The following is a 55,741-nucleotide window of genomic DNA, read 5'->3' on the forward strand; positions in this document are numbered from 1 at the left end:
CACCGCCTTCGGGAATGCGGCGGTTGAGGCTGGCCGCGCCGTAGGCGTTGAAGGTTTCGCCGTGGAGGCCGAAGTGGTGCGCACTGACCTGGGCCAGTGTGCCCCCGAGGGAGTGGCCGGTGACGGTGACCGGGCCGGACTGGAAGCCGTTGGCCTCATCGTCTTTCATCTGTTCCAGGGCCTTTCGGGCTAGCCCCACGGCGTCATTGGCTTGCAGGTTCGCTCGGCCCAACACCATACCGGCATCGGCGAGAACGCCGTCTTTGAACGCCTCGCGGTCAAACTCGGTGCCCCGGTGGGCGACGACCATCTCGCCGGTGTCCACCCGCTGGTAGACCGTGCCTTGGTAGCCGGTCTTGGGGTTGTCGACATGGGCGCGGATGTGGTACTGGATGCCGCCAACGGTTACTGGAGGGGCGTTATTCGGGGTGAATACGCCAATGGGATGATTTTTGTACGCGTCGTCAGCCAGATTGGCATACTCTTGACTGGTAATGCTCATGGTTTAGCTGTCACATCTGCGGTGATGGAGAACACGTTTTCTCGAAAGCCAGGGCGTAGCTGATCAAGCTTGCGCACACCGTATGCGCCCGCAGGAATGTCCGGCGCAACGCGCTTCACTCTGGGATAGCGACCTTTCCAGTAATACTGCTTGTCCTTCCCGCCGTCCTGCCAGGCACCTTTGGCCAGTTCGAAGGCGTAGGCAGTGTCCTCCTCAGATCCAGTAGCCTTGAACCCCGCCGTCACACCGATCAGCTCCCAGTGGCAAACCCCTTTGCCGTAGTAGTCCTCGTCGAGCAGGCCGTCGCGGTAGAACGTGGCACGGTAGTGGGTGGCATCGATCTGCTCCGCTGTGAGGGGGATCGATTTGGTCGGCTGGCTGCGCGTGCCGGCCCATTCGCTGGTCACGAAGTTGCAGTTGAAGGACTGGTAGTGCGCATATCCGCCGAAGTCGGCGAATGGCCCGGGCGCATCGTGCAGCTCGAACACCACCTCGAAGCCCTCCTGGGGCGACGGGTTGACCCGCCAGAGGTGTTCCTGTGCCGACTTGTCGTTCTTGGCCGCGCCGGTGGCGCTGGCGGTGCCGGGCGCGGGGCCGGCGGAATGGGTGGGTTGGCAGGCCATCAGTGCCCCCCACAGACACAGGGTGCCCAGCAGCCGCCACGCGCGGCTCCGGACCATGACCGGGAATTCATGCACACACACCTCCTTGAATCTTGTTGCGCCGCAGTTTAGCCGCTGGCCAGATGCCAGCTACACCCAGATTGCGAAGGATGGGAGCGCTCGACCATAGGGCGGCAGCCTTTGACACCGCACGCGCCACAGTCACGCATGCCAGCCAGCGCCGCAGGAGGCCTCTTTGTTCATGCGGAGGCCTGTGTCTAAGAAAGCCGCGACGGCTCAGGCCGTCATCCGCAGCGGAATGGTGACCGGCCCGTCGTTGACCATGTGCACCTGCATGTCGGCGCCGAAACGGCCCGTGGCGACGACAGGGTGCGCGGCGCGTGCCTCGGCCACGAAGCGGTCATAGAGCGCCTCGCCCAGCGCGGGCGCTGCCGCGCCGCTGAAGCCCGGTCGCGTGCCGCTGCGGGTGTCCGCCGCCAGCGTGAACTGGCTGACGATCAGCAGCCCGCCGCCCACGTCCTGCACGCTGCGGTTCATCTTGCCCTGCTCGTCGGCGAAGACACGCAGCTTCAGCACCTTGGCCAGCAGGCGGCTGCCCACCGCCTCGGTATCGGTCGGCTCCGCACACAGCAGCACCAGCAGGCCCGGCCCGATGCGCCCCACGGTCTCGCCGGCAATGTCCACACGGGCCTCGCCCACACGCTGCAACAAGGCGATCATGGCGTTGTCATTTCAGGTCGTTTTCGTCAAAAAAGCGGGCCTCTACGTCGGAGGGCAGCAACTGGATGCTCGCCCGCAGACCCGGCACCGCGCTCATCAGTGCCTGCTCCACGTCGGCCCGCACGGCCGCTGCGCGGCCGAGGGACCAGCCGGCGGGCATGTGCATGTGCAGGTCGACAAAACGCCGCTGGCCGGCGCGGCGCGTGACCACGTGGTCGAAGCGCACGATGTCGACCCCCTGGCGCTGCACGGCAAAGCCGGCCAGGGTCTGTTCGATCGTGGCCTGCACCTCGGGCTCGACCGCTTCGTCCATCAGCCCCTGCGACGAGCGCCAGATGAGGTGAAAGCCCTCCTTGAGGATGTTGGCCGCCACCCCCATGGCCACCACCGGGTCGAGCCAGAGCCAGCCGGTCAGGTGCACCAGGGCAATGCCGACCACCACGCCGGCCGAAGTCCAGACATCGGTGGTCAGGTGGCGGGCATCGGCCTCCAGCGCGATGGAACGGTGCACCCGCGCCGCGCGGAACATGGTCCACGCCAGCAGGCCGTTGAGCGCCGACGACGCCACCGACAGAGCCAGCCCCCAGCCGACCTGTTCCAGCGGCTGCGGGTTCCACAGCCGGAGCGCCGCGGCCCAGAAGATGCCGAGCGCCGCGGCGATGATGAGCACCCCCTCGAAGCCAGACGAAAAGTACTCGGCCTTGTGGTGGCCATAGGGGTGGTCGGCGTCGGCGGGGCGGGCGGCGATGGTCACCATCACCAGGCCGAACACCGCGCTGGCGAGGTTCACCAGCGACTCCATCGCGTCGGACAGCAGGCCGACCGAACCGGTCACGAGCCAGGCGGCCGTTTTCAGCGCGATGGTGATCAGGGCCACCGCCACCGATGCCTGCAACAGGCGCCGCGGGGTCATGAAGGCTTGCAGGGGCAGGGATGCGGAAGCAGACATGGCCGCATTGTCGGCCACCGCCTCTGAAGCGCACCTGAACGGTGACAGAATGATGTTGCACAGCACCATGGTTATTCACCCCAACGCCCCGCCGCCATGACCCCACCTCTCTCCGTGCGCTGGATCGGCGACACCGACGCCTGGCTGCTGGCCGAAGGCAAGCACCTGCGGCCCTGGCAGAAACTCGGTGCGCACCCGGTCACGCTCGACGGTCGCGACGGCGTGGCCTTCGCCGTCTGGGCCCCGAACGCGCGGCAGGTGCTGCTGCTGGGCGATTTCAACGGCTGGCAAGCGCAGCCCCTGGCCCTGCTCCCCGGGTGCGGCGTGTGGGAGGTCTTCGTGCCCGGCGCCGCGGTGGGCCACTGGTACAAGTTCGCGGTCGAAGGTGCCGACGGCGTCTGGCGCCACAAGACCGACCCCTGCGCGCGCGAAACCGAACTGCCCCCCGGCAACGCCGCCCGCGTGTGCGAGCCGCTGCGCCCGCCGCCGGCCACGGGGGCGCCAGCGCCGACCGACCGGGCGCCCATGGCCATCTACGAAGTGCACGTGGGATCCTGGCGCCGGCCCGGCGGACCGCACACCCTGCCCACCTGGGACGATCTGGCGCGCGAACTCGTGCCCTACGCCGCCGGACTGGGCTTCACCCACCTCGAACTGCTGCCGGTCAGCGAACACCCGTTCTATGGCTCCTGGGGCTACCAGCCGACCGGCCTGTACGCGCCCACGGCCCGCTACGGCCGCCCGGACGGCTTCCGGCGCTTTGTCGACGCGGCGCACGCCGCCGGCCTGAAAATCATCCTCGACTGGGTGCCCGCGCACTTCCCCGCCGACGAACACGCGCTGGCGCGCTTCGACGGCACCGCCCTGTACGAACACGCCGACCCGCGCGAGGGTTTCCACCGCGACTGGAACACCCTCATCTACAACTGGGGCCGGCACGAGGTGCGCAACTACCTGGTGGGCAACGCGCTGTTCTGGATCGAGCAGTACGGCATCGACGGCCTGCGTGTGGACGCAGTGGCCTCCATGCTCTACCGCGACTACAGCCGCCCCGCCGGCGAATGGGTGCCCAACAAGGACGGCGGGCGCGAGAACTACGAAGCCATCGCCTTCCTGCGCGAGGTGCACGAAGTGCTGCAGCGCGAGGCGCCGCAGGCGGTCACCATCGCCGAGGAATCCACCGCCTTCCCGCGCGTGACCGGCGCCGTGGCCGACGGCGGGCTGGGCTTCGACCACAAGTGGAACATGGGCTGGATGCACGACACCCTGGCCTACTTCGCCGAAGACCCGGTGCACCGCCGCTGGCACCACCAACGCATGACCTTTTCCATGATGTACGCCTGGAGCGAAGACTACGTGCTGCCGCTCTCGCACGACGAGGTGGTGCACGGCAAGGGTTCGCTGCTGGGCAAGATGGCCGGCGACCCCTGGCAGCAGCGCGCCAACCTGCGAGCGCTCTACGCCTGGATGTACGCCCACCCGGGCAAGAAACTGCTGTTCATGGGCGCCGAACTGGCCCAGCCCACCGAATGGAACCACGACGCCGAACTGCCCTGGCACCTGCTGGGCGACCCGGCCCACGCGGGCGTGCAGGCCCTGGTGCGCGACCTCAACCGGCTCTACCGCGAACGCCCCGCCCTGCACGCGCGCGACACCGACCCGCACAGCTTCCAGTGGCTGGTGGTGGACGATGCCGACCAGTCCGTGCTGGCCTTCATGCGCTGGGGTCACCGGCGGGAGGACAGCACCGTGGTGATCGCCAACCTCACCCCCGTGGTGCGCGAAGGCTACCGGATCGGTCTGCCGCACGAGGGCCACTGGCTGGAGTGCCTGAACACCGATTCGGCCCACTACGGGGGCGGCAACGTCGGCAATGGCGGCAGCCTGCAGGCCGAACCCCAGGCCCTGCACGGGCAAGCCTGGTCCGCCCCGCTGACCCTGCCCCCGCTCGGGGTGATCTGGCTGCGGCCGCAATGAAACCCGGCCCCTGCGCCATGGATCGCTGACATGACCCACCACACCGTGTTGCCCGACCCGATGCCCCCGCACGCAGGCCCCGCCTTCGGTGCCCACCCCGGCCGGCTGGCGGGGCAGGACGGCACGGTGTTTTCGGTCTGGGCCCCCCACGCCAGCGGGCTGGCGGTGTGCCTGTTCGGCACCGACGCCCACCCCACGGGAGAACGCCGCGTGGCGCTTGCGCCCGATGGCGACGGCGCCTGGCGCGCCTTCGTGCCCGGCGTCGGCCCGGGCGAACGCTACGGCCTGCGCGCCGACGGCCCCTGGCAGCCCGAGGCGGGCCACCGCTTCAACCCGGCCCGGCTCCTGCTCGATCCCTGGGCGCTGGCACTGACGGGCGACACCACCCGCCTGGCCCTGGAAACCGGCCACCGCTGCGCCGACCCGCTGACCCCGTCGTGTGCCTGGCAGGCGCACCAGCCCGACCCCAACGACAACGCCGCCCGCATGCCGCGCTGCGTGGTGATCGACGTGGCCGCCGAACTGGCCGCAGGCCGCGCCATCGCCCCCGCGCCGCCGGTACCCGCCGGGCGCGTGCTGGTCTACGAAGCGCATGTGAAGGCCCTCACCCGCCAGCACCCCGGCGTGCCCGAACACCAGCGCGGCACCTACGCCGCCCTCGCGCATCCCGCCGTCATCGACCACCTGCAGCGCCTGGGCGTCACCACCGTGTGCCTGCTGCCGGTGCACCAGCACATCAGCGAACGGCATCTGCTGGCGCGCGGTCTGGTCAACCACTGGGGCTACAACACGCTCAATGCCTTCGCGCCCGAGCCGTCTTACGCGGCGGCCACCGGCGGCCACGACCCGGCCACCGCCGCCCAGGCGGCGGCGGTGCGCGCCGAATGCCGCCAGGCCGTGGACGCCCTGCACCGTGCCGGCATCGAGGTGGTGCTCGATGTGGTGTTCAACCACACCTGCGAGAGCGATCTCGACGGCCCCACGCTGAGCTGGCGCGGCCTGGGCCAGACCGACTGGTACGCCATGGCGCCCGGCGGCGTGCCGCACAACTTCACCGGCACCGGCAACAGCCTGGCGAGCAGCCGGCCGCGCGTGCTGCAATGGGTGCTGGACAGCCTGCGCTGGTGGGTGCAGGCCTACGGGGTGGACGGTTTCCGCTTCGACCTCGCCACCACGCTGGCGCGCGATGGCGTGCTCGACCACGGCTTCAACCCCCACCATCCACTGCTTTCGGCGATGGCGCAGGACCCTTCGCTGCGCCACGTGCGGCTCATCGCCGAACCCTGGGACATCGGCCCGGGCGGGCACCGCACCGGCGGCTTCCCCCCCGGCTGGCTGGAGTGGAACGACGCGTTCCGCGATCAGGTGCGCGCCTTCTGGCTCGGCCATCCGGGCAGCCGCAGCGAACTGGCCACGCGCCAGTGCGCCAGCGCCGACCGTTTCGCCGCCGGCCCCCGCTCGCCGTTGGCCAGCGTCAACTTCCTGACCGCCCACGACGGCTTCACCCTGGCCGACCTGACCGCCTACGCCCACAAGCACAACCACGCCAACGGCGAAGACAACCGCGACGGCCACAGCCACAACCTGAGCGCCAACGCCGGTGTCGAAGGCCCCAGCGACGACCCGCACGTGCAGGCCCGCCGGGGCCAGTGGCGGCGGGCGCTGCTGGCCACCCTGCTGTGCGCGCAGGGCACCCCGCAACTGCTGGCCGGCGACGAGATCGGCCACAGCCAGCAGGGCAACAACAACGCCTACTGCCAGGACAACCCCCTCACCTGGCTGGACTGGGCACGGGCCGACACCGAACTGGCCGTGTTCACGGGCGGGCTGGCCGCCCTGCGCCGGCGACACCCGGGCCTGCGCCACACGCAGCGCTTCACCGGACGCCCGCCCGCCCCCGGCCAGCCGCCCGACATCGTCTGGCACGACGTGGACGGTCAGCCGCCCTCCAGCGCGGCCTGGAACAGCACGGAACACCGCACCCTCACCGCCGTGATCTGCGTCGGCGAACACGGCGAAGCGCCCACCGAGCGCCTGCTGCTGGTCTGGCACCCCGGCGACGGCCCGGTCTCGCTGACCCTGCCCAGCGGCCCCTGGCAGCACGTTCTCGACAGCGCGGCCGCCCGGGTCAGCTTGGACGAAGCCCCGCTGGCCGAGGGCCAACTGATCCTGCACGCCCCCGGCCTGCACCTGCTGGTCCAAGGCTTGCATGGGTCCGGGCCTGCCCCCACACCGCCTGCCCCATGAGCATTCCAGCCGACAGCCTCCTCGCCCGCCGCAGCAGCGGCGTGCTGCTGCACATCACCAGCCTGCCCGGTCCGAACGGCTGCGGCGACCTGGGCCCTGCAGCCCGCCATTTCGTCGACTGGCTGGTCGCCGCCGGGCAATCGGCCTGGCAGGTGCTGCCGCTGTCGCCCGCTGGCCCCGGCAACTCGCCCTACCAAAGCGTGTCCGCGTTCGCCGGCAGCCCGCTGATGGTCGACCTGGACGACCTGGTGCACAAAGGCTGGCTGCCCTGGATGCCGCACCAGGGCTTTGACCACCAGCGCTGCGACTTCGGCCGCGTGCGGCCCTGGCGCATGGCCAGCCTGCGCCAGGCCTGGAAAGGCTTCGGCCAGCGCGCGAGCGCGGCCGATCGCGAGGATTTCGCCACCTTTGCTGCGGCGCACGCCCACTGGCTGGACGACTACGCCCTGTTCATGGTGCTGGACGCGCGCCACGGCGGTCCCTGGTCCACCTGGCCCCAGCCGCTGGCCCGGCGCGAGGCCGACGCCCTGCAGGCTGTGCGCGACCAGGCCGACGCCGACCTCGGCTTCTGGCGCTTCGTGCAGTGGCGCTTCTGGGTGCAGTGGCAGGCGCTGCGCCGCTACGCCAGCGAACGCGGCGTGCAGATCATCGGCGACGCGCCCATCTTCGTGGCCCACCACAGCGCCGACGTCTGGGCACATGCCAACCAGTTCCTGCTCGACGAACGCGGTGACCCCTTTGTCGTCGCGGGCGTGCCGCCCGACTACTTCAGCCCCACCGGCCAGCGCTGGGGCAACCCGCTGTACGACTGGGATGCCATGGCCCACGACGGCTACCGCTGGTGGAAGGACCGCCTGGCGCACTCCTTCCGGCAGGTCGACGTGGTGCGCCTCGACCACTTCCGCGGCTTCGAAGCGCACTGGGAAATCCCCGCCACCGAACCGACCGCCATCGCTGGCCGCTGGCAGCGCGGCCCTGGCCAGGCCTTCTTCGACGCCGTGCAGGACGAACTGGGCAGCCTGTCCGTGATTGCCGAAGACCTCGGGCTGATCACCCCCGAAGTGGACGCGCTGCGCGCGGGCTGCGGCTTCCCGGGCATGCGCATCCTGCACTTCGCCTTCGGCGGCGACCCGGCCAACCCCTACCTGCCGCACAACTACGAACGCGGCACCGTGGCCTACACCGGCACGCACGACAACGACACCAGCGTGGGCTGGTGGCGCAGCGCCGCCACGGGCGAAAAGGCCGCCGCGCGCGCCTACGCCGGCCGCTGCATGGACCAGGAACCGCACTGGACGCTGATCCACAGCGTTTCGCAATCGGTGGCCAACACCGCCATCGTGCCGTTCCAGGACGTGCTCGGCCTGGACAGCCGCCACCGCATGAACACCCCCGGGCTGGCCAGTGGCTGCTGGGAGTGGCGCTTCGACTGGAGCCAGGTCGACCACATCCCCGCCGAGCGCCTGCTGGCCATGACCCGCGCCCACGGCCGATTGCCGCCGGGGCGCTGACCCCGGCTGACACACAGAAGACCCGAAGACACCCGACCATCCCGGAGACAAGCATGGACAAGACCACTTCCCCCCAGTACCTGGCCCGCCGCACCATCGCGCTGGTGCTGGCCGGCGGGCGCGGATCGCGCCTGCACGCCCTGACCGACCGCCGCACCAAACCGGCGGTGTATTTCGGGGGCAAGTTCCGCATCATCGACTTCGCCCTCTCCAACTGCCTGAACTCCGGCGTGCGCCGCATCGGGGTGCTCACGCAGTACAAGTCGCACAGCCTGCTGCGCCACCTGCAGCGCGGCTGGAGCTTTCTGCGCAACGAGTTCAACGAGTTCATCGACCTGCTGCCCGCGCAGCAACGCATCGACGAACAGAGCTGGTACGCCGGCACGGCCGACGCCATCTTCCAGAACCTGGACATCCTGCGCGCCCACAACCCCGAATACATCCTCATCCTGGCCGGTGACCACATCTACAAGATGGACTACGCCAGCCTGATCGCCGACCACGTGGCCCAGGGCAAACAGTGCACGGTGGCCTGCATCGAAGTGCCGATCGCCGAGGCCAGTGCCTTCGGCGTCATGGCCATCGACGAACAGCGCCGCATCGTCAGCTTCACCGAAAAGCCGGCCCAGCCCGCCCCCATGCCCGGCAAGCCCGAGGTGGCGCTGGCCAGCATGGGCATCTACGTCTTCGACGCGCAGCACCTGTTTGCCGCGCTCGAAACGGACGCCGCCCGGCCGGGATCGAGCCGCGACTTCGGCAAGGACGTGATTCCGGCCATGGTCGCCGAAGGGCAGGCCGTGGCCCACCCGTTCGGCCTGTCCTGCGTCAAGAGTGCCCCCGAAGCGCCCGCCTACTGGCGCGACGTGGGCACGGTCGACGCCTACTGGGCCGCCAACATCGACCTCACCGACCCGCTGCCCGAACTCGACATGTACGACCGCGAGTGGCCGATCTGGACCTACCAGGAACAGCTGCCGCCGGCCAAGTTCGTTTTTGACGACGACGGCCGCCGCGGCATGGCGGTGGATTCGCTGGTCTCGGGCGGCTGCATCATCTCGGGCGGCTCGGTGCGCCGTTCGGTGCTGTTCTCCAAGGTGCGCATCCACTCCTACGCCGAGGTCGATGAAGCCGTGCTGCTGCCCGAGGTCGACGTCGGCCGGGGCAGCAAGCTGCGCAAGGTGGTGGTCGACAACGGCTGCGTCATCCCGCCAGGCATGGCCATCGGCTTCGACGCCGAGGCCGATGCCCGGCGCTTCTTCCGCACCCCCGGCGGCGTGGTGCTGGTCACGCGCGAAATGCTGGAAAAATTGGCATGACCCCCCGCGCCGCCTCCGGTGTCACCCCCCTGGCAGGGGGGCTTCGCCTGCAGCCCGGCGAAGCCGGTTCTGTGGCGCGAGCTGGCTATTGGCTTCTCCGTTTTACCGCTGCCCCATGCCCCTGAAAGTCCTTTACGTCTGCGCCGAGATCTTTCCGCTGCTCAAAACCGGCGGGCTGGCCGACGTCAGCGCGGCGCTGCCGCCGGCGCTGCGCGCCCAGAAGCAGGACGTGCGCCTGCTGCTGCCCGCCTTTCCCGCCATCGCCGCCGGCGTCAAGCCCGAAGGCCCGGTGATCCCGCTGCCCACGGCCGGTATGGCCGGCCTGCCCGCCGGTGTGGGCCCGGACCCGCTCACGGCCGGCGGTCCGCCGCCCACGCTGCGTGCCGGCCGCATCACGGGCAGCCGCCTGCCGGTGTGGCTGCTGCACGCGCCCGGCCTGTACGAACAGCCTGGCAATCCCTACCTGGACCCGGAAGGGCGCCCTTGGGCCAACAGCGCCGAGCGCTTTGCCTGGCTGGGCTGGGCCGCGGCGCTGCTGGGCATCGGTGCCCTGCCGACCCCGGCCGCCAACGGCCAGCCAGCCTGGCAACCCGATGTGGTGCACGGCCACGACTGGCACACCGGCCTGGCCTTCGCCTACCTGCAGGCGCTGCGCGCACCGGGCCTGCCGCGCCCGGCCACCGTCTTCACGATCCACAACCTCGCCTACCAGGGGGTGTTCGCGGGCGAGGCCCGGCACCGCCTCGGCCTGCCCGATCACCTGTTTCGCATGCAGGGCCTGGAATTCCATGGCCACCTGTCCTTCATGAAAGCGGGCCTGCAGTTCAGCGACGCCATCACCACCGTGAGCCCGACCTACGCGCGCGAGATCACCGGTGAAGAACAGGGCTGCGGGCTCGACGGTGTGCTGCGCGAGCGGCGCCACCGGCTGCACGGCATCCTCAACGGCGTCGACGACGCGGTCTGGAACCCCGCCGCCGATCCGCTGGTGCAACCGGGCTTCGACGCCGAACACCTGGACGGCAAGGCCCAGGCCAAGGCCCTGCTGCAAAAGCAGATGAAGCTGCGCCCCAAGCCGGACGCCCTGCTGTTTGCCGTGGTCAGCCGGCTGACCGAGCAGAAGGGCCTGCACCTGCTGCCCGGGGTGGTCGACGACCTGGTCGCCCGGGGCGGCCAACTGGTGGTGCTGGGCACCGGCGACGCGCAGATCGAGCAGGCGCTGCTTCACGCCAGCCAGCGCCACCCCGGCCGGGTCGCGGTGCATGTCGGCTACGACGAGGCGCTGTCGCACCGCGTGATCGCGGGCGCCGATGTGATCCTGCTGCCCTCGCGCTTCGAGCCCTGCGGCCTGACCCAGCTCTACGGCCTGCGCTACGGCACCCTGCCGCTGGTGCGGGCGGTCGGCGGCCTGGCCGACACCGTGACCGACTGCGCCCTGGAAAACCTGCACGACGGCAGCGCCAGCGGCTTCGTCTTCCAGGGCCTGAACGAACACGACCTGCGCCAGGCCATCCGCCGCGCCTTCGCCCTGCACCACCGCCCCGCCGACTGGCGGGCCGTGCAGCACCACGCCATGTCGCTGCGTTTCGACTGGGCCCGCGCCGCGACCGCCTATCGCCAGGTCTATGCCCAGGCCATGGCCGAGGCGGGCCATGGCACGGCTTCTGCTTAAACAGCAGGCGTCCGCCCCGAGCCGTTCTTTTGTACATCCCACCATGTCCCCAACGAACACCGCCCCCGAGACCATCGCCGCTGCGCCCACCGCCCCTTTTGAATACGACCACCTGGAAAACAGCGTCGAGGCGCTGCGCAAATCCATCGCCAACCGGCTGGTCTACGCCGTCGGCAAGGACCTGCGGTCGGCCACCAAACGGGACTGGATGTTCGCGCTGTTCCACGCCGTGCGCGACCGCTGCATGGACCGCTGGCGCCAGAGCCTGGCCGCCGCGCAGGACGCGGACGCCAAACGCGTGTACTACCTCTCGATGGAATTCCTCACCGGCCGGGCGCTGACCAACGCCCTGCTGGCCGCCGGCATCTACGACGCCGCGCGCACCGCCTGCACCCAGCTCGGTGCCGACTTCGACGCCCTGATCGACATGGAATCCGACGCCGGCCTGGGCAATGGCGGCCTCGGTCGCCTGGCCGCGTGTTTCCTCGATTCGCTGGCCACGCTGGGCCTGCCCGGCATGGGCTACGGCATCCGCTACGACTACGGCATGTTCGCCCAGCGCATCCAGGACGGCCGCCAGGTCGAAGAGCCCGACTACTGGCTCGTCAGCGGCAACCCGGGCGAATTCATGCGGCCCGAATTCAGCTACACCGTGCGCTTCGGCGGCCGCCTCGCGCAGGACGGCGACCAGGTGCGCTGGGCCGACACCGACGACGTGATCGCCACCGCGTACGACACCGGCATTCCCGGCCACGAACTCACCAGCGTGACCACGCTGCGCCTGTGGACCGCGCGCGCCTCCGGCGGCATCAACCTCGACGCCTTCAACAAAGGCGACTACATGCGCGCCGTCGAGGCCAAGAACCAGTCGGAAAACGTCTCGCGCGTGCTCTACCCCGACGACAGCACCGAACACGGCAAGGAACTGCGCCTGCGCCAGGAATACTTCTTCGTCAGCGCCTCGCTGCAGGACATCCTGCGCCGCTACCTCAAGCGCCACGGCAGTTTCGAGAACCTGGCCGACAAGGTCGCCATCCACCTCAACGACACCCACCCCGCGCTGGCCGTGCCCGAACTCATGCGCCTGCTGGTGGACGAACACCACGTCGACTGGGACACCGCCTGGGGCCTGTGCCAGAAGATCTTCAGCTACACCAACCACACGCTGATGAGCGAGGCGCTGGAAACCTGGCCGGTGGACCTGATGGGCCGGCTGCTGCCGCGCCACCTGCGCATCATCTACGACCTCAACGCGGCCTTCCTGGCCGAGGTGCACGACCGCTTCCCGGGTGAAAACGACCTGCTGCGCCGCGTCTCCCTGATCGACGAGCGTGGCCAGCGCCGCGTGCGCATGGCCTATCTGTCGGTGCTGGCCAGCCACCAGGTCAACGGCGTCTCGGCACTGCACAGCAACCTGATGGTGGAAACCATCTTTGCCGACTTCGCGCGCATCTGGCCCGAGCGCTTTTGCAACAAGACCAATGGCATCACCCCGCGCCGCTGGCTCTCGCAGGCCAACCCCTCGCTGTCGGCGCTGATCGACAGCCGCATCGGCACCGGCTGGCGCCGCCATCTCGACCAGTTGGCGCAACTCGCCGACCTGGCCGCCGACCCCGAATTCAACAACGCCTTCCGCCTGGCCAAGCTGCAGAACAAGAAGCGTCTGGCCGAACGCATCGCGCGCGAAACCGGCGTGGTGGTGAGCCCCGACAGCCTGTTCGACGTGCAGGTCAAGCGCATGCACGAATACAAGCGCCAGTTGCTCAACGTGCTGCACGTGGTCACGCGCTACCAGCAGATCCTGGCCCACCCCAACGCCAACTGGGTGCCACGCACCGTAATCTTCGGCGGCAAGGCGGCATCGGCCTACTACATGGCCAAGCTGGTCATCAAGCTCATCAACGACGTGGCGCGCACCGTCAACAACGACAAGCGCATCGGCGACAAGCTCAAGGTGGTGTTCATCCCCAACTACCGCGTGTCGCTGGCCGAAGTCATCATGCCGGCGGCCGACCTGTCGGAGCAGATTTCCACCGCCGGCACCGAGGCCTCGGGCACCGGCAACATGAAGTTCGCGCTCAACGGCGCGCTGACCATCGGCACCTGGGACGGCGCCAACATCGAGATTGCCGAAAACGTGGGGCTGGACAACATCTTCATCTTCGGCAACCGCACCGAGCAGGTGGCGGCCCTGCGCGCCAGCGGCTACAACCCGCGCCGCTACTACGAACACAACTACGACCTGAAGACCGCCATCGACCGCATCGCCGAAGGCGCATTCAGCCCCGAGGAGCCGGGCCGTTTCCACGACATCACGCGCACGCTGCTGGAGTCCGACTACTACCTGCTGCTGGCCGACTACACCGACTATGTGGCGACCCAGCTCAAGGTCGACGAGTTGTACCGCCAGCCGGCCGAATGGACCCGCAAGGCCATCCTGAATGTGGCGGGCATGGGCACTTTTTCGTCGGACCGCACGATCGGTGAATACGCCGAACAGATCTGGAACATCCAGCCGCTGTTCACCACCGACTGAGCCTGGCCAGGGTATTCAACGTGCCGTGTGATTGGCACGCCCGTGCTGCGAGAGGCCGGTTCTTCTTCGCCTGAGCGCCAGGGTTGACTGCTTCAGCAGATCAGGGGCCCCGCCGCCCCGATCCCGCGAGGTCGCTGTCAACCTGAATCAGGAAAGTGTGACCTTGGCAAACTTCCGCTTGCCCACCTGCACCACATAGACCCCGGCCCCCAGCTTCAACCCCTTGTCGCTGACCACGGAGGAGTCCACCCGCACACCGCCCCCCTCGATCAAACGGTTCGCCTCGCTGGAGGAAGGCGCCAGCCCGGCCGATTTGAGCAGCGCCCCGATGCCCAGCGGCGCACCGCTCAGCGACACCTCGGGAATCTCGTCCGGCACCCCGCCCTTGCTGCGGTTGACAAAATCCTGCTCCGCCGCATCGGCCGCCGCCGGGCTGTGAAACCGCGCGGTGATCTCCTTGGCCAGCATCACCTTCGCGTCCTTGGGGTTGCGACCACCCGCGACCTCGGCCTTGAGGGCCTCGATCTCGGCCATGGACTTGAAGGACAGCAGCGTGAACCAGTCCCACATCAGCGTGTCCGAAATGCTCAGCACCTTGGCGAACATGGTGTTGGCGTCCTCGGTGATCCCGATGTAGTTGTTCTTGGACTTGGACATTTTGTCCACCCCGTCCAACCCCACCAGCAGCGGCATCGTCAGGATGCACTGCGGCTCCTGGCCATACTCGGCCTGCAGGTGGCGCCCCATCAGCAGATTGAACTTCTGGTCGGTCCCACCCAGCTCCAGGTCGCTCTTGAGTGCCACCGAGTCGTACCCCTGCATCAGGGGATAGAGGAACTCGTGCACGCTGATCGGCGTGCCGGCCGAGAAACGCTGGTGGAAATCGTTGCGCTCCATCATGCGTGCCACGGTGTACTTGGCGGCGAGCTGGATCATGCCCATCGAACCCAGCGGCAGGCTCCACTCGCTGTTGTAGCGAATCTCGGTTTTCGCGGGGTCCAGCACCAGACTGGCCTGCTTGTAGTAGGTATCGGCGTTGGCCTTGATCTGCTCGGGCGTGAGCGGCGGGCGCGTGCTGTTGCGGCCAGAGGGATCGCCGATCAGGCTGGTGAAGTCGCCGATCAGGAAGATCACCGTGTGGCCCAGGTCCTGCAACTGGCGCATCTTGTTGAGCACCACGGTGTGACCGATGTGAATGTCGGGCGCGGTCGGGTCCAGCCCCAGCTTGATGCGCAACGGCACCCCGCTGGCTTCGGAACGGGCGAGTTTCTTCAGCCAGTCGTCCTGCGGAATCAGCTCGTCACAACCGCGCAGGGTGATGGCCAGCGCTTCGCGAACACGGTCGGTGACCGGCGATCCGACAGACGGTGCGGCAACAGGGGCTTGAGAGGCGTCAGAGCGGGTATTCATAGGGGGATTTCGCATGTCATTCGCCTGACACTGGCTCTATACTAGAAAAGGCTGTGGTCAGATTTTAGAGGGGTCTGGCATCCCTCGTTGGCCAGACCCGGCGCACGCTGCTGTGCCCGGTGCGGAACTTGCTGCAGCCAGAACCCTCACACCAGGCTTCTGAGCCTTCCGCAGCGCTGCTGCTGCGCCTTCGCAACCGATTCGACATTTTGAAACTCAACCCCTTGCCCCTGCTGAGCGGCATGGCGCAGGCTTCGGCCCAGCTGCTGTCCCGCCATCCGCGTCGTGTGGCAGCCGGGCTGGGCGTGCTGCTGCTAGGAACCGGTGTCACCGCCTTCGGTATCGCCCCCTTGGCCCCCGACGCCGCCGACCTGCCTGTGACCCGTATCGTCGAAGCCGTGCCCTTCGCACCGCTGTCTCCCGACGCTCTCGGACCGGCATTGCCCTTCACCCTCTACCGCAGCGAAGCGGTCCGCCGCGACGACACACCCCAGAGCCTGCTGCAGCGCCTTGGCGTCCAGGACCCGGCCGCGCTGGCCTATCTGCGCAACGACCCGGCCATGCGCGACCTGTTCGGCGCCCGCACCGGCAAGCTCGTGACCGTTGAAACCAATGACCGCCACGAGTTGCTGCGACTCCAGGCCCGCTGGCTGCCCGGCGATGAACGCAGCTTCACCCGGGTCACGGTCGAGAACGGTGACCAGGGCTGGCACACCAGCGTCGAAGCCGCCGAACTCGAACCCACCTCGCAATTGGCTGGCGGGGTCATCCGCAGCTCGCTGTTTGCCGCGACCGACGCCATCGGTCTGCCCGACAGCGTCGCGGTGCAACTGGCCGAAATTTTTGGCAGCGACATCGATTTCCGCCGCGACCTCCGCGAGGGCGACCGCTTCAGCGTGGTCTACGAAACCCTCAACGCCGATGGCGAAGTCATGCGGACGGGCCGCGTGCTCAGCGCCTCGTTCATCAACAACGGCAAGACGTTCGAAGCGGTCTGGTACGAACCTCCCGGCCAGAAAGGCGCCTATTACGGCTTTGATGGCCAGTCTTCGCGCAAGAACTTCTTGTCCTCGCCCCTTGCCTTCACCCGCGTGAGCAGCGGCTATGGGATGCGCTTCCACCCGATCACCGGCAAGCAGAAGGCCCACCTGGGTGTCGATTACGCAGCACCCTCCGGCACCCCCGTGCGCACCATCGGTGATGGTGTCGTGAGCTTTGCCGGCTGGCGCAATGGCTACGGCAACACCATCGAGATCTCGCACCGGGGCAACCAGTCGACCTTGTATGCCCACCTCAGCCGCATCGGCGTGCGCCAGGGGCAGAAGGTCGAACAAGGGGAATTCATTGGTGCCGTCGGTTCGACAGGCCTGTCCACCGGCCCCCACCTGCACCTGGAATTCAAGGTGAAGGGCGTGCATCAGGACCCATTGGAAGTGGCCCGCAAGAGCGAAAGCGTGCCCATGCAGGCCGAATGGCGTGCCGGCTTCAATGCCGTCGCGGCCTTGCAACGCGCGCAACTCGACGCCGCCAGATCGGTGCAGCAAGCCAGCGCCGAATGACCCGGAGCGTGCCGCAGGCACGCCAGCAGCCAAGAAAAAAGGAGCGCCCGGGCGCTCCTTTTTTTGTCCCGGCTCGCGGAAAAACCACTCAGACGCTGAAGCTCGATCCACAGCCACAGGTCGTCGTGGCATTCGGGTTGCGGATCACGAACTGGGCGCCTTCGAGGTCTTCCTTGTAGTCGATCTCTGCGCCAGCCAGATACTGGTAGCTCATCGCATCGATCAGCAGGGTGACCCCATTCTTGGACATCTGGGTGTCGTCTTCGTTGACGACCTCATCGAAGGTGAAGCCGTACTGGAAGCCGGAACAACCGCCCCCCTGAACGAAGACACGCAATTTCAGGTCGGGATTGCCCTCTTCGGCAACCAGGTCGGCCACTTTGGCTGCGGCGCTGTCGGTAAAGACCAGCGGTGCAGGCATGTCGGTGGGAAGGGCTTCGGCAACAGCGTTCATGAGAGATTCCTTTCGGAGGCATGGGCACAGGGCCCTGAATTGCCGGAAATGCTAGCGCAAAACGCCTTGACGCATCCCTCAGCCGTTGTTTGCCGCCAGTTTCAGTGTGGGCTTGTCTTCTTCGGCCCCTTCGGCCATCGGCTGGAGTTGCCCCGCAATGGTCGCCCCCTGGTGCATCTCCAGCGCCTTGTAGGAGACATCGCCTTCGATGCGTGCTCGCGGCTGGAGCTCCAGCAGTTCATACGCCTTCACAGGCCCTTTCACCGTCCCGTTGATGATCACGTGGTCGGCATGGATCTGCCCCGTGACACTGGCCGATTCGCTGACCACCAGGATGCTCGAATGTTCGTCGCTGGCCCGGATGTCGCCCACCACTTCCCCGTCGACCCGAAGACCATCGTGGAACACCACATGACCTTCAATGCGGGTGCCCTGGGCAATCAGGCTTTTGATGGGCGGCTGCTTCTTCTTGCTGAACATCGACGTTCTCCGGGGACGGCACAGCCGTCAGAGCTTGACGGTCTGAATGGATTTGACGGCACCGCCCTGCACGATCCGGGCGGTCACGGTTTTTACCACGACCGCTGCCGGCACATCCACGACGCCCTCCTGGCGCAAATAGCTGCGCACACTGACCGGCTTCGGGGTGCCCGGCGCATCCAGCGTCCAGGGGCGCCCTTCGAGCGTGCCGGCAAATGAAAGCTCCAACGCACCCTTGAATTCCGGCGCGTTTTTCGACGGCTGAATCATGAGCACCTGCCACTTGAGCTGACCCTCGGTCAAACGCTCGACCTGCAGGCCACGAATGCTCAGCGCGTCGCCACCCGAGGCCGGAATCAGCCGCTCAAACAACCCCAGATCGCTGCGTAGCACCTGGTTGTCCGCTTCCAGCTGACGAATCTGCAGAATCAACTGCTCCTGTGCCGCCTTCTCGGCGGTCAGCAGGCTTTCGGCGGTATTCGCCACCGACTGGGCCTTGCCCAGTTCCTCACGCAGACTCACCACATCAGAGCGCAGTTGCGCCAACTCTTCCTTGGCACCCCGCTCAAGGCCCGCGATGTCTTTGCCCGTCTCGAAAGCCCAGAGGGCCAGCGCCCCCGAAAAACCCAGCACCACCGCCGCCAGCAACCAGCGCAGCGGCCAAGGCATGGCACTGCGGATCGCCACCCGTGGGCTGCTCACCGTCAGGCGTCGCCGTAACAGCCGGAATCTCATTGAGCACCCTTCCCGTCAGCGAAAACCACCTTGCAGCGGCCCTCCAAAGACAAAAGCCGCCCCAAGACTGACTTGAGAGCGGCTTTGGCGGTTCGAAGCAACGCGATCAGCGCTTGCTGAACTGCTTGCGACGGCGTGCAGAACGCAGACCGACCTTCTTGCGCTCGACTTCGCGAGCGTCGCGGGTCACGTAACCAGCGCTCGACAGGGCGGGCTTCAGGTTCGCGTCGTAATCGATCAGGGCACGGGTGATGCCGTGGCGCACAGCGCCGGCCTGACCGGATTCGCCGCCACCGTGGACGTTGACCTGGATGTCGAAGGTTTCGACGTTCTCGGTCAGCACCAGGGGCTGCTTGGCGATCATGATCGAGGTCTGGCGGCCGAAGAACTGTTCGATGTCCTTGCCGTTGACCGTGATCTTGCCGGTGCCTTTTTTCAGAAACACGCGGGCGACGCTGGATTTGCGACGGCCGGTGCCATTGTTCCATTCACCAATCATCGTCGGCTCCTCAGATGTCCAGCACTTGCGGCTGTTGGGCGGTGTGCGGGTGCTCGGCGCCGCCGTACACCTTGAGCTTCTTGATCATGGCGTAACCCAGAGGACCCTTGGGCAGCATGCCCTTGACGGCCTTCTCGAGTGCGCGGCCAGGGTGCTTGGCCTGCATGTCACGGAAGCTAGTGGCATAGATGCCGCCCGGGAAACCGGAGTGACGGTAGTACATCTTGTCGGTGTTTTTCGTCCCGGTCACGCGCAGCTTGGCGGCGTTGATGATGACGATGTAATCACCGGTATCGACGTGAGGCGTGTAGATGGCCTTGTGCTTGCCGCGCAGACGGAGGGCCACTTCACTGGCGACCCGTCCGAGAACCTTGTCGGTTGCGTCAATCACAAACCACTCGTGCTTCACGTCAGCGGGCTTGGCGCTGAACGTTTTGGTCATGAGTTTTCTCTGCAAAGAGTTGGTTTGGCGGGCCCTTTTCCACGGTCGGTCGTTCTCTGACGGAACGCTCTTAGGTGGGTTGGTGTGCTTCGCCGCGGGACCACGAAATCGCTGCGAAGCCGAGCATTGTACGATTTTTCCGCCATGGCCGGCAAGCAGCCCACACATCCCCGACGCATTCCCCCGGGGTGACGGCCTCGTGGCCTGCTCCCTGTCTGCAAATCGGGCAGGGCCATCACCGTTCTGGCGCTACCATCGCCCGATGTTCAGTTACCGCCACGCCTTCCACGCCGGCAACCACGCCGACGTGTTGAAACACACCACCCTGCTCGCCACCTTGCGTCATCTGATGCAGAAGGAGGCAGGCATCACCCTGGTGGACACCCATGCGGGCGCGGGCCTTTACCGGCTCGATGGCGACTACGCGGAAAAGGGCGGCGAGGCGGCCGACGGCATCGTCAAGCTGATGGCAGCTTTGCGCGCAGCCGGACAAGAGCCGCTGCCTTCGACACCCGCCTTGGACGACTACCTCGACCTTATCGCCAGCTTCAACCCCGACGACCAGCTTCGCGTCTATCCGGGCTCCCCTTTTGTCATGCAGTCGCTCATGCGCACCGAGTCGCGCGACCGGCTCAAGCTGTTTGAACTGCACCCCACCGACAGCCGCACGCTCACAGCCAACGTGGCCCAACTGAACGCGGGCCGCCAGGTGTCTGTCCAGCTCCAGGATGGTTTCGAGAGCCTGAAACCGATGCTGCCGCCTCCGCCTTCCACCTCAGGCTCCAAGCGGGCGCTGGTCCTCATCGACCCAAGCTACGAAATCAAAAGCGACTACGCGAAAGTAAGCGCCTGCATACAGGAGTGCCTCAAGCGCTTCCCCACCGGCTGCTACCTGGTCTGGTATCCGATCATTCCCCGCGCCGAGGCGCACGACCTGCCCAGGCGCCTCAAGACGCTCTCCAACCAGGCCGGTCGGCCCTGGCTGCACGCCACACTCAACATCGGGCAAAGAGACCTGTCGCTCAATGAGCGCCCAGGCCTGTCCGCCAGTGGCATGTTTGTGATCAACCCGCCGCACACCCTCAAGGCAGAGCTGCAGGCGACGCTGCCGCGGGTGCTGGACGCGCTCGGACGAGGACGCGGCAAAGCGCAGTCGGTGGAGGCTGGCGGCCGCTGACCGCTATCCACAAACGCCCGCGGCATGACCGCCGCACCACCGCCCACGGGTAAATCCCGATCCGACCGGGCCGAATTAACCAACCGATCGGTCGGTTAATTCTCTATACTGCACGCCTGTCCACGACACGGTCTCAGGAGCCGCGCATGTATACCCAGTCGTTTTCGGTCGCTGATGGAGCCACTCCCGGCGCGGCAAAGCCGGCCGCCACGCCCCTTCGCAACGAAGACGCGGCACTGCAGGCGCACTTCGACACCGTGATCGACGCCGACGGCAAGATCGAGCCGCGCGACTGGATGCCCGATGCCTACCGCAAGACCCTGGTGCGCCAGATCAGCCAGCACGCGCACAGCGAGATCGTCGGCATGCTGCCCGAAGGCAACTGGATCAGCCGCGCGCCCAGCCTCAAACGCAAAGCCATCCTGATCGCCAAGGTGCAGGACGAAGGCGGTCACGGTCTGTACCTCTACAGCGCCGCCGAAACCCTGGGCACCAGCCGCGACCAGATGCTGGATGCCCTGCACACCGGCAAGGCCAAGTACAGCTCCATCTTCAACTACCCCACGCTCAACTGGGCCGACGTGGGCGTGATCGGCTGGCTGGTCGACGGCGCGGCGATCATGAACCAGATCCCGCTGTGCCGCTGCTCGTACGGCCCCTATGCCCGCGCCATGATCCGCGTCTGCAAGGAAGAGAGCTTCCACCAGCGCCAGGGCTACGAGGCCCTGTTGGTGATGATGCAGGGCACGGCCGAACAGAAGGCCATGGTGCAGGATGCCGTCAACCGGTACTGGTGGAAATGCCTGGCCATGTTCGGCCCGCCCGACGCCGACAGCCCCAACAGCGTGCAGGGCATGCGCTGGGGCATCAAGCGCATCGGCAACGACGACCTGCGCCAGAAGTTCGTCGACGCCACCGTGCCGCAGGCCGAGGTGCTGGGCGTGACCTTGCCCGACCCGGACCTGAAATGGAACGAGGCGCGTGGCCACTGGGACTACGGACAGATCGACTGGGACGAGTTCTGGGCCACGGTCAACGGCCACGGCCCGATGAACCAGGAGCGCCTGGCCACCCGCGTCAAGGCCCACGAACAGGGTGCCTGGGTGCGCGAAGCCGCCCTCGCCCACGCCCGCAAACAGCAGCAACGTCAGCAGAAGGAGGCCGCATGAACGCGCCAGCATTGAAAGAGTGGCCCCTCTGGGAAGTGTTCGTGCGCAGCAAGCAGGGCCTGGAACACAAGCACTGCGGCAGCCTGCATGCCAGCGACGCACGCCACGCGCTGCAAATGGCGCGCGACGTCTACACCCGCCGGCAGGAAGGTGTGAGCATCTGGGTTGTGCCGTCGACCGCCATCACCGCCAGCGAGCCCGACAGCAAGGACAGCTTCTTCGACCCGGCGGCCGACAAGATCTACCGCCACCCGACCTTCTACGAGATCCCGGACAAAGTGGGGCACATGTGATGAAGGCGCCCATCGACTACCTTCTCCACCTGGCCGACAACGCCCTGGTGCTCGGCCAGCGCAACGCCGAGTGGTGCGGCCACGGCCCCATCCTCGAAGAGGACCTGGCGCTGGCCAACAACAGCCTGGACCTGATCGGCCAAGCCCGCCTGCTGTACCAGCACGCGGCGGAGCTGATCAACAGCAACGCCTCACTGGCCCAGCGCTTCGCGCACCTGCAGGGCGCTCGCCAGGACGGTCGCGTGACCGAGGACACCCTTGCCTATTTCCGCGACACCGCCGAGTTTCGCAACCACACGCTGATGGAGCTGCCGCACCACGGCCCTTTGGTGGGCTACGCGGTGAGCGAGCGCGACTACGCCGTGACCATCGCGCGCAACTTCCTGGTGAGCGCGCTGATGGTGCTGATGTGGGACAGCCTGCGCGCGTCCAAGGATGAACAACTGGCTGCCATCGCCGCCAAATCGCTCAAAGAAGTGCGCTACCACCTGCAGCACGCGGGCGACTGGCTGGTGCGCTTCGGCGACGGCACCGAAGAGTCGCACCGCCGCGCCCAGAACGCGATCGACCTCCTGCTGCCGTACTGCGAAGCCTTCTGGCATCCGGGACCGGCGGAGTCCGCCGCGGCACAGGACGGCACGGGGGTCGACATCCTCAGCTTGCGCGAGCACTGGAACGCGCTGGTGAACGAGACCCTGGCCGAAGCCACGCTGACACGCCACGACCAGCCCCACCCGGGTTACATCGCACAGGGCCACACAGGCATCCATTCGGAACACCTGGGATTCCTGCTCGCCGAGATGCAGAGCCTGGCCCGCGCTCACCCCACCGCCGTCTGGTGAACGCCATGAGCGCGGCCACCGAGGCATCGCTGCAAGCCGTCTCCCAAGCGCTGGCGCACCTGACCGACCCGGAGATTCCGGTCGTCAGCCTGAGCGAGCTCGGCATCCTGCGTGCCGTGCGCGAAGGCGCCGACGGCGTGCCCGAGGTCGTCATCACGCCCACCTACAGCGGTTGCCCGGCCATGGGCCAGATCGCCGACGACATCTTGGTGGCGCTGCGCGATGCCGGCCTGCCCGGCCGGGTGGTGACACAGCTCGCACCGGCCTGGACCACCGACTGGATGAGCACAGCGGCCAAAGAGAAGCTGCGCGCCTACGGTATCGCGCCACCGCAGGGTGGCAGCGAGCCAGCGACCACGCCCGGCGTTCTGCGCTTCAGCCGGCACGCGGCACGCCCGGCCAGCGTGACCTGCCCGCACTGCGGCTCGCGCAACACCACGCGGATCGCGCCCTTTGGCTCCACCGCCTGCAAAGCGCAACACCGCTGTCTCGACTGCCTCGAACCTTTCGACCACTTCAAACCCTACTGACGACGCCATGAGCACCGCCGCCCCCCGCTTTCACGAGCTCACCGTCTCACGCGTCGACCCCGAAGCGGCGGGTGCGGTGGCAATCTCGCTTGCCATCCCCGAGACCCTGCGCGAAACCTTCGCCTTCGAACCCGGCCAGTTCCTCACACTGCGCGCAGACATCGGTGGCCAGGACGTGCGCCGCAGCTACTCGATCAGCAGCCCGCGCAGCCGGCTCGCAAAACATGGCGAACTCACGCTGGGGATCCGGCCGGTCGAAGGGGGCGTGTTCTCCCACTGGGCGGCCACCCAGCTCCGGGCGGGTGACACGCTGCGCGTGATGCCCCCCGATGGGCGCTTCACGGTGCGCAAGCCGCGTGCAATCCACCGCGTGGGTTTCGCGGCCGGCTCGGGCATCACGCCCATCCTGTCCATCATGGCCAGCACGCTGGAAGACGCCCCGGACGCCAAATTCACCCTGGTCTACGGCAACCGGCGCATGGCCAGCGTCATGTTCAACGAGGACCTGCAGGACCTGAAGGACCGCTACCCTGGTCGCCTCACGCTCATCCACGTGCTTTCACGCCAGGCCAACGAAGTGCCGCTGCTCGAAGGCCGCATCGACGGCGACAAGGTGCGCGCCCTCATGGGCGCGCTGCTGCCAGTGGGCAGCATGGACGAGGTCTTCGTATGCGGGCCCGAAGCCATGATCGACGCCACGGAAAAGGCCTTGCTCGATGCCGGCGTGCGACCCGACCGCATCCACACCGAACGCTTCACCTCGCCCACACCGGATGTGCAACCAGCCGGTCAGCGCCAGGCTCCCACGCCGAGCCAGCCTGCGGAACGGAAACTCGGGGAAGTCGCCTTGACGGTGATGCTCGACGGCAAACCCCATGCACTCCGGATGCGCAAGGACGAGCACGTGCTCGACGCCGCGCTCAACGCCGGGCTCGATCTGCCCTGGTCGTGCAAAGGCGGCGTGTGCTGCACCTGCCGAGCCAAGGTGATGGACGGACAGGTCACCATGGACAAGAACTTCACACTGGAGCCTTGGGAAACCGAGAAGGGTTTCGTGCTGTCCTGCCAGGCTCGGCCGACCACCAGCACGCTGGTGGTCAGCTACGACGAGCGCTGAAGCCCTGGCGGCACAGTTGCCGCATCAGCCCACCCATCCGCGCGCATCCTCCATGACCTCCCGGCCCAACGGGGTCAACTGGGCGTGTTCACACACTGTGGCGAATCCCGCCTGGAACCGCCGCCGATCGTCTGCCGCAGCCAGCAATGCGGCCTTGTGCTCGGCATCGTTCAGACACCCGCTGCCGGCCAAACCCTCCATGGCCCAGGCCATGCGAGCGGAAACATAGGTCGCATGAACAATGCCATCCATCGGGCGCGGATCTTCCCGCAACGGTGAGGGATAGAGTTCGTCGTCGGCGTTTTCGATCAGCGCCTGCTCACGACACATACCGAACAGCACACTGTGACCGGACTCGTGCGCCAACACCTCGGCCACGGCGAGACGGTCGCGGTGATGCCGGGGGTTGAGCAGCAACAGGCCCCAGAACTGGTAATGCGACGCCCCGTCAAACTCGTAACGGGCCCCCGGCGGCGCCTGCGCCAGCAACACATCCGAGACGATGGCCGTCAGTTCCCCATGCAATGCCGGCAAGCCCTCGGCCAGCAGCTCGCGCCCCGCCCGGAGCAGAACCTCAAACGCCTGTACGTCCGCCTCGCCCAAGGGATGGAAGGCATCGGCCTCTTCGCCCAGACGTGCGTCCAGGATGGCATCCAGCGTACGCGCCTCCAGGCTGCCCCGGCCACGAACACACCATGCGCCGCCCGGATCGGGGCGAGCCGGGCAGGCCGCCAGCCGGTGCGCCACCGCCAAGGCGGGCTCGGGCTCGTCCAGCAACAGGTGCTCGGCCAACTGGAAATAGAGCCCGAAGGCCTCGGGCCCCAAAGACTGCCCCGCAGACAGGCGCTCCATGGTGGGATACAGCGCCTCCTGAAGTCCAGCAGGCCCGGCCTCAGCGAGATGGAGGAGACTGCCCAGCAGATCCGCCTGCATTCCCCGATTCAGCTGTTGGCCACGCGCAGCCGAGGGCACAAACCCCATGTCACACCTCGGCGTGCGGCACGCCCCCAGCCAACGTCGCCGGAACGCCCATCAAGCGCACATGCCGCGCTTGTCGCCCCTTTTCAGGCCCAGCAGCGGGGACGTCTTGCGACCGACCTTGAAACCCTGCTTCACCCCGCGCTTGATCCCCACCCGCAGCTGCCGTTGCTGCGCATCGTCAATGGATACCGAGACATCGGCCACACCATCCGACGGGGCCAGCCGAGCCGCGTCGAGACGGAAACCCAGCAACTTGCGGACATCCAACTTGATGTTCATCGAATACGCTCCAGTCAAAGTGTCTACACAAATGGACACACTGCCTCATAATTACATCGATGCAGGCCTCCGTCAACCGCGTCCGTCGACTGATTTACGTCACCACCCGGGACCATGCCTACACGTTTCAGGCTTGGCCGGCATTGCTGGCACCGACGGGCATCGAGGTGCAGCGGTTCTGCTATGAACAGTGGCTGCCTGCAGCCCGCACCCCCGTGGGCACCTACGTCCTGACCGACTTTGATCGTCTGTCCGTCAGCGAACTCCAGGTGGCGGGGGAATTGTTTCAGACCCTGGTGGCTGCGGGCATGACCGTGCTCAACGATCCCCGCCAGTTTCGCCCCAGAGCCTTCCTGCTCAAACAGCTCCAGCACTCAGGCATCAACACGTTTGGCTGCCACCTGCCCGCAGCCGGGGAGTGGCCGGATCGCTTTCCGGTGTTTCTCCGCACACTGGCCGGGCACCGGGGCGTGCTGTCCGAATTGCTGCACGATGGGACTGCCTGCCAGCAGGCGCTCGAAGCAGCGCTGGCGCAAGGCTTCACACTCAGTGACCTGGCCTTCATCACTTTTGCCGCCACCCCCAGCGCGACGGGGGCTTTTCAGAAACACGCGGCTTACCGCATCGGTGACCGCATCGTCCGCGCGGTCACCGTCAACCAGCGGCACTGGATGGCCAAAGTGGGGGAACTGGGTGTGGCCTCCGAAGCCCAGTACCGGGAAGAGCTGACTGAAATGGATCACTACCCGCACGCGGCGTTCGTACACCGCGTGTTCGACGCGGCCGGGTCAACCTTTGGCCGGCTGGATTTCGGTCTCACGGACGCGGGTCCGCAGGCCTATGAAATCAACACCAACCCCCATATGGGCAGTGGTGCACCCGACGAATTGATGCACCCGAATGCCGACCGGAGCGCCACCATGCAACGCATTCGCCGCGACCTGATCGAAGCGTTCGGGGCACAGGTGCCACCGCACCCCCGAGGCTGGATCCGTCTGCGCGATCAACGCAGGCCGGTGCCCCGGGTGTGAGGGCCCCGCGAAAGGCCCTCAACCCTTGACGGTGCTGCTCAGAACTTCCAGCCCAGGCCCACGCCCACCAGCACCGGATCGACCTTGAACTTGCCGATTTCGGCGCCACCGGCGGAGACCTTGGTGCCGATGTTGACCTTCTTCACGTCAAAGTTCAGGTACAGGGTCTGGGACAGCGGCACGTCCACCCCCACCTGCAACGCCAGGCCGGTGCTGTTGCGCTTGATGTCGACGCCTGCCGGCAGCTTGACCGAGCTGAAGCGCGTGTAGTTCAAGCCGGCACCCACATACGGCTTGAAGCTGCCGGCGTCGAAGTGGTACTGCACCGTCAGCGTCGGCGGCAGGTGTTTGAGGCTGCCGATGTCCAGCGCGCCATTGCCCGCCGACAGGGTGTGCTTCTGCGGCACGGTCAGGATCAGTTCGGCCGCCAGGTTCGGGCTCAGGAAGTAGGTGAAATCGACTTCCGGCAGCCACTTGTTGTTGACCGAAAGCGCCAGACCGGTGCTGTCCTTGTTGGCACTGTCGAGGTGCACGGCACGCGCACGCACCAGCAGGTCTCCGGACTTGAAGTCCTGCGCCATGGCGGCGCCGGCCGACAGCATCGCCAGGGCAGCGACGGCAACGATGTGCTTCTTCATCATGATGTCTTCTTCATCCTCGTCACGGGAACATTCCCGGCGGCCATTACAGAAGACCCGATGGGGCGCAACTTTGCGTCAGATCAAACCCGACCGGCGCCCCGATTCGGGGCATCGGTTTTTCTTTGCACGCTTTTGACGCACGTCAATGCTGGCGGGGAACCCGCTTTCACTCAGGCAGCAGCTGCACCCGAAACACGCCCCGGTGCCGCACCCCCAGCGCTTCGGCAGCGGCGTGGCTGAGATCGATGGCGCGGTTGCCCGTGTTCGGCCCCCGGTCGTTGATGCGCACGACCACTTCGCGCCCGGTATCGACACTGCGCACGCGCAACCAGGTGCCAAATGGCAACGTCGGGTGCGCGGCCGTGAGTTCGTCGCGGTCGAAGCGTTCTCCGCTGGCCGTGCGCCGCCCATGAAACCGGTCGCCATACCAGGAGGCCAGGACGATGGGCACCCGCCCTGGGTGCCAGTTGGTGTCGCCCAGGGCGTCCCGCTGTGTGCTGCAGCCGGCCAGCGCCGCCACGCCCAGCACCAGGAACATGCGGCGTTGCCAGCCCGGGGACGTCATGCCCGCAGTCGGCGCACGAGCTCGAGGGTCGCCGCGCTCTGGTTCATGGTGTAGAAGTGCAGGGCCGGAGCGCCCAGCGCCACCAGGCGTTCGACCAGGCTGCTGACCACGTCGAGCCCGAAGGCCTTGATGGACGCCGTGTCGTCGCCATAGGCCTGCAGCCGCAGGCGGATCCAGCGAGGAATCTCCGCACCACACGCGTCGGAAAAGCGCATCAATTGCGTGGAGCTGGTGATGGGCATGATCCCCGGCACCACCGGTACATCGGCCCCCAGCGCCCGCGCCTCGTCGACGAAACGGGCATAGGCGTCGGCACTGTAGAAATACTGGGTGATCGCGGAATCCGCGCCCGCCCTCACCTTGGCCGCATAGGCCTTGAGGTCGGCCTCGGGCGAGCGGGCCTGCGGGTGCACCTCGGGGTAGGCGGCCACTTCGATGTGGAAGTCGCGCCCGGTTTCGGCACGGATGAAAGCCACCAGATCGCTGGCGTACTGAAATTCACCACCGATGCCATAGCCGCTGGGCAGATCGCCCCGCAGCGCCACCAGCCGCCGCACGCCCATGGTCTTGAGCTGCGCGAGCTGATCGCGCACGCTGGTCTTGGTGGCGCCAATGCAGGAAAAATGCGATGCCGCGTCCACACCTTCGGTCAGGATGGCCTTCACGGTGTCGAAGGTCCCTTGCTGCGTGGAGCCGCCGGCGCCATAGGTCACCGAACAGAACTCGGGCTGGAGCGCGTACAGCTGCTGGCGCACGGCGCGCAGCTTGTCGGCGCCCTCGGGCGTCTTGGGCGGAAAGAATTCAAAACTCAGGGGCAGGCCCATACGAAAAACTCCCGGTTGCCATCACCACCGGTGATGGCGCTGTCGAAATAGTCGCGGCAGCGCAGACCGTGATCGGCACAGGCCTGGGCCATGCGCTGCTGCACTAGGGCGTAGCTGGCGGGGTTTTTCACCAGCCCCCCTTTGCCGATGTGTTCAGGCTGCAACTCGAACTGCGGCTTGACCAGCATCAGCAACCCCGGCCCGCCAGCCTTGAGCAGCGGCACCAAGGCCGGCCAGACCAGCGTCTGCGAGATGAAAGACAGATCGCCGACGATCAGATCGAACGGCGCGGCGGCCGCAGCGCCGCCAGCAGCCACCAGCTGTGGTGCGGTCAAGTCGCGCGCATTGCACTTTTCGATGCAGATCACGCGCGGATCGTTCCGCAGCGAAGGATGCAACTGGCCCTGGCCCACGTCCACCCCGACCACGTGCGCCGCACCGCGCTGCAGCAGGCCGTCGGTGAAGCCACCGCTGCTCTGCCCCACGTCGAGGCAGCGCAGGCCCGCCACGTCGATGCCGCAGTGGGTGAGTGCCGCATCGAGTTTGAGTCCGCCGCGCGAGACGAAGCGCGATTCCGCCGTGTCCAGCAGCTCCAGATCCACCGTTTCGCGCAGCTCCTCGCCGTTCTTGGTCACCGTTTTCCAGTCGCCGCCGGGCAGGCGCCAGCGCACGCCCGCCGCGATCAGCCGCTGCGCTTGCGAGCGCGATGCGGCCAGGCCACGGTCAACCAGCAACTGGTCAGCACGCATGATGGGATGAAGAGATCTGATGCCAGGGCGCAGTGGAACCGGCTTGACCGGGCCACCAGCGCCACCCCCAGGAGGGTGACACCGAAGGCCGCGCGAGGGGCGTCCTCATGCTGCGCGGGGGATCAATACCGGTACGTGTCGGGCTTGTACGGCCCTTGCACCGGCACGCCGATGTAGGCGGCCTGTTCCTTGGTCAGGGTGGTCAGCTGGGCGCCCAGCTTGGACAGTTGAAGGCGCGCGACCTTTTCATCCAGGTGCTTGGGCAGCACGTAGACCTGGCCGACCTTGTAGTCCTTGGGCTTGGTGAACAGCTCGATCTGGGCAATGGTCTGGTTCGCGAAGCTGGACGACATCACGTAGCTGGGGTGGCCGGTGCCGCAGCCCAGATTCACCAGCCGGCCCTTGGCCAGCAGGATGATGCGCTTGGCCGGCTTCTTGCCGACCTTGGGGAAGATCACGTGGTCCACCTGCGGCTTGATCTCTTCCCACTGGCAGTTCTTCTCCAGCGAGGCAACGTCGATCTCGTTGTCGAAGTGGCCGATGTTGCAGACGATGGCCTGGTCCTTCATGGCCACCATGTGCTCGTAGCGGATCACGTCCTTGTTGCCGGTGGTCGTGACGAAGATGTCGGCCTTGTCGGCGGCGTACTCCATGGTCACGACGCGGTAGCCTTCCATGGCGGCCTGCAGTGCGTTGATGGGGTCGATCTCGGTCACCCACACCTGGGCGCTGAGCGCACGCAGCGCCTGGGCCGAACCCTTGCCCACGTCGCCATAACCGCAGACCACGGCCACCTTGCCGGCAATCATCACGTCGGTCGCGCGCTTGATGCCGTCCACCAGCGACTCGCGGCAGCCGTACAGGTTGTCGAACTTGCTCTTGGTGACCGAGTCGTTGACGTTGATGGCGCGCAGCATCAGCGTGCCCTTGGCCGACATCTCGTTCAGGCGGTGCACGCCGGTGGTGGTCTCTTCGGTCACGCCGATGATGTTCTTCAGGCGGCGGCTGTACCAGGTCGGGTCCTGCTTGAGCTTGGCCTTGATGGCCGCGTGCAAGATTTTCTCTTCCTCGCTCTTGGCCTTGCCCAGCGCCTTGATGTCCTTCTCGGCCGCGGCGCCCAGGTGCATCAGCAGCGTGGCGTCGCCGCCATCGTCCAGGATCATGTTCGGGCCTTCGGTCTTCGAGCCCTTGGGGCCGAATTCGAAGATGCGGTGGGTGTAGTCCCAGTAATCGACCAGGGTCTCACCCTTGACGGCGAACACCGGCGTGCCGTTGGCCGCAATGGCGGCGGCGGCGTGGTCCTGCGTGCTGAAGATGTTGCACGAGGCCCAGCGCACTTCGGCGCCCAGCGCCTGCAGGGTTTCGATCAGCACCGCAGTCTGGATCGTCATGTGCAGCGAGCCGGTGATGCGCGCGCCCTTGAGCGGCTGCTTCTTGGCGAACTCGTCGCGGATGGCCATCAGGCCGGGCATTTCGGTCTCGGCGACCTGGATTTCCTTGCGGCCCCAGTCGGCCAGGCCGATGTCGGCAATGACGGAATCGGCGTGGGGGGCAGGCGTGCGTGCGTTCATGTGGAAGGCTCCAAAAGCGACGTTGGGCAGAAAGCCACCGACGATGGGGAACCGGACTCACCTCACTCGTGCAGTGGATGAGCGTCGTTGCGAAGAAGGGATCCGAGCCTCACGCCCCGCGGCCGGTGAACTCCACCGGTGGGGACGCTGCAACGCTCCTCGGAATGGTGGAATTCTAGCGCAGGCAGGCTTTTCAGGCATCTGCGAAACTGGCGGCCCCTTATGAACCCGACGCCGCTTTCCGACTGGCCCCTGGCCGCCCGGGCCCGCATCCAGGGCGTGCTCACCGACATCGACGACACCCTCACCACCGGGGGTGCCCTCACGCCCGACGCGGGCGCCGCGCTGCAGCGTCTGCGCCATGCCGGCCTGCCGGTGTTCGCCATCACCGGTCGCCCGGCCGGCTGGAGCGCCCCCTTCGCGCTGGCCTGGCCGGTCGATGGCATCGTGGCGGAAAACGGCGCCGTGGCCTTCTGGCGCGGCAGCGATGGGGCCCTGTGCCGCGCCTATCAGCAGGACGCGCCCACGCGGCAGCGCCACGCCCGGCGGTTGCAGGCGGTGGCCCACGCCATCCTGGCCGAGCTGCCGCATGCGCGGCTGGCGCAGGACAGTGCGGGCCGCGAAACCGACATCGCCATCGACCACAGCGAATTCGCCCACCTGATACCGGCCGACACCGCCCTCGTGCAACGCCGGATGCAGGAAGCCGGCCTGAAAGCGACCGTCAGTTCCATCCATATCAACGGCTGGATCGGCGACCACGACAAACTCAGCGGGGCACGCTGGATCGTGCGCGAGCGGCTCGGGCGCGACCTGGACGCCGAGCGCGAGTGCTGGGCCTTCATCGGCGACTCGACCAACGACGCGCCCCTGTTCGCCCACTTCAGCCAGAGCATCGGCGTGGGCAATGTCGCGCGCTTTCTGCCGGCACTCACCCACCCGCCCCGTTACCGGACCGCCGGCGAACGCGGTGCCGGTTTTGCCGAAATGGTCGATGCCCTGCTGGCCGCGCGCGGCGCCCGGAGTCCGGCATGAGCGAGCACCCGCTGCCCCCGGCCCACTCGGGCATCGCCGGCACCGGAACGTCCGCCCCGCAGGCCGGCCGGGGCCTGGTGGCCATTTTCGGCTCCACCTTCTTCGAGCTGATCGGCTACTTCATGCTCATGCCCCTGCTGCTGCTGCGGCTCAAGGGCGACGGGCTGTCGACCTCGATGGCCGGGCTGTTCGCGGCCACGGGCTGGGTCGGCATCTTCGCCATCACGCCGTTCGCCTCGGCCATCACCCAACGCCTGGGCCGGCGCCCCACGCTGTGGCTGGCCGCTGCCGTGCCCGTGGTGGCGATCGCCGGCTTCCTGGCCACCGATGCGCTCGCGGCGTGGTTCGTCTTCGAGTTCATCTCGGGGGCCGCCTCCGGTCTGCGCTGGGTGCTGGCCGAAGCGGTGGTGGCCGAATTCGCACCCCCCCGGCAGCGCGGGCGCATGGTCGGCATTTTCGAAACCATGATCGGCACCACTTTCGTCATCGGGCCGGCGCTGCTGGCCGCGGTCGGCCCCCAGAGCCCGCTGGCCTTGTGGCTGGTGCTGACCTCGGTCAGCGTGGGCCTGGTCTGGAGCCTGCTGATTCCGCGCCTGCCGGCCGCCGCCGACCAGCACTCGGCACGCGTCGGTCTGCACGGGGTGTGGCAGGCCCTGCGTGCGCACCCGCTGATCATGACCATCGGCTTCGTGGGTGGTTTTTTCGAAAGCGGCCTGACCTCTCTGCTGCCGCTCTACGGCCTGGCGCTCGGGCTGGGCGCCGCCGCAGCCGCGCTGCTGGTGTCGGCCAGCGGGCTGGGCAGCGCCCTGATGATGCTGCCCGCCGGGCTGCTGGCCGACCGCCTCAGCCACCACCCGCGCTGGCCGACACCGGGCCGGGCACGCCTGGCGCTGATGCACGGCTGCGCCCTGGTCACCCTGCTGGCCACCCTGTTCATCCCCTTCGTCGCCGGCACACCCTGGCTGGCCGCGGTCATCGCCTTCGTCTGGGGCGGCGCAGGCGGCAGCCTCTACACCCTGGCCATGATCGACATCGGCTCGCGCGAAGAGGGCATCACGCTGGTCAACAGCACCGCCGTGCTGGTGCTGGCCTACACCCTGGGCGGGGTGCTCGCTCCGGCGCTGGGTGCGGCACTGCTGGACCTGTCGCCCGTGTTCGGATTTCCGGCCCTGCTGATCGCCGTGGCGCTGCCCGGCTGGTGGTTGCTGCGGCGCGCCCGCACCTGAGGCACGGCGCAGGGACAGTCAAGGGGCGGCGGAAGCACCAGTGGGTGCCGCGGCGGGTGCACGGTCGAGCAGGCGGTCGGCCAGGCCGCCACCGACCCACATGCCGCCCAGCGTCAGCCAGGCCGTCGTGGCGAAAATCGCGCCCCCGGTCATGCCGGCGCCCACCGCGCAGCCCCCCGCCAGCATGGAGCCGAAGCCCATGAAGATCGCCCCGATGATGTAGCGCGGCATGGTGTAGGCCCCGCCGAAACCTTCGAGCTTCCAGTCGCGGCCGACCAGCGCGCCCACCAGCGATCCCAGGAACACGCCGGGCATGAGCCCGAGGCCGAATGTCCAGGGTTTGCCCGGCTCGGCCAGCACGCGCATCAGCCATTCGGCCGAAGGCCCGCTGAAGGTCAGCCCCTGGATCTGCACCGGCTCGAAAGAATGCGCCATCACCTGGTAGGTGGCCAGCCAGGCCAGCGCCACCATCAGGCCCGTGCCCAGCCCGCCGACCCACTTCCAGGCGCTCCAGCCGCTGTAGTGGGCAAAGAAGCCGGCGGTCACGAGCCAGACGGCACCGAAGACCAGCCCGTCCAGCGGCCCGGCGCCGGCCAGCGCCAGGAGGCTGCGCGACGCCCCGCCCTCCACCACCCACCAGCCGGCGATGGTTTCCCGCAACGGCGCCAGCACGCCCCCCAGAGACGCCTGCGCGACGACGGCAAAGATCAGCCCCGACAACAGCGCCCGCAGGTTGCCGTTGGCCGACAACACCAGCAGCCGGCTGGCGCAGCCGCGGGTCATGACCATGCCGAAACCGAAGATCAGCCCACCGATCAGCGCCCCCGACAGGCTGCCGCGGGCCGACAACTGGCGCGCTGTCCCCACGTCGAGCCAGCCTGCCACGATGAAGCCCTGCACCGCCACCACCGCCGCCGAAAACGCCAGCAGCCAGACGGCCAGCTTTTCACCGAAGCGGCCGTGCCAGAACTCGATCACGGCGGCGCGCAGGCAAAAGCGCGAACGCTGGGCAAAGAAGCCAAAGCCCAGCCCCACCACCAGCCCGCACAAGGCCAGCACGGCAGGCTCCCCCCAACGCTCGATCCACGCGGTGGCATCCATTTTTTCACCATTAATTCAAATATCGGCAATTACGGATGTTATGACTTTCCACCCCCCGGGATCTCAGGTGCTTCCCGGATGAGCGCCCGATTCCGCCCACGCTTGCGCCAGATCAAGGGTCGGGAATCGCCACCGTGGCCCCGCTGCCGCAGGCACAGGCGCTAAGCTGACCGGCGGGCGCACCGCTTGCCGCCCGGAAAAGGAGCGTGTTTTTGGCAATTCCCTGGCTCACTGCCCTGAAAGTGATTCCCTGGGGGGACGTGATCGAACACGCCCCCAAAGTGCTGGCCGCCGCGCGGCAACTGGTGGACCGGCAGAACAAGCGCCCGGCGCCCAGCGCGGCCGACGCCGCCACACCGATACCGGTCGCCCCCGAACCGGACGTGCTGCAACGCGAGGTGGCCGCCTTGCAGCAGGACGTGCAGCGCCTGCAGCAGACACAGGACCAGCTCACCCGCACCGTGGCCGACCTGGCGGAGCAGAACACCCGGCTGGTCGGCGCGGTGGATGTGCTGCGCCGCCGCACCCGCCTGCTGCTCGCCGTGGCGGCGGTGCTGGCGCTGGGCCTGGTCTGGCTGGGCTGGCGCTGAGCCGCGACCGGATCAGTCGGGCGCCGTGTCGGTGGTCAGCGTGGCGTCGCAGCCGCGGCCCGCTGCGATCCAGCGGCGTGCCAGCGCCTGCAGTGCGGGCGCGGCCCAGCCCCAGCGCGGCCCCAGCAGCCCTCGCGCGTCGCTGACCGCTCCACAGCGGTAGAGCGACTGCGCGTCGCTCCAGCGCAAGGCTGCGCAGGCGCCGGCACGGCGGCGCGAGATCACCTGCCCCAGCGGGCACGGCTCGGCCAGGCAGCACACGCCGCACCCGTTGCAGGCAGCCCCCTCCGGCGGCTTGGCCGGCGCAGCGGGGTGAATGTGGATGACCTGGTGCAACACGGCCAGAGGGTAGCGCAATCATTGCCTGCCGGTCCGCGTCGCCAAGGCGATGCGGGCGGCTTGCCTTCGAGGGGCTTCATGCCTATGGTGCGTTTTCCACCCCACAAAGGAGACATCACCATGAGCCTCGCCCCCCGCTTTTCCGAGCTCGTCTCGGGCTACACCTTTTTTGAAAGCCCGCGCTGGCACGACGGCCACCTGTGGCTGTCGGACTTCTACACCCACCAGGTGCTGCGCGTCGACCTGCAGGGGCGGGTGGAAAAAATCGCCGACGTGCCCCAACAGCCGTCCGGCATGGGCTGGCTGCCCGACGGGCGCCTGCTGGTGATCTCGATGCGCGACCGCCGGATTCTGCGGCGCGAGGCAGACGGCCGGCTCGTCACGCACGCCGACCTGTCCGGCATCGCGAGCGGCCACGTCAATGACATGGTGGTGGACGCGCAAGGCCGCGCCTACGTGGGCAACTTCGGCTTCGACCTGATGGGTGGCGGTACACCCCAGACCGCCAGGCTGGCCCGGGTCGACCCCGACGGTTCGGTGCATGTGGCGGCCGACGGTCTGTACTTTCCCAACGGCAGCATGATCACGCCGGACGGCCGCACCCTGATCGTCGGCGAAACCATGGGCAACCGCATCTCGGCCTTCGACATCCAGCCCGACGGCCAGTTGGGCCCGCGCCGCGATTGGGCCTCGTGGGGGCCACTGCCCCCGCTGACCGACACGCCGACCGTGCTGGGCGCGCTCAAGGCGGCGCCCGACGGCGCCACGCTGGACGCCGAGGGCGCGGTGTGGTTCGCAGATGCGGTGGGCAACCGCGTGGTGCGCATGGCCCCGGGCGGCGAGATCCTCGAAAGCCTCTCCACCGGGGCGCAGGGCGCCTTCGCCTGCACGCTGGGCGGCCCCGACGGCCGCACCCTGTTCATCTGCGTGGCACCGGACTTCCACGAGCACGCACGCCAGGCCGCCCGCGAGGCGGCGATCTGGACCACCACGGTGAGCGTGCCGGGCGCAGGCCGGCCCTGACGCCCGGGCGGGGACCGACGAGGCCCCGCCTCAGCGCGCCAGCACGGGGGCGAGCACCTTGCCGGTGTGCGTGCCCCGTTGCACCACGCCTTCGGGCGTGGTGGCCGCCACGATACGGCCGCCGCCCGAGCCACCTTCCGGCCCGAGGTCGATGATCCAGTCGGCCTCGGCCATCACGTCCAGGTCGTGCTCGATCACCACCACGCTGTGGCCGCCATCGACCAGCCGGTGCAATACGCGGATGAGTTTTTCCACGTCGGCCATGTGCAGGCCCACCGTGGGTTCGTCGAGCACATACAAGGTGTGCGGCGCCTTCTGGCCACGGCGGCCGATGTCGTCGCGCACCTTGCTGAGTTCGGTCACCAGCTTGATGCGCTGCGCCTCGCCGCCGCTCAAGGTGGGCGAGGGCTGACCCAGCGTGAGGTAGCCCAGGCCCACGTCCTTGAGCAGTTGCAGCGGGTGGCTGATGGCGGGCATGCTGGCGAAGAACTCGACCGCCTCGTCCACCGCCATCTGCAGCACGTCGCCGATGTTCTTGCCCTTCCAGGTGACGGCCAGGGTCTCGGGGTTGAAGCGCGCGCCGTGGCAGACCTCGCACGGCACCTTCACGTCGGGCAGGAAGCTCATCTCGATGGTGCGCATGCCCTGCCCTTCGCAGGCCGGGCAGCGGCCTTCGCCGGTGTTGAAACTGAAGCGCCCCGGACCGTAGCCGCGCGCCTTGGCCTCCAGCGTGTCGGCGAACAGCTTGCGCACCGTGTCCCAGAAGCCGATGTAGGTGGCTGGGCAGCTGCGCGGGGTTTTGCCGATGGGCGTCTGGTCGACTTCGAGCACGCGGTCGACGGTTTCGCTGCCCAGCAGCTTGCTGCAGCCGGCCCAGACCGGTCGTGCGCCCTCGTTGTCCCACGCCTGGCGGCCGGCAAAGGTGCTGCGCTGGCTCACCGCTGCGGCCACATTGGTCAGCAGCACGTCGCGCGCCAGCGTGGACTTGCCCGAGCCGGAAACGCCAGTCACCACCACCAGGCGCTTCAGGGGCACGGCCGCATCGAGCTTCTGCAGGTTGTGCAGGGCGGCGCCGCGCACTTCCAGCCAATTCACCCCCGCATCAGGTGCAGGCTCACCCACGATCAAGGGAGCAGGGGCTGCGCCGGGCAACGATTTGGCGGGAGCGTATGAGGCGCCCGGCGCAACCCCTGATCCCGCAGCGGGCGCAAGCACCGGACGCCGCGCCTGCAGGGGATGCTTCATCGCATACAGCAGGTAGCGTCCGGTCAACGAATCGGCGCTGGCCGACAGGTCGGCCACCGTGCCCTGCGCCACCACCCGGCCACCGCGTTTGCCCGCGCTGGGCCCGATGTCGATGATGTGGTCGGCACGGCGGATCGTGTCTTCGTCGTGCTCCACCACCACCAGCGTATTGCCCATGTCGCCCAGCTTGTGCAGGGCGTCCAGCAGGATCTGGTTGTCGCGCGGGTGCAGGCCGATGGTCGGTTCGTCGAGCACGTAACACACGCCCTGCAGGTTGCTGCCGAGCTGGGCCGCCAGGCGGATGCGCTGCGCCTCACCACCGGACAGCGTGGGCGCGCCGCGATCCAGCGTGAGGTAGGCCAAGCCGACCTCTTCCAGGAACGCCAGGCGGCTTTCGATCTCGGGCAGCAGGTCGCGCGCGATGTCGGCTTCCCTGGAGGCCAGACCGCCAGTGGCCATCATGGCTTGCACCCAGGCGCGCACCTCACTGACCGACAGGCGCGCGATGTCGGTGATCGACACGCCGCCGAAACGCACCGCCCGCGCCTGGGCATTCAGGCGCGTGCCTTCGCAGCTCGGGCAGGCCTCGTCGGTCAGGTCTTCCACCTCGGGCTCGGCGAAGCTCTGCTCGCGGCCCTTCTGGTCATCGTCGCGCACCGAATCGTCCAGCGCCTTGCGCTGTTCGCGCGAGAGCTTGACGCCCGTGCCCACACAGTCGGGGCACCAGCCGTGCTTGCTGTTGTAGGAGAACAGGCGCGGGTCCAGCTCGGGGTAACTGGTGCCGCAGACCGGGCAGGCGCGGGTGGTGGAGAACACCTCCAGCGTCCCCAGGTTCGCGGTCGACCGGCCTTCGGCCAGCGCGGGCGCCAGCCCGTCCAGGTCGGTCAGCAGGTGCAGCGTGCCCTTGCCCAGTTCCAGCGCCTTGGCCAGTTGCGTGCGCAGCCAGGCTTCGTTGGCCGGGTCGACCACACCGTCGGCCACCGGCAGTTCGATGGTGTGTTCCTTGAAGCGGTCGATGCGCGGAAACCCGGTGGTGGGCAGGAACTCGCCGTCTACCCGCAGGTGGGTGTAGCCGCGCGGGCGCGCCCAGTCGGCCAGCTCGGTGTAGACGCCCTTGCGGTTGACCACCAGCGGCGCCAGCAGACCAATGTGGCGGCCGCGGTAACGCGTGAGGATGGCCGCGGCGATGCTTTCCGGGCTCTGCGGCATCACCGCTGCGCCATCGTGCACGCAGTGCTGCGTGCCCAGCTTCACATAGAGCAGGCGCAGGAAATGCCAGACCTCGGTGGTCGTGCCCACGGTGGACTTGCGACCACCGCGCGAGAGCCGCTGCTCGATCGCCACCGTGGGCGGGATGCCGTAAACCGCGTCCACCTCGGGCCGGCCGGCGGGCTGCACGATGCTGCGCGCGTAGGCGTTGAGCGATTCGAGGTAGCGGCGCTGGCCTTCGTTGAACAGGATGTCGAAAGCCAGCGTGCTCTTGCCCGAACCGCTGACGCCGGAGATGACGTTGAACTTGCCGCGCGGGATGTCCACGCTCAGGTTCTTGAGGTTGTGTTCCTTGGCGTTGACGATGCGCACCGCGTCGCCACCCACCTGCGCGCGCCGTTTCTTCACCGCGTATGGCGCCACCCGGTCGCTGACCGTGTGCACCTTGTCCATCGCGTTGGCGTAGTCGCGCAGGGCCTTGGCGGTGTGGCTGCTGCGGTGTTCACGCACCTCTTCGGGCGGGCCTTCGGCCACCACCAGACCACCGCCGACACCGCCTTCGGGACCGAGGTCGATCAGCCAGTCGGCACTGCGGATCACGTCCAGGTTGTGCTCGATCACGATCAGCGAATGCCCCGCTTCGAGCAGCTTGCGCAGCGAACGCATGAGCTTGGCGATGTCGTCGAAGTGCAGGCCGGTGGTCGGTTCGTCGAACAGGAACAGCGTGCCCTTCTTCGCCAGCGCCTGGCGGCTGGCGGCACTGTTCCGCGCCGCTTCGGCCAGGAAGCCGGCCAGTTTGAGGCGCTGTGCCTCGCCGCCCGAGAGCGTGGGCACGGGCTGGCCCAGCTTCACGTACTCCAGCCCCACGTCGACGATGGGTTGCAGCACGCGGATGACTTCGCGGTCGGCCTTGAAGAGGTCGGCCGCCTCGCTGACTGTCAGGCCCAGCACATCGGCCACACTGAGCAGGCGGTCGCCGCGCTCGATGCGCACCTCCAGCACCTCGGGTCGGTAGCGCTTCCCGTCGCAGTCCGGGCAGCGCAGGTACACGTCGCTGAGGAACTGCATCTCGACGTGCTCGAAGCCCGAACCGCCGCAGGTCGGGCAGCGCCCGTCGCCGCTGTTGAAGCTGAACTTGGCCGGCGTGTAGCCGCGCTGGCGCGACAGCGGCGCGTCGGCGAACAGCGCGCGGATCGCGTCCCAGGCGCCGACATAGCTGACCGGGTTGGAGCGCGCGGTCTTGCCGATGGGCGACTGGTCGACGTACACCACTTCGCTCAAGAAGTCGGCACCGAGCAGGCGGTCGTGCGCACCGGGCGATTCGGTCGCCTTGCCGAAGTGGCGCAGCAGCGCGGGCGCCAGCACGTCCTGGATCAGCGTGGACTTGCCCGAGCCCGACACGCCGGTGACCACGGTCAGGCGCTGCAGCGGGAACTCGACATAGAGGTTCTGCAGGTTGTGTTCGCGCGCGCCTTCGAGGATCAGGCGCGGCGTGCTGTCGGTGACCATGCGCTTGAAGCCCATGCCCACGGTCTTGCGCGCGCCCAGGTAGGCGCCGGTCAGAGTGTCGGCGCTGCGAATGGCTTCGGGTGTGCCGTCGAACACGATCTGCCCGCCGCGCTCGCCGGGGCCGGGCCCCATGTCGATCAGGCGGTCGGCGGCCAGCATCACGGCCGGGTCGTGCTCCACCACCACCAGGGTGTTGCCGGCGTCGCGCAGGCGCAGCATGGCGTCGTTGATGCGCGCCATGTCGCGCGGGTGCAGGCCGATGCTGGGTTCGTCGAGCACGAACAGCGTGTTGACCAGCGAGGTGCCGAGCGCGGTGGTGAGGTTGATGCGCTGCACTTCGCCGCCAGAAAGCGTGCGGCTCTGGCGGTCCAGCGTGAGGTAGCCGATGCCGACTTCGCACAGGTAGCGCAGGCGGGTGTTGATCTCTTCGAACAGCAGCTTCAGGGCTTGTTGTTCGCCACTGCCTTTGGCGCTCGCTGCATCGTCGCGAGGGGTAGGGGCTGCGTCGTCAGTCGCACGCTCGGATTCCTCCTTCGCCCCTACCCCTCGCGACGATGCGGGTGTGGGCGTGCGAGATAGATCGACCGCGCTGGCTTCTTCCGTTGGCGTGCCCTGGTTCGGCGATGCGGGTGGGTGGGCGGAGTGTCCGGGGAAGGCATCGGAGCCTGCGACTGACGCCACCGGGCGCTCCGCCCGCCCACCGGCAGCGCCTGCGAGAGAAGTGGACAGATCGGCGAAGAACCGCCGCAGATCCGACAAAGGCATCAGCATCAGGTCGTGCAGGCACAGACCGGGCAGCGCTTCGAGCTGCGCGCGCGACCACTTCACGCCGGTGGGCAAGTAGCGCTTTTCAGCCGGCAGCACCGCGTCGGCCTGCGCCTTCGTGCCGATGCGCCACAGAAGGCTGTCGGTCTTGAGGCGCGCGCCCCCGCAGGAAGGGCATTCGGTGTAGCTGCGGTACTTCGACAGCAGCACCCGGATGTGCATCTTGTAGGCCTTGCTCTCCAGGTACTCGAAGAAGCGCGCGATGCCGTACCAGTGCTGGTTCCACTTGCCGTTCCAGTTCGGCGACCCGGCCTTCACCCAATGCTGCTGCTCGGGCGTCAGCTTGTTCCAGGGCGTGTCGCGCGGAATGCCCGCCGCCTCGGCGTGTTTCATCAGATCGTCCTGGCACTCCTTCCAGGCCGGGGTCTGGAACACCTTGACCGCACCGTTGCGCAGCGTGAGCTTTTCGTCCGGGATCACCAGGCCGTAATCGACGCCAATGACGCGGCCGAAGCCCCGGCAGGTTTCGCAGGCGCCCACGGCGGAATTGAAGGAAAAGGCCGAAGGCGTGGGCTCGGTGTAGCGGATGTCGCTTTCCGGGCAGTGCAGGCCGGTCGAGAATTTCCAGATGTCGGGCGGCCCGGCGTCGGGTCGTCCCTCTTCCTTCAGCACATAGACCATCAGCTTGCCGGCCCCGCGCTTGAGGCCGGCCTCGATGGCTTCCATCACCCGCGCCGGTTCGGCGTTGCCCAGGCGGAAGCGGTCGGCCACCACGTCCAGCAACTTCACCGCCTCGATCACCGGCTTGGCCTTCTTGCCCTTGGCGGGCGCCTCTTCCTGGGCTTCGCGCTGCACGGTGCGCTCGGCCTGCACCCGGGTGTAGCCGCTGGCCGAGAGCCACTGCGCCACCTCTTCCGGCGTGGTGCTGGCAGGCAGCTCGACCGGGAAAGTCACCACGAGGCGCGGATCGCCCTGCTCCGCCGAGCGGCGCTGCAGCTCCGCAAAGATCGTCTCCGGCGAATCGTGCCGCACCGGCAGCGCGGTCTCGCGATCGAACAGGCTCGCGCCGCGCGCGAACAGCAGCTTGAGGTGGTCGTTCAGCTCGGTCATGGTGCCGACCGTGGAACGCGAAGACCGCACCGGGTTGGTCTGGTCGATGGCGATGGCCGGCGGCACGCCCTCCACCTTGTCCACCGCCGGCTTGTCCATGCGGTCCAGGAACTGGCGCGCGTAGGCGCTGAAGGTTTCGACGTAGCGGCGCTGGCCTTCGGCGAACAGGGTATCGAACACCAGGCTGGACTTGCCCGACCCGCTCGGGCCCGTGACCACCGTCAGCTCGCCCGTGTAGATGTCGAGGTCCAGGTTCTTGAGGTTGTGCTGGCGCGCGCCGCGGATGCGGATCAGGCCCTGGTGGTCATCCGCCCCGGTGGCTTCGGGTGGGGTGATGGCGGAGAAATCGGGGGTAATGTCGTCGGACATGCAGGGGCTCCGTGTCGGGAGGCAAACATTCTAGGAGCGCCGGGCGTCGGACCGCGCCCGCCCTACGTCATTCCCACAATCGCGGCGCTGGTGGCGCCGATAGACTCCGCCCATCCATTCTCGGGAGGTTCCATGTTCCGTTCACCGAAAGCCGGTTTTTCGTGCGCAGGCGTCTGGGCACTGGCCTTGAGCGCCCTGTTGTCCAGCCCGGCCTGGGCACAGCTGCGCATCGGCATGCCCTCGGGTTTCACCGGGTCGGTGGCCGCTGGCGTCAAGGAAAACGCCGAAGGCGCCCGGCTGTACCTGAACGCGGTCAACGCCCGTGGTGGCGTGCATGGCGAACGCATCGAGCTCATCACCGTGGACGACCAGTTCGACCCGAAAACGACGGTGGAAGTGGCCACCCGGCTCATCAACGAACAAAAAGTGCTAGCGCTGTTCCTGAACCGGGGCACGCCCCATGCGCAGGCCCTGCTGCCGCTGCTGACCGAAGCCCGGGTGCCGCTGGTGGGCCCCAGCACCGGCGCCATGGTGCTGCACGAGCCTGTGCACCCGTGGGTGTTCAACGTGCGCGCCACCTACCAGCGCGAGGCGGCCCGTGCCATCGAGCACCTGGCCCGCATCGGCATGGCCCGCATCGCTGTGCTGCAGACCGACGACACTTTCGGGGCCGACGCCTACGCCGGCGCCGCCAGGGGCTTTGCCCAGGCCAAGCTGGAGCCAGCGCTGCTGGCCAAGTTTCCCCGGGAAAAGCCCGACTTCACCCCGCTGGCCCGGCAGGTCGCGGCCCTGCAGGCGCAGGCGGTGCTGATCATTGCCTCGGCCGGCAACACGGCCGAAGCGGTCAAGGCCATCCGCGCGGCGGGTTCGCTGGCCCAGGTGGTCACCCTGTCCAACAACGCCAGCGACGGTTTCGTCAAACTGCTCGGCCCCCACGCCCGCGGGGTCATCGTGACGCAGGTGTTTCCGAACGAGCGCTCGATGACGTCACCGCTGATCCGCGAAGCGATGGATCTGGCCAAGGCCCAGAACCTGCCCGGCGTGTCGCCCGCGATGATGGAAGGCTTTGCCGCCGCCAAGGTGCTGGTGGAGGGCCTGCGCCGCGCTGGCCCCAAGCCCAGCCCCGAAGGCCTGCGCGATGCGCTGGAGGCCACCCGGGGCTTCAACCTCGGGGGCCTGAGCATCAGCTACAGCCCCACGAGCCACACCGGTCTGGACTTCGCCGACCTGTCGATCATCGACGGCTCGGGCAAGTTCCGGCGCTGAAAAAGGTGGGGCCATCGCCATCGCCCCGCCGCTGACGCGGGTCGCGAGGGCGATCCGTCAGCCCTTGACGATGAGCACCGGCATCTTGGCGTAGGTCAGCACCTTCTGCGCCACGCTGCCCAGGATCAGGGCCTTGACGCCCTGGCGCCCGTGCGAGGCCATGACGATGAGGTCGCAGCCTTCGGCCTGGGCCGTTTCGATGATGCCTTCGTACACCACGTTGCGTTCGATGGTGTCGCCGGCGAAGGGCACGCCGTCGGCCTTGCACACGGCGGCCAGCGCATCCAGCGCCTGGCCGGCTGCGGCCTTGGCTTCCGCCAGATAGGCCTGCAGACCGGCCGCTGCCGCGTCGCCGATGCCGATGTAGGGGAAGGGATCGATGACATAGACACCCACCACCTGGGCACCCTGGCTCTTGGCCAGCTGGACCGCTGTGGTGGCGGCCGCCGATGCCAGTTCCGAACCGTCGGTGGGCACAAGGATTTTCTTGAACATGGGAACAGGCCTCCTGTCGTGAAGAGCGATGAAACGGCGAACGGCCCGTGAGGACCGATGGGGCAATGGTAGCCGGGCTTCACGCGCACAGCCACTGCCGCGCCCACATCCCTTGCCCCGCATCAATCGCATTCGGCGCTGCGGCAGCACGGCATGCCGCACGGGTTGCGCTCGACTTTCAATGGGGTTAGACTGAAAAAAGCACAGGGCGCTCCGGCGCTTGTGTGCACAGGTCGAACGCCTCCTGCGCATACCGGCGCTGAGGGCTTCGGTCTTCTCGTTCAACGGCCATTGGGTCGCTTGAGTTCTTTTGTAGGTCCCCACAAGGGGGCCGACCGGCAGGCACACCGCCCTCGGGCAGTCACCCGCCGTTCGCCAGAAGCCGCTGCGCCACGCAGACCGGCTTCACCACAAACAAACCCATGGCATGACCCAGTCCGACAGGCCGACCTATACCCATTCCCTTTCCGTTCAATTTCGATCTGCCCGCCCGAGCGACGGGGCCGCAGCATGGCGCCTGGTGCGTGAGACCGGCGCGCTGGAGCTGAACTCCCCCTACTTCTACCTGCTGCTGGCGACCGATTTCGGCGACACCTGCCTGGTGGCCGAACACGACGGCCAGATGGTCGGGCTGGTCATCGGCTACCACCCACCGCGCGAGGCAGACACCGCCTTCGTGTGGCAGATCGGCGTGCTGCCCACCTACCGCGGCCAGGGGCTGGGCCTGCGGCTGCTGCAGGCCTGGCTGCAGTTGCCGGCCAACGCCCACTGCCGCTGGGTCACGGCCACCGTGGCCGAAGACAACGCAGCTTCACAGGCCGTGTTCCGCCGGCTCGCGGCCGAACACGGCACCGCCTGCTCGGTGCAGGCGCATTTCACCCCCGACCAGTTCCCGCAGGAACACCCGGCCGAACCCCTCTACCGGGTGGGGCCGATCGTGCGTGGCGTTCCTGCCTGAGCCTGAGCCACGCACGCCCGTGCGCCCGCCCTGCGGCGGGTTGCTTTGACGAGCGGGGTGTCCCCGGGGCATCCCACAAGAGAGAGTGAGACAGACCATGAATACGTTCGAGACGTACGAGTCCGAGGTCCGCGGCTACTGCCGCAACTTCCCCGCCGTGTTTGCCACGGCCAAAGGCGCCTGGATGACCGACACCACCGGCCGCCGCTACCTCGATTTCTTCAGCGGTGCCGGCGTGCTCAACTACGGCCACAACCCCGACAAGATCAAACAGGCCCTGCTGGCCTACCTGATGCGCGACGGCATCACGCACACGCTGGACATGTACAGCGAGGCCAAGGAAGCCTTCATCCGCCGCTTCCAGGACGTGATCCTGCAACCCCGTGGCCTGTCCTACAAGCTGCAGTTCCCCGGCCCGACCGGCACCAATGCGGTGGAAGCGGCGCTCAAGCTGGCGCGCAAGGTCACCGGCCGCGACCAGGTGGTGAGCTTCACCAACGCCTTCCATGGCATGACGCTCGGTTCGCTGGCGGTCACGGGCAACGGCTTCAAGCGCGCCGGCGCCGGCGTCAGCCTGAACCACACGGCCTCGGTGCCGTTCGACGGCTACCTCGGCAGCGAGGTCGACACGCTCGACTACTTCGAAGCCATGCTGGTGGACAACGGCAGCGGTATGGAACTGCCGGCAGCCGTGATCGTGGAAACGGTGCAGGCCGAAGGGGGCGTCAACGTTGCCGGCACGGCCTGGCTGCGCCGCCTGCGCGAGATCACCGCGCGCCACGGCATCGTGCTCATCGTCGACGACATCCAGGTCGGCTGCGGCCGCACCGGCCACTTCTTCAGCTTTGAGGAAGCGGGCATCGTGCCCGACATCGTCACGCTGTCCAAGTCCCTCTCGGGCTACGGCCTGCCGCTGGCGCTGGTGCTGATCAAGCCCGAGCTGGACCAGTGGACCCCCGGCGAGCACAACGGCACCTTCCGCGGCCATTGCCCCGCGTTCGTCACCGCCACCGCCGCGCTGGGCTTCTGGACCAACACCCTGCTGCAGGACGCCGTGACCAGCAAGGGCGACATGGCGGTCGAGCAGCTCATGCGCATGGTCAAGGCCCAGGGCCTGGACGCCACCGTGCGGGGCCGCGGCCTGATCCAGGGCGTGGCCTTCAGCGAACCGGGGCTGGCCTCGGCCATCTCGCAGGCCTGCTTCGAGCGCGGGCTGGTCATCGAGACGGCCGGCATCGACGACCAGGTGCTCAAGCTCCTGCCCAGCCTGACCATCAAGGAGGACGAACTGCAACACGGCCTCGACATCATCGAAACCAGCCTGCGCGCCGCCCTGAGCCGCGACCTGCGCAAAGCCGCCTGAAACCCCAAGGAGACATTGAACATGATCGTCAAACACCTCGAAGACATTCTGGGCACCGCCGCCGACGTGGACACCGAAGGCTGGACCAGCCGCCGCCTGATCTACCAGGACGCCGGCATGGGCTACTCGGTCAACGACACCATCATCAAGCCCGGCGCCGAGCTGGAGATGGAATACCGCAACCATTTCGAGACCGTCTACTGCATCGAAGGCGCGGGCGAGATCACCGACCTGGCCACCGGTCAGACCCATGCCATCCGCCCGGGCACGATCTACGCCCTCAACCAGCACGACCGCCACATCCTGCGCGCCAACAAGGGCACGCACATGCGCATGGTCTGCGTCTTCAATCCGCCGCTGACCGGCCGCGAAGTGCACGACGAAACCGGCGCCTACGCGCTGGCGGACTGAACCGAGGGAGGTCCACGCCATGAGCACCTTTACCCCGGCGCCGTCGGCGCCCACCACGCCCGACCGCTACCCGTCCCGCGTTTCGCCGCGGGCCCGCATCACGCCCCGCCTCGACCCGGTGGTCTATGGCAGCGCCGACCAGGGCCCGCTGAGCGCGCACCAGTTGCACTTCTACGAAGACAACGGCTACCTCAGCTTCGACGAACTGCTGAGCGACGACGACATCACCCGCTGCCTGAACGAGCTGGCGCGGCTGCGGGCCGATGAATCGATCAAGGAGGGCGACACCGCAGTGATCGAACCCGAGAGTCGGGAGCTGCGCTCCCTCTTTGCCGTGCACCGCAGCAGCGAGGTGCTCCGCGGGCTCTGCAACCACCCCAAGCTGGTGGCGATCGCGCGCCAGCTGCTGGGCAGCGAGGTCTACATCCACCAGTCGCGCATCAACTACAAGGGCGGCTTTCGCGGCAAGGAGTTCTACTGGCACTCCGACTTCGAGACCTGGCACATCGAAGACGGCCTGCCCGCGATGCGCACGGTCAGCTGTTCCATCAGCCTGACGCCGAACACGCCGTGCAACGGGCCGCTGATGATCATCCCCGGCTCGCACCAGCGCTATGTGTCCTGCGTCGGCGAGACGCCCGACAACCACTACAAGGCCTCGCTCAAGCGGCAGGAGGTGGGCGTCCCCGACGACGACAGCCTGACACAGCTGGTCAACGATTTCGGCATCGCCGCCCCCACCGGTCTGGCCGGGGCGGTGACCTTCTTCGACTGCAACGTGATGCACGGCTCCAACTCCAACATCACGCCGCTGCCGCGCAGCAACGTCTTCGTGGTTTTCAACAGCGTGGAGAACACGCCCGTCGCCCCCTTCTGCGGACTGCCGCCGCGCCCGGACTTCATCGCCGAGCGCACCGATTTCCGCCCCGCAGGCGGGCACTGATCCCCCCTCCCAGGAGCACACCATGTCACCCACCTCTCCCTTGCGCCGCGCCCTGCTCGCCCTGGCCGGCGCCAGCGCCCTGCTGGGCACCGGCATCGCGCACGCCGAGACCACGCTCGAACGCATCCAGAAACAGGGCTACATCCGCATCGGCTTCGCCAACGAAGCGCCCTACGCCTTCGCCACGCCCGACGGCAAGCTCAGCGGCGAATCGCCCGCGGTGTTCCGGCACGTCATGGACAAACTCGGCGTCAAGGAAGTCGACGGCGTGCTGACCGAATGGGGTTCGCTGATCCCGGGCCTGCGTGCCGGCCGCTTCGACGCCATCGTGGCCTCGATGTACATCACGCCCACCCGCTGCAAGCAGGTCATCTTCGCCAACCCGACCTACGGCATCGGTGAAGCCCTGATCGTGCAGAAGGGCAACCCCGATGGCGTCGGCAACTACGCCGACGCGGTGAGCAAGGGCAAGAAGATCGCCTTCGTGGCCGGCACCGCCGAGATCGAACACGGCAAGCTCGCCGGCATGGCGCGCGACCAGCAGGTGATCGTGCCCGACTTCGCCGCCGCCGTCGCCTCGGTCAAGTCCGGGCGCGCCTCGGCCGCCGCCTTCACGTCGCTGACCGCCCAGGACCTGGCCGCCAAGGACGAGGCCATCGAGCGCGCCGAACCCTTCACCTTCAGCCACGAAGGCAAGCTCTACAAGGGCGAGGGCTCGTTCGCCTTCCGCCAGGAAGACACCGCCCTGCGCGACGCGGTCAATGCCGAGCTGGCCAAGTTCCTGGGCACGCCGGAACACCTGGCCCTGGTCAAGCCTTTCGGCTTCGACGCGGCCAACCTGCCCGAGAAGACCGCGGCCCAGCACTGCGCCGGCGAATAAGCGGCACACCGCATGGCCGGCTCCGCGCCCCCCCACCGCCCCCAGGCCCTGCTCCTGGCCACCGGCCTGCTGGCGTTCGCCGCCGGCCTGGTGGTGGCCAGCTTTGCCGGCTTCCGCGACTTCCTGCCCGAGCTGCTGCGCGGCGCGCGGGTCACGGTCACCGTGGCGCTGGGCGGCGCGGTGGTGGCGGTGGCCGCGGCGCTGACCGCCGGCCTGCTGCGGCTGTACGGCCCGCGCCCGCTGCGCTGGCTGGCCACCGCCTACATCGAAACCTTCCGCGGCACATCGGCCCTGGTGCAACTGTTCTGGCTGTTCTTCGTGCTGCCGCACTTCGGCATCACGCTCGGCCCGATGGCCGTCGGCATCACCGCGCTGGGCCTGAACATCGGCGCCTACGGGGCCGAGGTGGTGCGCGGCGCCATCGGCGCGGTGCCCCGTGGCCAGTGGGAAGCGGCGCGGGCGCTGAACCTGAGCCAGGCCCAGACGCTGCGCCGCATCGTGCTGCCACAGGCCCTGGTGGCGATGATCCCGCCCTGGGGCAATTTGCTGATCGAGCTGCTCAAGGCGACCTCGCTGGTCTCGCTCATCACGCTCGCCGATCTCTCGTTCAAGGCGCAGCAGATCAACCAGAACACCTTGCGCACGGCCGAAGTGTTCGGCCTGGTCCTGCTCATGTACCTCGCCCTCTCGACCCTGATCACCCTGGGCATGCGCGCGCTGGAGCGCCGGGCGGCGCGTGGGCTGCGCCGCGGGAGAGCCGCATGACCCCGATCTGGGACGGGGGCTACGCGCGCGAGATCCTGCCCATCCTGGCCGAAGCCTCGCTGATCACGGTGCAGGCCACGCTCATGGGCTTCGCCCTGGCGCTGGTGCTGGGCCTGCTGTTCGCCGCCGGCCGCCTGTACGGCCCGCCGGGGTTGCGGCTGGCCTTCGGCGCGGTGGTGGAGTTCATCCGCTCCACGCCGCTGCTGATCCAGATCTTTTTTCTCTACTACGTCATGCCCGATTTCGGCCTGACACTCGACGCCCTGCCCACCGGCGTGCTGGCGCTGGGCCTGCACTACGGCGCCTACTGCGCCGAGGTCTACCGCGCCGGGCTGGACAACGTGCCCAAAGGGCAGTGGGAAGCGTCGATCGCGCTCAACCTCTCACCCTGGAACACCTTCCGCCGCATCATCCTGCCGCAAGCCATTCCCCCGGTGGTGCCGGCGCTGGGCAACTACCTGGTGGCCTTGTTCAAGGAGACCCCGCTGCTGTCGGTGATCGCGGTGCTGGAGCTGATGCAGACGGCCAAGATCCTGGGCTCCGAGAGCTTCCAGTACACCGAACCCATCACCCTGGTCGGCCTGTTCTTCCTGGCCTTCAGCCTGGTATCGGCCGCCCTCATCCAGCGCCTGGAGCGCCATCTGAACCGCCGGCCCGGTCGGCAACGCACCCCATGACCACCGACACCCCCGACCACGCCGCCGTCACCGCGCCCATGGTGCGTTTCGAGCGCGTCAGCAAGCGCTACGGCGAGCTCACCGTGCTCGACGGCCTGGACCTGGACATCGCGCCGCACGAGAAGGTCGCGATCATCGGGCCGTCGGGCTCGGGCAAGACCACCGTGCTGCGCATGCTCATGACGCTCGAACGCATCGACGAGGGCGTGATCTGGGTCGACGGCGAGCCACTCACCCATCGGCGGCGCGGCGAACAGCTGGTGCCGGCCGACGCTGCCCACCTGCGCCGCATGCGGGGCCACATCGGTATGGTGTTCCAGCACTTCAACCTGTTCCCGCACATGAGCGCGCTCCGGAACTGCATGGAGGCGCCGGTCACCGTGCTCGGCCTGCGTCCGGACGAGGCGCGCGAACGCGCCGGCGAGCTGCTGGCCATGGTGGGCCTGTCGGACAAGCTCGACCATTACCCGTCGCAGCTTTCGGGCGGCCAGCAGCAGCGCGTCGCGATCGCGCGTGCGCTGGCCATGCGGCCCAAGGTGATGCTGTTCGACGAAGTCACCTCGGCACTCGATCCCGAGCTGTGCGGCGAGGTGCTCAGCGTGATCCGCAGTCTGGGTGCACAGCACCAGCTGACCATGCTCATGGTCACGCACCAGATGGGCTTCGCGCGCGAATTCGCCGACCGCGTCTGTTTCTTCGACGCCGGCAAGATCGCCGAACAGGGCCCCGCGCAGGCCTTCTTTGAAAACCCGCAGAGCGAGCGCACGCGCCAGTTTCTGCGCGCGGTGATGGAAGCGGTCTGAGCCCTGGCGCCGGCGCCGCTCAGGGTCGGCGCTGCACCGCGGCGGGCAGCCGGCCCGGAGCGTCCCAGGCATCGGTGCCGAACCAGGCGCCACCGTCGAGGCAATCGCGCAGCATGGGCAGTGCGTCGAGCCCCCAGAACAGCCGCCCGCCGACCACCAGGGCCGGCACACCGAACACCCCTGCGGCCAGCGCGGCATCGGTGTTCTCGCGCAGACGCTGTTTGACCGCGTCGGTGTCCGGCGCCAGCCAGGGCCGGCCGCGCTGCGTCATGTGCTCCTGCAAACCGGCTTCGAGCGCGGCCAGGCGCTGCGGTGCCGTCGCGTCCCGCCCGCCCTGCCAGACGTGGCGAAAGAGCTGCTCGGTCACGTAGCGGCTGGTTTCGCCCGGCGCCTCATCGGTGGCGGTGGCCAGGCCCAGCCGCAGCAACGGCAAGGGGTTGAAGGGGTGTGCCGCCGGCAGGTCCAGCGCCACGCCGTGCTGCTGCGCCAGCCAGAGCACCTGGCGGTAGGTCCAGTCGCGCTTGCCGGGGATCTCGGCCGGCCCGAGCTGGCCGTTCGCCTTGAGCAGCGCCGCGAACAGCACCGGGCGGTAGCGGACCTGCACGCTCAGACCCTGCAGCGCCAGGGGCAGGCGCTCGAAGGCCAGACAGGCATAGGGCGAGATGGGGTCGTACCAGAACGTGATGTCGTGCAGGCGCGGGGCGGTGGCAGCGGTCATGTGGTGAGCTCCTGGCGGGCTTCGATCTGGGCCCAGATGGCCAGGCGCCGGGCTTCGTCCGCCTGGCCCCAACCGGCAATTTCGTCCAGCGTGCGCCAGCACCCCTGGCACCAGCCGGTGGCCGCGTCCATGCGGCAGACCCCGACACAGGGCGAGGGCACACCGGCCACCCCAGGGCGGCGGCGGGCATCGGCCAGCCGGAGCGGCGGGCGGGCGGCGTCCGCCATGTCAGGCGACCGGCGGCACGACCGTGACGTCGTGCACCGGCGCGCCGGTGAAACGCTGCAGGTCGTCCGGGGTGAGGCGGAACACGCCGTGCGGATGGCCAGCGGCGGCCCAGATGTCGGCAAAGCGGAACAGCTGGGCGTCGATCAGCGTGACCGGCGGCGTGCTGTGCGCCAGCGGCGACACCCCGCCGATGGAAAACCCGGTCTTGCCCTTGACGAATTCCGCATCGGCCCGGCCCAGCTTGCCCCCATCGGCACAGACGAGGGCCTGTACCTTCTTTTCGTCCACACGCAGGTCGCCCGAAGTGACCACCAACACGGCGGCCTCGTCGGATTTGCGCCGGAAGATGATGCTCTTGGCGATCTGCCCCAGCGCCACCCCCAGGGCGTCGGCCGCCTGCTGGGCGGTGCGGGCCGCGTCGTCCAGCATCACCGGGGCATGCGGGTGCCCGAAGGCCGCCAGCGCCGCCGCCACCCGCTGCATGCCGGCGGGCCAGGCCTCGGAAGAAACCGTGTCGTTCATGGTCGGGAATGGTAGCGGCACGGGCCCGGCGTCAGGCCATGCGCTTGACCATGAACAGGCTGGCGCCCATGGCCATGAGCACACCGCCGAACACGCGGTTCTGCGCCCGGCGCGCACGCGCCGTGGCCAGCCAGCGCTGCGCACGCGACGCCAGGAACGCGTAGCCGTGCATGACGATCACGTCGACCATGACCGTGGTCAGCAGCAGCACCAGCAATTGCATACCCAGCGAGCGCTGCGGATCGATGAACTGGGGCAGCACCGCCACCATGAAAACGATGCCCTTGGGGTTGGTCACGTTGGTGAAAAAGCCCAGCAGGAGCCGCGACCGCACCGGCGGAAGCCCGCGGGGTTCGGCCGCCGCAGCGGCGCTGGCCGGGTCCGCCCCGGCCTGGGCCGGTTCAGCGGCCGGCACCGGTGCGGCCCACTGCCGCCAGCCCAGCCAGAGCAGGTAGACCGCCCCCACCACCTTGACCACGGTGAATGCGGTGGCCGACGCCAGCAGCAGGGCCCCCACGCCCACACCGGCCACCAGCAGCACCACCGCCAAGCCCAGTTGCAGGCCCGCGATGGTGGCACTGGTGCGCCGCACGCCGTAGGCCAGCCCGTGCGTCATGGACAGCACCGCGCCGGAACCGGGCGAGAGAGCGATCACCCAGGCAGCGGCAAAGTAGGCGAGCCAGACGTGGAATTCCATGGAAAGTCAGCGGCAGAAAACGGACAGCCCGCCATGATGCCACCACCGCAGTGCGCGCGGGGCCCCTTGCCGGCTTGCCCCCACCTCTGGCTCAGCCCCGGCCCGCGAGCGGGTACAGGGCCTGGAGCACGGTGTCGGGCAGGTCCATGCCGGCTGCCGCGGTTTCGTGGCGCCGCGCCAGACGCTGGGCCCCGGGCAGCCGCACGCCGTCCTCGGCCAGCATGGCCGCGACCAGCGCTTCGATGCGCGCGTCGTAGGTGCCGTGCCCGGCCAGCGCGGCCGGGTTGATGAACAGGAACACCTGGCCCACGCGGGGCACCTCGCCTTCGGCGTCGAGCAGCGAACCGGCCTCGAAACCGAAGTGCGAGCCGGTGAGCGTGCCCACCAGCAGGTCGATCATCAGCGCCAGCAGCGTGCCCTTGAGCCCACCGGCCGGCACCATGGTGCCGGCGAGCCCGGCGCGCGGATCGGTGGTGGGCTGGCCCTCGGCATCGAGCGCCCAGCCCAGCGGGATGGATTGCCCTTCGCGCGCGGCCACCACCAGCTTGCCGCGCGCCACCGCCGACAGCGACAGGTCGATCAGCACCGGCTCGTGCCCGGGGCGCGGAAACACCGCCGCGATGGGGTTGGTGCCGAACAGGGCGCGCTTGCCGCCCCAGGCCGGCATGGCGGCCGGCGCGTTGCCCAGCACCAGCCCGACCAGCCCGGCATCCGCCACGGGCTGCAGGTGGTAGCCGGCCGCGCCGAAGTGGTGGCTGTTGCCCACCGCCACCAGCGCCACGCCCTGCTCGCGCGCCAGCGCAATGCCCAGTTCCACGGCCAGCCGGCAGGCCGGATAGGCCAGGCCCGTGCCGGCGTCGATCCACAGGGCTGCCCCCTGCGCGCGCCGGATCACGGGTTCGGCCCGGCCATCGGCGCGGCCGTTGCGCAGATGCGCGGCGTAGGCCGGGATGCGCGTCACGCCGTGCGACGCCAGGCCTTGCAGGTCGGCCTCGACCAACGCTTCGGCCGTCAGGCGGGCCATGGTGTCGTTGGCGCCAGCGCGGGCCAGTGCCTCGCGGGCGAGTTCAAACAGGTCGGAAGGGGTGATGTGGGCCAAGGGCGCTCCGTGCGGCAGTGATTCCAAGGGGCGCGATGCTAAGCCATGGGCCGGGCACCCGGCCACCAACCCCGGTGCGGGCTCAGCCCGCGCGCTTGGCCAGCAGCGCGCGCGCCACGCGCGAGCCGCTCGGGCGGCCCAGTTGCTCGCTGATGTACTGCCCGGCATCGACCAGCGCGTCGAGATCGATGCCGGTGTCGATGCCCAGGCCGTGCAGCAGGTAGACCACGTCTTCGGTGGCCACGTTGCCGGTGGCACCCTTGGCGTAGGGGCAGCCGCCCAGGCCGGCCACCGACGACTGGAAATTCCACACGCCCAGCTCCAGCGACGCCAGCGTGTTGGACAGCGCCTGCCCGTAGGTGTCGTGGAAATGCCCGCTGACCTGGTTGATGCCGAAGTGCTGCAGCGTGGCCTCGATGGCGGCCTGCACCTTGCGTGGCGTGCCCACGCCGATGGTGTCGGCCACATCGACGCGTTCGACCCCGATGCCTTTCATCAGGCCGGCAAGGTACGCGACGCGCTCGGGGGCGATGTCGCCCTCGTACGGGCAGCCCACGGTGCAGCTCATGGCCCCCCGCACCGCGATGCCGGCGGCCTTGGCCGCCGCGACCACGGGCGCGAAGCGCTCGATGCTTTCGGCGATGGAGCAGTTGATGTTGCGCTGGCTGAAGGCCTCGCTGGCCGCGCCGAACACCACGATCTCGTCGGGCTGGTCGAGCACGGCCGCCTCGTAGCCCTTGAGGTTGGGCGTGAGCACCGAGTAGCGCACCCCGGCCTGGCGGGCCATGCCCTGCATGACGGCGTGGTTGTCGGCCATCTGCGGCACCCATTTGGGCGAGACGTAGCTGGTCACCTCGATCTCTGTCAGGCCGGCCGTCTGCAGGCGCTGCACCAGCTCGATCTTGACCGCGGCCGGCACCGGCTGCTTTTCGTTCTGCAGGCCGTCGCGCGGGCCGACGTCGATGATCTGGACGCGGGAGGGGTAGCTCATGGG

General features: G+C 68.1%; 53 protein-coding genes, 1 pseudogene and 1 riboswitch. Of the genes and pseudogenes, 27 read left to right on the forward strand and 27 right to left on the reverse strand.

The features are described 5' to 3' along the window. The 4 genes from QQK43_RS07775 to QQK43_RS07790 form a co-directional block, all read right to left on the reverse strand. Positions 1 to 502, reverse strand: a 502-nt coding sequence (locus QQK43_RS07775) for a Tle-like phospholipase domain-containing protein (protein WP_284307307.1), incomplete at its 3' end; no start/stop codon positions are given. Then, on the reverse strand, positions 499 to 1,200 hold the full coding sequence (locus QQK43_RS07780; protein ID WP_284307308.1) for a hypothetical protein: 702 nt from the start codon (positions 1,198 to 1,200) through the stop codon (positions 499 to 501). The genes QQK43_RS07775 and QQK43_RS07780, both read right to left, overlap by 4 nt. A gap of 201 nt (positions 1,201 to 1,401) precedes the next feature. Next, positions 1,402 to 1,845, reverse strand: a complete 444-nt coding sequence (gene dtd, locus QQK43_RS07785; protein ID WP_284307309.1) for a D-aminoacyl-tRNA deacylase — start codon at positions 1,843 to 1,845, stop codon at positions 1,402 to 1,404. Positions 1,846 to 1,852: 7 nt separating this feature from the next. Next, on the reverse strand, positions 1,853 to 2,794 hold the full coding sequence (locus QQK43_RS07790) for a cation diffusion facilitator family transporter (protein ID WP_284307310.1): 942 nt from the start codon (positions 2,792 to 2,794) through the stop codon (positions 1,853 to 1,855). A 96-nt stretch (positions 2,795 to 2,890) separates the two neighbouring features. On the opposite strand from QQK43_RS07790, the gene glgB reads away from it, so the two are divergent. The 6 genes from glgB (at position 2,891) to QQK43_RS07820 (ending at position 14,053) form a co-directional block, all read left to right on the forward strand. After that, on the forward strand, positions 2,891 to 4,771 hold the full coding sequence (gene glgB, locus QQK43_RS07795) for a 1,4-alpha-glucan branching protein GlgB (protein ID WP_284307311.1): 1,881 nt from the start codon (positions 2,891 to 2,893) through the stop codon (positions 4,769 to 4,771). 30 nt (positions 4,772 to 4,801) lie between these two features. Then, positions 4,802 to 7,018, forward strand: coding sequence for a glycogen debranching protein GlgX (gene glgX / locus QQK43_RS07800; RefSeq protein WP_284307312.1), 2,217 nt, complete (start codon positions 4,802 to 4,804; stop codon positions 7,016 to 7,018). Then, positions 7,015 to 8,529, forward strand: a complete 1,515-nt coding sequence (gene malQ / locus QQK43_RS07805; RefSeq protein WP_284307313.1) for a 4-alpha-glucanotransferase — start codon at positions 7,015 to 7,017, stop codon at positions 8,527 to 8,529. Before glgX ends, malQ begins: the two co-directional genes overlap by 4 nt. Before the next feature lie 53 nt (positions 8,530 to 8,582). Beyond that, complete coding sequence (gene glgC, locus QQK43_RS07810) at positions 8,583 to 9,845, forward strand: glucose-1-phosphate adenylyltransferase (protein WP_284307314.1); 1,263 nt, start codon at positions 8,583 to 8,585, stop codon at positions 9,843 to 9,845. Positions 9,846 to 9,966: 121 nt separating this feature from the next. Beyond that, entirely contained in the window at positions 9,967 to 11,517 is a 1,551-nt protein-coding gene (glgA, locus tag QQK43_RS07815) for a glycogen synthase GlgA (protein WP_284307400.1), read from the forward strand. Positions 11,518 to 11,560: 43 nt separating this feature from the next. Then, entirely contained in the window at positions 11,561 to 14,053 is a 2,493-nt protein-coding gene (locus QQK43_RS07820) for a glycogen/starch/alpha-glucan phosphorylase (RefSeq protein ID WP_284307315.1), read from the forward strand. A gap of 147 nt (positions 14,054 to 14,200) precedes the next feature. On the opposite strand, the gene tyrS is transcribed toward QQK43_RS07820, so the two are convergent. Beyond that, positions 14,201 to 15,463 (reverse strand): tyrosine--tRNA ligase, encoded by a 1,263-nt coding sequence (tyrS, locus tag QQK43_RS07825; protein ID WP_284307316.1) that lies wholly within the window; start codon positions 15,461 to 15,463, stop codon positions 14,201 to 14,203. 224 nt (positions 15,464 to 15,687) lie between these two features. On the opposite strand from tyrS, the gene QQK43_RS07830 reads away from it, so the two are divergent. Continuing rightward, a complete protein-coding gene (locus QQK43_RS07830; RefSeq protein WP_284307317.1) occupies positions 15,688 to 17,022 on the forward strand; it encodes a M23 family metallopeptidase in 1,335 nt (444 codons plus the stop codon). 88 nt (positions 17,023 to 17,110) lie between these two features. On the opposite strand, the gene erpA is transcribed toward QQK43_RS07830, so the two are convergent. The 5 genes from erpA to rplM form a co-directional block, all read right to left on the reverse strand. After that, positions 17,111 to 17,476, reverse strand: a complete 366-nt coding sequence (gene erpA, locus QQK43_RS07835; protein WP_234266360.1) for an iron-sulfur cluster insertion protein ErpA — start codon at positions 17,474 to 17,476, stop codon at positions 17,111 to 17,113. A gap of 78 nt (positions 17,477 to 17,554) precedes the next feature. Then, positions 17,555 to 17,956, reverse strand: a complete 402-nt coding sequence (locus tag QQK43_RS07840) for a bactofilin family protein (RefSeq protein ID WP_234266361.1) — start codon at positions 17,954 to 17,956, stop codon at positions 17,555 to 17,557. Positions 17,957 to 17,983: 27 nt separating this feature from the next. Beyond that, positions 17,984 to 18,691 (reverse strand): DUF6776 family protein, encoded by a 708-nt coding sequence (locus tag QQK43_RS07845; protein ID WP_234266362.1) that lies wholly within the window; start codon positions 18,689 to 18,691, stop codon positions 17,984 to 17,986. Between the two features lie 106 nt (positions 18,692 to 18,797). Next, positions 18,798 to 19,190: a 30S ribosomal protein S9 gene (rpsI, locus tag QQK43_RS07850; protein ID WP_234266363.1), complete on the reverse strand. Its 393-nt coding sequence runs from the start codon at positions 19,188 to 19,190 to the stop codon at positions 18,798 to 18,800. A gap of 10 nt (positions 19,191 to 19,200) precedes the next feature. Continuing rightward, positions 19,201 to 19,632 carry a 50S ribosomal protein L13 gene (rplM, locus tag QQK43_RS07855; RefSeq protein ID WP_234266364.1) on the reverse strand — a complete coding sequence of 144 codons (432 nt, stop codon included), beginning with the start codon at positions 19,630 to 19,632 and terminating at the stop codon, positions 19,201 to 19,203. Positions 19,633 to 19,894: 262 nt separating this feature from the next. Between rplM and QQK43_RS07860 the strand changes: the two genes are divergently transcribed. The 6 genes from QQK43_RS07860 (at position 19,895) to QQK43_RS07885 (ending at position 24,760) form a co-directional block, all read left to right on the forward strand. Further along, positions 19,895 to 20,809: a 23S rRNA (adenine(2030)-N(6))-methyltransferase RlmJ gene (locus QQK43_RS07860; RefSeq protein WP_284307318.1), complete on the forward strand. Its 915-nt coding sequence runs from the start codon at positions 19,895 to 19,897 to the stop codon at positions 20,807 to 20,809. 146 nt (positions 20,810 to 20,955) lie between these two features. Beyond that, complete coding sequence (gene paaA / locus QQK43_RS07865) at positions 20,956 to 21,978, forward strand: 1,2-phenylacetyl-CoA epoxidase subunit PaaA (RefSeq protein WP_284307319.1); 1,023 nt, start codon at positions 20,956 to 20,958, stop codon at positions 21,976 to 21,978. Beyond that, the gene (gene paaB / locus QQK43_RS07870) at positions 21,975 to 22,271 is read left to right on the forward strand and encodes a 1,2-phenylacetyl-CoA epoxidase subunit PaaB (protein ID WP_284307320.1); all 297 of its coding nucleotides are present in this window, start codon (positions 21,975 to 21,977) and stop codon (positions 22,269 to 22,271) included. Before paaA ends, paaB begins: the two co-directional genes overlap by 4 nt. Further along, on the forward strand, positions 22,271 to 23,113 hold the full coding sequence (gene paaC / locus QQK43_RS07875; protein WP_284307321.1) for a 1,2-phenylacetyl-CoA epoxidase subunit PaaC: 843 nt from the start codon (positions 22,271 to 22,273) through the stop codon (positions 23,111 to 23,113). Before paaB ends, paaC begins: the two co-directional genes overlap by 1 nt. Before the next feature lie 5 nt (positions 23,114 to 23,118). Then, positions 23,119 to 23,643 carry a 1,2-phenylacetyl-CoA epoxidase subunit PaaD gene (gene paaD, locus QQK43_RS07880; RefSeq protein WP_284307322.1) on the forward strand — a complete coding sequence of 175 codons (525 nt, stop codon included), beginning with the start codon at positions 23,119 to 23,121 and terminating at the stop codon, positions 23,641 to 23,643. A 7-nt stretch (positions 23,644 to 23,650) separates the two neighbouring features. Then, on the forward strand, positions 23,651 to 24,760 hold the full coding sequence (locus QQK43_RS07885; protein ID WP_284307324.1) for a 2Fe-2S iron-sulfur cluster-binding protein: 1,110 nt from the start codon (positions 23,651 to 23,653) through the stop codon (positions 24,758 to 24,760). Between the two features lie 24 nt (positions 24,761 to 24,784). Here the strand turns inward: QQK43_RS07885 and QQK43_RS07890 are convergent, their stop codons facing one another. Together QQK43_RS07890 and QQK43_RS07895 are read right to left on the reverse strand one after the other, a co-directional pair. Beyond that, complete coding sequence (locus tag QQK43_RS07890; protein WP_284307325.1) at positions 24,785 to 25,693, reverse strand: aKG-HExxH-type peptide beta-hydroxylase; 909 nt, start codon at positions 25,691 to 25,693, stop codon at positions 24,785 to 24,787. 99 nt (positions 25,694 to 25,792) lie between these two features. After that, on the reverse strand, positions 25,793 to 26,020 hold the full coding sequence (locus tag QQK43_RS07895; protein WP_234266372.1) for a hypothetical protein: 228 nt from the start codon (positions 26,018 to 26,020) through the stop codon (positions 25,793 to 25,795). A 59-nt stretch (positions 26,021 to 26,079) separates the two neighbouring features. Between QQK43_RS07895 and QQK43_RS07900 the strand changes: the two genes are divergently transcribed. Then, positions 26,080 to 27,051 carry an ATP-grasp domain-containing protein gene (locus tag QQK43_RS07900; RefSeq protein WP_234266373.1) on the forward strand — a complete coding sequence of 324 codons (972 nt, stop codon included), beginning with the start codon at positions 26,080 to 26,082 and terminating at the stop codon, positions 27,049 to 27,051. Between the two features lie 38 nt (positions 27,052 to 27,089). Here the strand turns inward: QQK43_RS07900 and QQK43_RS07905 are convergent, their stop codons facing one another. The 5 genes and pseudogenes from QQK43_RS07905 to ahcY all read right to left on the reverse strand — a co-directional run bounded on the left by QQK43_RS07905 (position 27,090) and on the right by ahcY (position 31,401). Continuing rightward, positions 27,090 to 27,689: an OmpW/AlkL family protein gene (locus QQK43_RS07905; protein WP_234266445.1), complete on the reverse strand. Its 600-nt coding sequence runs from the start codon at positions 27,687 to 27,689 to the stop codon at positions 27,090 to 27,092. A 169-nt stretch (positions 27,690 to 27,858) separates the two neighbouring features. Beyond that, positions 27,859 to 28,131 (reverse strand): annotated as a pseudogene (locus tag QQK43_RS07910) (septal ring lytic transglycosylase RlpA family protein); the annotation flags it as partial. A 122-nt stretch (positions 28,132 to 28,253) separates the two neighbouring features. After that, a complete protein-coding gene (metF, locus tag QQK43_RS07915) occupies positions 28,254 to 29,081 on the reverse strand; it encodes a methylenetetrahydrofolate reductase [NAD(P)H] (protein ID WP_234266374.1) in 828 nt (275 codons plus the stop codon). Beyond that, on the reverse strand, positions 29,066 to 29,830 hold the full coding sequence (locus QQK43_RS07920; protein WP_234266375.1) for a TlyA family RNA methyltransferase: 765 nt from the start codon (positions 29,828 to 29,830) through the stop codon (positions 29,066 to 29,068). Before QQK43_RS07920 ends, metF begins: the two co-directional genes overlap by 16 nt. A 122-nt stretch (positions 29,831 to 29,952) precedes the next feature. Beyond that, positions 29,953 to 31,401 carry an adenosylhomocysteinase gene (ahcY, locus tag QQK43_RS07925; RefSeq protein WP_284307326.1) on the reverse strand — a complete coding sequence of 483 codons (1,449 nt, stop codon included), beginning with the start codon at positions 31,399 to 31,401 and terminating at the stop codon, positions 29,953 to 29,955. Between the two features lie 72 nt (positions 31,402 to 31,473). Continuing rightward, positions 31,474 to 31,568, reverse strand: a riboswitch (S-adenosyl-L-homocysteine riboswitch). Between the two features lie 55 nt (positions 31,569 to 31,623). Between ahcY and QQK43_RS07930 the strand changes: the two genes are divergently transcribed. Both QQK43_RS07930 and QQK43_RS07935 read left to right on the forward strand, forming a co-directional pair. Continuing rightward, positions 31,624 to 32,436, forward strand: coding sequence for an HAD-IIB family hydrolase (locus QQK43_RS07930; RefSeq protein ID WP_284307328.1), 813 nt, complete (start codon positions 31,624 to 31,626; stop codon positions 32,434 to 32,436). Further along, the gene (locus tag QQK43_RS07935; RefSeq protein ID WP_284307329.1) at positions 32,433 to 33,662 is read left to right on the forward strand and encodes an MFS transporter; all 1,230 of its coding nucleotides are present in this window, start codon (positions 32,433 to 32,435) and stop codon (positions 33,660 to 33,662) included. Before QQK43_RS07930 ends, QQK43_RS07935 begins: the two co-directional genes overlap by 4 nt. 18 nt (positions 33,663 to 33,680) lie before the next feature. Here QQK43_RS07935 and QQK43_RS07940 read toward each other — a convergent pair whose 3' ends face one another. Then, positions 33,681 to 34,763 carry a YeeE/YedE family protein gene (locus tag QQK43_RS07940; protein WP_284307330.1) on the reverse strand — a complete coding sequence of 361 codons (1,083 nt, stop codon included), beginning with the start codon at positions 34,761 to 34,763 and terminating at the stop codon, positions 33,681 to 33,683. A 206-nt stretch (positions 34,764 to 34,969) separates the two neighbouring features. On the opposite strand from QQK43_RS07940, the gene QQK43_RS07945 reads away from it, so the two are divergent. Beyond that, positions 34,970 to 35,353, forward strand: coding sequence for a hypothetical protein (locus tag QQK43_RS07945; RefSeq protein ID WP_284307331.1), 384 nt, complete (start codon positions 34,970 to 34,972; stop codon positions 35,351 to 35,353). A gap of 12 nt (positions 35,354 to 35,365) precedes the next feature. Here QQK43_RS07945 and QQK43_RS07950 read toward each other — a convergent pair whose 3' ends face one another. Beyond that, entirely contained in the window at positions 35,366 to 35,692 is a 327-nt protein-coding gene (locus QQK43_RS07950; RefSeq protein ID WP_284307332.1) for a hypothetical protein, read from the reverse strand. A gap of 120 nt (positions 35,693 to 35,812) precedes the next feature. On the opposite strand from QQK43_RS07950, the gene QQK43_RS07955 reads away from it, so the two are divergent. Beyond that, positions 35,813 to 36,715: an SMP-30/gluconolactonase/LRE family protein gene (locus QQK43_RS07955; protein ID WP_234266382.1), complete on the forward strand. Its 903-nt coding sequence runs from the start codon at positions 35,813 to 35,815 to the stop codon at positions 36,713 to 36,715. Between the two features lie 30 nt (positions 36,716 to 36,745). On the opposite strand, the gene QQK43_RS07960 is transcribed toward QQK43_RS07955, so the two are convergent. Then, the gene (locus QQK43_RS07960; protein WP_284307333.1) at positions 36,746 to 42,922 is read right to left on the reverse strand and encodes an excinuclease ABC subunit UvrA; all 6,177 of its coding nucleotides are present in this window, start codon (positions 42,920 to 42,922) and stop codon (positions 36,746 to 36,748) included. Between the two features lie 132 nt (positions 42,923 to 43,054). Between QQK43_RS07960 and QQK43_RS07965 the strand changes: the two genes are divergently transcribed. Next, positions 43,055 to 44,188, forward strand: coding sequence for an ABC transporter substrate-binding protein (locus QQK43_RS07965; protein WP_284307334.1), 1,134 nt, complete (start codon positions 43,055 to 43,057; stop codon positions 44,186 to 44,188). A gap of 57 nt (positions 44,189 to 44,245) precedes the next feature. Here QQK43_RS07965 and QQK43_RS07970 read toward each other — a convergent pair whose 3' ends face one another. After that, positions 44,246 to 44,683, reverse strand: coding sequence for a universal stress protein (locus QQK43_RS07970; RefSeq protein ID WP_234266385.1), 438 nt, complete (start codon positions 44,681 to 44,683; stop codon positions 44,246 to 44,248). A gap of 427 nt (positions 44,684 to 45,110) precedes the next feature. On the opposite strand from QQK43_RS07970, the gene ectA reads away from it, so the two are divergent. The 8 genes from ectA to ehuA all read left to right on the forward strand — a co-directional run bounded on the left by ectA (position 45,111) and on the right by ehuA (position 51,483). After that, entirely contained in the window at positions 45,111 to 45,641 is a 531-nt protein-coding gene (gene ectA / locus QQK43_RS07975; protein ID WP_284307335.1) for a diaminobutyrate acetyltransferase, read from the forward strand. A gap of 97 nt (positions 45,642 to 45,738) precedes the next feature. Beyond that, positions 45,739 to 47,004: a diaminobutyrate--2-oxoglutarate transaminase gene (ectB, locus tag QQK43_RS07980; RefSeq protein WP_284307336.1), complete on the forward strand. Its 1,266-nt coding sequence runs from the start codon at positions 45,739 to 45,741 to the stop codon at positions 47,002 to 47,004. A 21-nt stretch (positions 47,005 to 47,025) separates the two neighbouring features. Beyond that, on the forward strand, positions 47,026 to 47,415 hold the full coding sequence (locus QQK43_RS07985) for an ectoine synthase (RefSeq protein ID WP_234266388.1): 390 nt from the start codon (positions 47,026 to 47,028) through the stop codon (positions 47,413 to 47,415). A 19-nt stretch (positions 47,416 to 47,434) separates the two neighbouring features. Continuing rightward, entirely contained in the window at positions 47,435 to 48,358 is a 924-nt protein-coding gene (thpD, locus tag QQK43_RS07990; protein WP_234266389.1) for an ectoine hydroxylase, read from the forward strand. Between the two features lie 22 nt (positions 48,359 to 48,380). Next, positions 48,381 to 49,238 (forward strand): ectoine/hydroxyectoine ABC transporter substrate-binding protein EhuB, encoded by an 858-nt coding sequence (gene ehuB / locus QQK43_RS07995; protein ID WP_234266390.1) that lies wholly within the window; start codon positions 48,381 to 48,383, stop codon positions 49,236 to 49,238. 12 nt (positions 49,239 to 49,250) lie between these two features. Then, entirely contained in the window at positions 49,251 to 50,003 is a 753-nt protein-coding gene (ehuC, locus tag QQK43_RS08000) for an ectoine/hydroxyectoine ABC transporter permease subunit EhuC (protein ID WP_234266391.1), read from the forward strand. Continuing rightward, positions 50,000 to 50,680: an ectoine/hydroxyectoine ABC transporter permease subunit EhuD gene (ehuD, locus tag QQK43_RS08005; RefSeq protein ID WP_234266392.1), complete on the forward strand. Its 681-nt coding sequence runs from the start codon at positions 50,000 to 50,002 to the stop codon at positions 50,678 to 50,680. The genes ehuC and ehuD overlap by 4 nt, the downstream gene beginning before the upstream one ends. Beyond that, positions 50,677 to 51,483 carry an ectoine/hydroxyectoine ABC transporter ATP-binding protein EhuA gene (gene ehuA, locus QQK43_RS08010; protein WP_284307337.1) on the forward strand — a complete coding sequence of 269 codons (807 nt, stop codon included), beginning with the start codon at positions 50,677 to 50,679 and terminating at the stop codon, positions 51,481 to 51,483. The genes ehuD and ehuA overlap by 4 nt, the downstream gene beginning before the upstream one ends. A gap of 19 nt (positions 51,484 to 51,502) precedes the next feature. Here ehuA and QQK43_RS08015 read toward each other — a convergent pair whose 3' ends face one another. The 6 genes from QQK43_RS08015 to QQK43_RS08040 form a co-directional block, all read right to left on the reverse strand. After that, a complete protein-coding gene (locus tag QQK43_RS08015) occupies positions 51,503 to 52,177 on the reverse strand; it encodes a 2-hydroxychromene-2-carboxylate isomerase (protein ID WP_284307401.1) in 675 nt (224 codons plus the stop codon). A 20-nt stretch (positions 52,178 to 52,197) separates the two neighbouring features. Next, positions 52,198 to 52,428, reverse strand: coding sequence for a DUF1289 domain-containing protein (locus QQK43_RS08020; RefSeq protein ID WP_234266393.1), 231 nt, complete (start codon positions 52,426 to 52,428; stop codon positions 52,198 to 52,200). 1 nt (position 52,429) lies between these two features. Then, a complete protein-coding gene (locus QQK43_RS08025; protein WP_284307338.1) occupies positions 52,430 to 52,951 on the reverse strand; it encodes a YbaK/EbsC family protein in 522 nt (173 codons plus the stop codon). A gap of 31 nt (positions 52,952 to 52,982) precedes the next feature. Next, complete coding sequence (locus QQK43_RS08030; protein WP_284307339.1) at positions 52,983 to 53,648, reverse strand: LysE family transporter; 666 nt, start codon at positions 53,646 to 53,648, stop codon at positions 52,983 to 52,985. A gap of 91 nt (positions 53,649 to 53,739) precedes the next feature. Further along, positions 53,740 to 54,747, reverse strand: coding sequence for an Ldh family oxidoreductase (locus tag QQK43_RS08035; protein WP_284307340.1), 1,008 nt, complete (start codon positions 54,745 to 54,747; stop codon positions 53,740 to 53,742). Positions 54,748 to 54,829: 82 nt separating this feature from the next. Beyond that, on the reverse strand, positions 54,830 to 55,738 hold the full coding sequence (locus QQK43_RS08040) for a hydroxymethylglutaryl-CoA lyase (protein WP_234266397.1): 909 nt from the start codon (positions 55,736 to 55,738) through the stop codon (positions 54,830 to 54,832). Between the last annotated feature and the right edge of the window lie 3 nt (positions 55,739 to 55,741).

It is taken from the genome of Hydrogenophaga electricum, from assembly GCF_030160815.1.
GTDB classification, from domain to species: Bacteria; Pseudomonadota; Gammaproteobacteria; order Burkholderiales; family Burkholderiaceae_C; genus Hydrogenophaga; species Hydrogenophaga electricum.

Bases quoted from the DNA above. Each gene is read 5' to 3' on its own strand.
- QQK43_RS08040 (WP_234266397.1), bottom strand. From the start codon at position 55,738: ATGAGCTACCCCTCCCGCGTCCAGATCATCGACGTCGGCCCGCGCGAC.
- QQK43_RS07970 (WP_234266385.1), bottom strand. From the start codon at position 44,683: ATGTTCAAGAAAATCCTTGTGCCCACCGACGGTTCGGAACTGGCATCG.
- malQ (WP_284307313.1), top strand. From the start codon at position 7,015: ATGAGCATTCCAGCCGACAGCCTCCTCGCCCGCCGCAGCAGCGGCGTG.
- QQK43_RS07900 (WP_234266373.1), top strand. From the start codon at position 26,080: ATGCAGGCCTCCGTCAACCGCGTCCGTCGACTGATTTACGTCACCACC.
- rpsI (WP_234266363.1), bottom strand. From the start codon at position 19,190: ATGATTGGTGAATGGAACAATGGCACCGGCCGTCGCAAATCCAGCGTC.
- ectA (WP_284307335.1), top strand. From the start codon at position 45,111: ATGACCCAGTCCGACAGGCCGACCTATACCCATTCCCTTTCCGTTCAA.
- QQK43_RS07985 (WP_234266388.1), top strand. From the start codon at position 47,026: ATGATCGTCAAACACCTCGAAGACATTCTGGGCACCGCCGCCGACGTG.
- paaD (WP_284307322.1), top strand. From the start codon at position 23,119: ATGAGCGCGGCCACCGAGGCATCGCTGCAAGCCGTCTCCCAAGCGCTG.
- paaA (WP_284307319.1), top strand. From the start codon at position 20,956: ATGTATACCCAGTCGTTTTCGGTCGCTGATGGAGCCACTCCCGGCGCG.
- QQK43_RS07845 (WP_234266362.1), bottom strand. From the start codon at position 18,691: ATGAGATTCCGGCTGTTACGGCGACGCCTGACGGTGAGCAGCCCACGG.
- QQK43_RS07905 (WP_234266445.1), bottom strand. From the start codon at position 27,689: ATGAAGAAGCACATCGTTGCCGTCGCTGCCCTGGCGATGCTGTCGGCC.
- QQK43_RS07965 (WP_284307334.1), top strand. From the start codon at position 43,055: ATGTTCCGTTCACCGAAAGCCGGTTTTTCGTGCGCAGGCGTCTGGGCA.
- QQK43_RS07930 (WP_284307328.1), top strand. From the start codon at position 31,624: ATGAACCCGACGCCGCTTTCCGACTGGCCCCTGGCCGCCCGGGCCCGC.
- ectB (WP_284307336.1), top strand. From the start codon at position 45,739: ATGAATACGTTCGAGACGTACGAGTCCGAGGTCCGCGGCTACTGCCGC.
- QQK43_RS07790 (WP_284307310.1), bottom strand. From the start codon at position 2,794: ATGTCTGCTTCCGCATCCCTGCCCCTGCAAGCCTTCATGACCCCGCGG.
- QQK43_RS07935 (WP_284307329.1), top strand. From the start codon at position 32,433: ATGAGCGAGCACCCGCTGCCCCCGGCCCACTCGGGCATCGCCGGCACC.
- paaB (WP_284307320.1), top strand. From the start codon at position 21,975: ATGAACGCGCCAGCATTGAAAGAGTGGCCCCTCTGGGAAGTGTTCGTG.
- ehuD (WP_234266392.1), top strand. From the start codon at position 50,000: ATGACCCCGATCTGGGACGGGGGCTACGCGCGCGAGATCCTGCCCATC.
- ahcY (WP_284307326.1), bottom strand. From the start codon at position 31,401: ATGAACGCACGCACGCCTGCCCCCCACGCCGATTCCGTCATTGCCGAC.
- QQK43_RS08030 (WP_284307339.1), bottom strand. From the start codon at position 53,648: ATGGAATTCCACGTCTGGCTCGCCTACTTTGCCGCTGCCTGGGTGATC.
- ehuA (WP_284307337.1), top strand. From the start codon at position 50,677: ATGACCACCGACACCCCCGACCACGCCGCCGTCACCGCGCCCATGGTG.
- QQK43_RS07940 (WP_284307330.1), bottom strand. From the start codon at position 34,763: ATGGATGCCACCGCGTGGATCGAGCGTTGGGGGGAGCCTGCCGTGCTG.
- QQK43_RS08020 (WP_234266393.1), bottom strand. From the start codon at position 52,428: ATGGCGGACGCCGCCCGCCCGCCGCTCCGGCTGGCCGATGCCCGCCGC.
- QQK43_RS08025 (WP_284307338.1), bottom strand. From the start codon at position 52,951: ATGAACGACACGGTTTCTTCCGAGGCCTGGCCCGCCGGCATGCAGCGG.
- QQK43_RS07960 (WP_284307333.1), bottom strand. From the start codon at position 42,922: ATGTCCGACGACATTACCCCCGATTTCTCCGCCATCACCCCACCCGAA.
- paaC (WP_284307321.1), top strand. From the start codon at position 22,271: ATGAAGGCGCCCATCGACTACCTTCTCCACCTGGCCGACAACGCCCTG.
- QQK43_RS07860 (WP_284307318.1), top strand. From the start codon at position 19,895: ATGTTCAGTTACCGCCACGCCTTCCACGCCGGCAACCACGCCGACGTG.
- QQK43_RS07885 (WP_284307324.1), top strand. From the start codon at position 23,651: ATGAGCACCGCCGCCCCCCGCTTTCACGAGCTCACCGTCTCACGCGTC.
- QQK43_RS07920 (WP_234266375.1), bottom strand. From the start codon at position 29,830: ATGCGTGCTGACCAGTTGCTGGTTGACCGTGGCCTGGCCGCATCGCGC.
- tyrS (WP_284307316.1), bottom strand. From the start codon at position 15,463: ATGAATACCCGCTCTGACGCCTCTCAAGCCCCTGTTGCCGCACCGTCT.
- ehuC (WP_234266391.1), top strand. From the start codon at position 49,251: ATGGCCGGCTCCGCGCCCCCCCACCGCCCCCAGGCCCTGCTCCTGGCC.
- QQK43_RS07820 (WP_284307315.1), top strand. From the start codon at position 11,561: ATGTCCCCAACGAACACCGCCCCCGAGACCATCGCCGCTGCGCCCACC.
- QQK43_RS07840 (WP_234266361.1), bottom strand. From the start codon at position 17,956: ATGTTCAGCAAGAAGAAGCAGCCGCCCATCAAAAGCCTGATTGCCCAG.
- glgC (WP_284307314.1), top strand. From the start codon at position 8,583: ATGGACAAGACCACTTCCCCCCAGTACCTGGCCCGCCGCACCATCGCG.
- dtd (WP_284307309.1), bottom strand. From the start codon at position 1,845: ATGATCGCCTTGTTGCAGCGTGTGGGCGAGGCCCGTGTGGACATTGCC.
- erpA (WP_234266360.1), bottom strand. From the start codon at position 17,476: ATGAACGCTGTTGCCGAAGCCCTTCCCACCGACATGCCTGCACCGCTG.
- QQK43_RS07955 (WP_234266382.1), top strand. From the start codon at position 35,813: ATGAGCCTCGCCCCCCGCTTTTCCGAGCTCGTCTCGGGCTACACCTTT.
- QQK43_RS07890 (WP_284307325.1), bottom strand. From the start codon at position 25,693: ATGCAGGCGGATCTGCTGGGCAGTCTCCTCCATCTCGCTGAGGCCGGG.
- glgB (WP_284307311.1), top strand. From the start codon at position 2,891: ATGACCCCACCTCTCTCCGTGCGCTGGATCGGCGACACCGACGCCTGG.
- metF (WP_234266374.1), bottom strand. From the start codon at position 29,081: ATGGGCCTGCCCCTGAGTTTTGAATTCTTTCCGCCCAAGACGCCCGAG.
- QQK43_RS07895 (WP_234266372.1), bottom strand. From the start codon at position 26,020: ATGAACATCAAGTTGGATGTCCGCAAGTTGCTGGGTTTCCGTCTCGAC.
- glgX (WP_284307312.1), top strand. From the start codon at position 4,802: ATGACCCACCACACCGTGTTGCCCGACCCGATGCCCCCGCACGCAGGC.
- ehuB (WP_234266390.1), top strand. From the start codon at position 48,381: ATGTCACCCACCTCTCCCTTGCGCCGCGCCCTGCTCGCCCTGGCCGGC.
- rplM (WP_234266364.1), bottom strand. From the start codon at position 19,632: ATGACCAAAACGTTCAGCGCCAAGCCCGCTGACGTGAAGCACGAGTGG.
- thpD (WP_234266389.1), top strand. From the start codon at position 47,435: ATGAGCACCTTTACCCCGGCGCCGTCGGCGCCCACCACGCCCGACCGC.